Source organism: Nocardioides sp. (genome assembly GCF_031397825.1).
Classification (GTDB): Bacteria; Actinomycetota; Actinomycetes; order Propionibacteriales; family Nocardioidaceae; genus Nocardioides.
Window position 1 is genome coordinate 1 of the sequence record NZ_JANNML010000203.1, and the last position, 42,630, is coordinate 42,630.

Annotated in this window: 44 protein-coding genes; 25 read left to right on the plus strand and 19 right to left on the minus strand. The window is 72.9% G+C overall.

The genetic code is table 11. The features are described from left to right. Positions 1 to 76 precede the first annotated feature (76 nt). Complete coding sequence (locus RMN98_RS17170) at positions 77 to 523, minus strand: hypothetical protein (RefSeq protein WP_309650033.1); 447 nt, start codon at positions 521 to 523, stop codon at positions 77 to 79. A 9-nt stretch (positions 524 to 532) separates the two neighbouring features. Beyond that, on the minus strand, positions 533 to 1,303 hold the full coding sequence (locus RMN98_RS17175; RefSeq protein WP_309650034.1) for an alpha/beta fold hydrolase: 771 nt from the start codon (positions 1,301 to 1,303) through the stop codon (positions 533 to 535). An 87-nt stretch (positions 1,304 to 1,390) separates the two neighbouring features. On the opposite strand from RMN98_RS17175, the gene RMN98_RS17180 reads away from it, so the two are divergent. From RMN98_RS17180 to RMN98_RS17195, 4 genes are all read left to right on the plus strand, one after another. Then, on the plus strand, positions 1,391 to 2,176 hold the full coding sequence (locus RMN98_RS17180; protein WP_309650035.1) for a lysophospholipid acyltransferase family protein: 786 nt from the start codon (positions 1,391 to 1,393) through the stop codon (positions 2,174 to 2,176). Positions 2,177 to 2,181: 5 nt separating this feature from the next. Next, positions 2,182 to 3,330: a MacS family sensor histidine kinase gene (macS, locus tag RMN98_RS17185; RefSeq protein ID WP_309650076.1), complete on the plus strand. Its 1,149-nt coding sequence runs from the start codon at positions 2,182 to 2,184 to the stop codon at positions 3,328 to 3,330. A gap of 335 nt (positions 3,331 to 3,665) precedes the next feature. Then, positions 3,666 to 4,172 (plus strand): flavin reductase family protein, encoded by a 507-nt coding sequence (locus RMN98_RS17190; protein WP_309650036.1) that lies wholly within the window; start codon positions 3,666 to 3,668, stop codon positions 4,170 to 4,172. Between the two features lie 228 nt (positions 4,173 to 4,400). Then, positions 4,401 to 5,069, plus strand: coding sequence for a response regulator transcription factor (locus RMN98_RS17195; RefSeq protein WP_309650037.1), 669 nt, complete (start codon positions 4,401 to 4,403; stop codon positions 5,067 to 5,069). Here RMN98_RS17195 and RMN98_RS17200 read toward each other — a convergent pair. Beyond that, complete coding sequence (locus RMN98_RS17200) at positions 5,066 to 6,304, minus strand: oxygenase MpaB family protein (RefSeq protein ID WP_309650038.1); 1,239 nt, start codon at positions 6,302 to 6,304, stop codon at positions 5,066 to 5,068. The genes RMN98_RS17195 and RMN98_RS17200 overlap by 4 nt on opposite strands. Before the next feature lie 81 nt (positions 6,305 to 6,385). Between RMN98_RS17200 and RMN98_RS17205 the strand changes: the two genes are divergently transcribed. The 4 genes from RMN98_RS17205 to RMN98_RS17220 are packed head-to-tail and all read left to right on the plus strand — an operon-like array spanning position 6,386 to position 9,261. Beyond that, positions 6,386 to 6,994: a TetR/AcrR family transcriptional regulator gene (locus RMN98_RS17205; protein WP_309650039.1), complete on the plus strand. Its 609-nt coding sequence runs from the start codon at positions 6,386 to 6,388 to the stop codon at positions 6,992 to 6,994. Positions 6,995 to 7,020: 26 nt separating this feature from the next. Continuing rightward, positions 7,021 to 7,869: an arylamine N-acetyltransferase gene (locus RMN98_RS17210; protein ID WP_309650040.1), complete on the plus strand. Its 849-nt coding sequence runs from the start codon at positions 7,021 to 7,023 to the stop codon at positions 7,867 to 7,869. Further along, positions 7,866 to 8,357 (plus strand): GNAT family N-acetyltransferase, encoded by a 492-nt coding sequence (locus tag RMN98_RS17215; RefSeq protein WP_309650041.1) that lies wholly within the window; start codon positions 7,866 to 7,868, stop codon positions 8,355 to 8,357. Before RMN98_RS17210 ends, RMN98_RS17215 begins: the two co-directional genes overlap by 4 nt. Then, positions 8,350 to 9,261, plus strand: coding sequence for a hypothetical protein (locus tag RMN98_RS17220; protein WP_309650042.1), 912 nt, complete (start codon positions 8,350 to 8,352; stop codon positions 9,259 to 9,261). Before RMN98_RS17215 ends, RMN98_RS17220 begins: the two co-directional genes overlap by 8 nt. A gap of 111 nt (positions 9,262 to 9,372) precedes the next feature. Here the strand turns inward: RMN98_RS17220 and RMN98_RS17225 are convergent, their stop codons facing one another. Then, positions 9,373 to 10,845 carry a glycerol kinase gene (locus RMN98_RS17225; RefSeq protein ID WP_309650043.1) on the minus strand — a complete coding sequence of 491 codons (1,473 nt, stop codon included), beginning with the start codon at positions 10,843 to 10,845 and terminating at the stop codon, positions 9,373 to 9,375. Then, positions 10,842 to 11,660 (minus strand): DUF1028 domain-containing protein, encoded by an 819-nt coding sequence (locus tag RMN98_RS17230; protein WP_309650044.1) that lies wholly within the window; start codon positions 11,658 to 11,660, stop codon positions 10,842 to 10,844. Before RMN98_RS17230 ends, RMN98_RS17225 begins: the two co-directional genes overlap by 4 nt. Positions 11,661 to 11,723: 63 nt before the next feature. Between RMN98_RS17230 and RMN98_RS17235 the strand changes: the two genes are divergently transcribed. From RMN98_RS17235 to RMN98_RS17270, 8 genes are all read left to right on the plus strand, one after another. Next, positions 11,724 to 12,392: a hypothetical protein gene (locus RMN98_RS17235; protein WP_309650045.1), complete on the plus strand. Its 669-nt coding sequence runs from the start codon at positions 11,724 to 11,726 to the stop codon at positions 12,390 to 12,392. Between the two features lie 94 nt (positions 12,393 to 12,486). After that, positions 12,487 to 13,524 (plus strand): 6-phosphofructokinase, encoded by a 1,038-nt coding sequence (locus RMN98_RS17240; RefSeq protein WP_309650046.1) that lies wholly within the window; start codon positions 12,487 to 12,489, stop codon positions 13,522 to 13,524. Between the two features lie 102 nt (positions 13,525 to 13,626). Further along, a complete protein-coding gene (locus RMN98_RS17245) occupies positions 13,627 to 15,081 on the plus strand; it encodes an APC family permease (RefSeq protein ID WP_309650047.1) in 1,455 nt (484 codons plus the stop codon). A gap of 289 nt (positions 15,082 to 15,370) precedes the next feature. After that, the gene (locus RMN98_RS17250) at positions 15,371 to 16,726 is read left to right on the plus strand and encodes a class II 3-deoxy-7-phosphoheptulonate synthase (protein ID WP_309650048.1); all 1,356 of its coding nucleotides are present in this window, start codon (positions 15,371 to 15,373) and stop codon (positions 16,724 to 16,726) included. A 2-nt stretch (positions 16,727 to 16,728) separates the two neighbouring features. Then, the gene (locus tag RMN98_RS17255) at positions 16,729 to 17,736 is read left to right on the plus strand and encodes a GntG family PLP-dependent aldolase (RefSeq protein WP_309650049.1); all 1,008 of its coding nucleotides are present in this window, start codon (positions 16,729 to 16,731) and stop codon (positions 17,734 to 17,736) included. 49 nt (positions 17,737 to 17,785) lie between these two features. After that, positions 17,786 to 18,883 carry a hypothetical protein gene (locus tag RMN98_RS17260; RefSeq protein ID WP_309650050.1) on the plus strand — a complete coding sequence of 366 codons (1,098 nt, stop codon included), beginning with the start codon at positions 17,786 to 17,788 and terminating at the stop codon, positions 18,881 to 18,883. Next, positions 18,880 to 19,797 (plus strand): ATP-binding cassette domain-containing protein, encoded by a 918-nt coding sequence (locus RMN98_RS17265; RefSeq protein ID WP_309650051.1) that lies wholly within the window; start codon positions 18,880 to 18,882, stop codon positions 19,795 to 19,797. The genes RMN98_RS17260 and RMN98_RS17265 overlap by 4 nt, the downstream gene beginning before the upstream one ends. Beyond that, positions 19,794 to 20,609: an ABC transporter permease gene (locus RMN98_RS17270; RefSeq protein WP_309650052.1), complete on the plus strand. Its 816-nt coding sequence runs from the start codon at positions 19,794 to 19,796 to the stop codon at positions 20,607 to 20,609. Before RMN98_RS17265 ends, RMN98_RS17270 begins: the two co-directional genes overlap by 4 nt. A 16-nt stretch (positions 20,610 to 20,625) precedes the next feature. Here the strand turns inward: RMN98_RS17270 and RMN98_RS17275 are convergent, their stop codons facing one another. The 7 genes from RMN98_RS17275 to pknB all read right to left on the minus strand — a co-directional run bounded on the left by RMN98_RS17275 (position 20,626) and on the right by pknB (position 29,693). Next, positions 20,626 to 21,426, minus strand: coding sequence for an alpha/beta fold hydrolase (locus RMN98_RS17275; protein WP_309650053.1), 801 nt, complete (start codon positions 21,424 to 21,426; stop codon positions 20,626 to 20,628). Then, entirely contained in the window at positions 21,426 to 22,463 is a 1,038-nt protein-coding gene (locus RMN98_RS17280; RefSeq protein WP_309650054.1) for an NADase-type glycan-binding domain-containing protein, read from the minus strand. Before RMN98_RS17280 ends, RMN98_RS17275 begins: the two co-directional genes overlap by 1 nt. 283 nt (positions 22,464 to 22,746) lie before the next feature. Next, the gene (gene aroF / locus RMN98_RS17285; RefSeq protein WP_309650055.1) at positions 22,747 to 23,796 is read right to left on the minus strand and encodes a 3-deoxy-7-phosphoheptulonate synthase; all 1,050 of its coding nucleotides are present in this window, start codon (positions 23,794 to 23,796) and stop codon (positions 22,747 to 22,749) included. 194 nt (positions 23,797 to 23,990) lie between these two features. Then, complete coding sequence (locus RMN98_RS17290) at positions 23,991 to 24,884, minus strand: DMT family transporter (protein WP_309650056.1); 894 nt, start codon at positions 24,882 to 24,884, stop codon at positions 23,991 to 23,993. After that, positions 24,881 to 25,774, minus strand: coding sequence for a deoxyribonuclease IV (locus RMN98_RS17295; protein WP_309650057.1), 894 nt, complete (start codon positions 25,772 to 25,774; stop codon positions 24,881 to 24,883). The genes RMN98_RS17290 and RMN98_RS17295 overlap by 4 nt, the downstream gene beginning before the upstream one ends. A 263-nt stretch (positions 25,775 to 26,037) precedes the next feature. Beyond that, positions 26,038 to 27,660, minus strand: coding sequence for a metallophosphoesterase (locus tag RMN98_RS17300; protein WP_309650058.1), 1,623 nt, complete (start codon positions 27,658 to 27,660; stop codon positions 26,038 to 26,040). An 11-nt stretch (positions 27,661 to 27,671) separates the two neighbouring features. Continuing rightward, on the minus strand, positions 27,672 to 29,693 hold the full coding sequence (pknB, locus tag RMN98_RS17305; protein WP_309650059.1) for a Stk1 family PASTA domain-containing Ser/Thr kinase: 2,022 nt from the start codon (positions 29,691 to 29,693) through the stop codon (positions 27,672 to 27,674). Positions 29,694 to 29,875: 182 nt separating this feature from the next. Here pknB and RMN98_RS17310 point away from each other — a divergent pair, with 182 nt between their 5' ends. The 3 genes from RMN98_RS17310 to RMN98_RS17320 are packed head-to-tail and all read left to right on the plus strand — an operon-like array spanning position 29,876 to position 31,221. Continuing rightward, positions 29,876 to 30,247 (plus strand): Rv2175c family DNA-binding protein, encoded by a 372-nt coding sequence (locus RMN98_RS17310; protein ID WP_309650060.1) that lies wholly within the window; start codon positions 29,876 to 29,878, stop codon positions 30,245 to 30,247. Positions 30,248 to 30,268: 21 nt separating this feature from the next. Continuing rightward, positions 30,269 to 30,793, plus strand: coding sequence for a ribonuclease domain-containing protein (locus RMN98_RS17315; protein ID WP_309650061.1), 525 nt, complete (start codon positions 30,269 to 30,271; stop codon positions 30,791 to 30,793). Continuing rightward, a complete protein-coding gene (locus RMN98_RS17320) occupies positions 30,790 to 31,221 on the plus strand; it encodes a barstar family protein (RefSeq protein ID WP_309650062.1) in 432 nt (143 codons plus the stop codon). Before RMN98_RS17315 ends, RMN98_RS17320 begins: the two co-directional genes overlap by 4 nt. 93 nt (positions 31,222 to 31,314) lie before the next feature. Here the strand turns inward: RMN98_RS17320 and RMN98_RS17325 are convergent, their stop codons facing one another. Then, on the minus strand, positions 31,315 to 32,391 hold the full coding sequence (locus RMN98_RS17325; protein WP_309650063.1) for a polyprenyl synthetase family protein: 1,077 nt from the start codon (positions 32,389 to 32,391) through the stop codon (positions 31,315 to 31,317). 101 nt (positions 32,392 to 32,492) lie between these two features. Between RMN98_RS17325 and metF the strand changes: the two genes are divergently transcribed. After that, complete coding sequence (metF, locus tag RMN98_RS17330) at positions 32,493 to 33,383, plus strand: methylenetetrahydrofolate reductase [NAD(P)H] (RefSeq protein ID WP_309650064.1); 891 nt, start codon at positions 32,493 to 32,495, stop codon at positions 33,381 to 33,383. Positions 33,384 to 33,423: 40 nt separating this feature from the next. Further along, the gene (locus RMN98_RS17335; protein WP_309650065.1) at positions 33,424 to 34,026 is read left to right on the plus strand and encodes an SIMPL domain-containing protein; all 603 of its coding nucleotides are present in this window, start codon (positions 33,424 to 33,426) and stop codon (positions 34,024 to 34,026) included. A gap of 291 nt (positions 34,027 to 34,317) precedes the next feature. Here RMN98_RS17335 and RMN98_RS17340 read toward each other — a convergent pair whose 3' ends face one another. From RMN98_RS17340 to RMN98_RS17365, 6 genes are all read right to left on the minus strand, one after another. After that, entirely contained in the window at positions 34,318 to 35,631 is a 1,314-nt protein-coding gene (locus RMN98_RS17340) for an FAD-dependent oxidoreductase (protein ID WP_309650066.1), read from the minus strand. A 29-nt stretch (positions 35,632 to 35,660) separates the two neighbouring features. Next, positions 35,661 to 37,061 (minus strand): hypothetical protein, encoded by a 1,401-nt coding sequence (locus tag RMN98_RS17345; protein ID WP_309650067.1) that lies wholly within the window; start codon positions 37,059 to 37,061, stop codon positions 35,661 to 35,663. A gap of 10 nt (positions 37,062 to 37,071) precedes the next feature. Next, a complete protein-coding gene (locus tag RMN98_RS17350) occupies positions 37,072 to 37,668 on the minus strand; it encodes a DUF4126 domain-containing protein (protein ID WP_309650068.1) in 597 nt (198 codons plus the stop codon). 20 nt (positions 37,669 to 37,688) lie between these two features. Next, a complete protein-coding gene (locus RMN98_RS17355) occupies positions 37,689 to 38,615 on the minus strand; it encodes a hypothetical protein (RefSeq protein WP_309650069.1) in 927 nt (308 codons plus the stop codon). Then, positions 38,612 to 39,118 carry a SigE family RNA polymerase sigma factor gene (locus RMN98_RS17360; protein ID WP_309650070.1) on the minus strand — a complete coding sequence of 169 codons (507 nt, stop codon included), beginning with the start codon at positions 39,116 to 39,118 and terminating at the stop codon, positions 38,612 to 38,614. The genes RMN98_RS17355 and RMN98_RS17360 overlap by 4 nt, the downstream gene beginning before the upstream one ends. A 102-nt stretch (positions 39,119 to 39,220) precedes the next feature. Then, positions 39,221 to 39,697, minus strand: coding sequence for a YbaK/EbsC family protein (locus RMN98_RS17365; protein ID WP_309650071.1), 477 nt, complete (start codon positions 39,695 to 39,697; stop codon positions 39,221 to 39,223). 47 nt (positions 39,698 to 39,744) lie between these two features. Between RMN98_RS17365 and RMN98_RS17370 the strand changes: the two genes are divergently transcribed. The 4 genes from RMN98_RS17370 to RMN98_RS17385 all read left to right on the plus strand — a co-directional run bounded on the left by RMN98_RS17370 (position 39,745) and on the right by RMN98_RS17385 (position 42,569). Next, positions 39,745 to 40,188, plus strand: coding sequence for a hypothetical protein (locus RMN98_RS17370; RefSeq protein WP_309650072.1), 444 nt, complete (start codon positions 39,745 to 39,747; stop codon positions 40,186 to 40,188). A gap of 289 nt (positions 40,189 to 40,477) precedes the next feature. After that, complete coding sequence (locus RMN98_RS17375; RefSeq protein ID WP_309650073.1) at positions 40,478 to 40,894, plus strand: DUF6504 family protein; 417 nt, start codon at positions 40,478 to 40,480, stop codon at positions 40,892 to 40,894. Then, positions 40,894 to 41,370, plus strand: a complete 477-nt coding sequence (locus RMN98_RS17380) for an SAV_6107 family HEPN domain-containing protein (protein ID WP_309650074.1) — start codon at positions 40,894 to 40,896, stop codon at positions 41,368 to 41,370. The genes RMN98_RS17375 and RMN98_RS17380 overlap by 1 nt, the downstream gene beginning before the upstream one ends. 8 nt (positions 41,371 to 41,378) lie before the next feature. Next, on the plus strand, positions 41,379 to 42,569 hold the full coding sequence (locus RMN98_RS17385; protein ID WP_309650075.1) for an endonuclease: 1,191 nt from the start codon (positions 41,379 to 41,381) through the stop codon (positions 42,567 to 42,569). Positions 42,570 to 42,630 lie beyond the last annotated feature (61 nt).

The following is a 42,630-nucleotide window of genomic DNA, read 5'->3' on the forward strand; positions in this document are numbered from 1 at the left end:
GGGGGGGAGGTTTTCGCGGACCTTACCGCATACCGCGGACCAATGGGCCCCGCACTTTCCGGCCAGACTGCGAGGCTCAGATGCGGGCGCCGTCGTCGTCGGGGTCGCGCGGACCGCGCGGCATCTGGAAGACGAGGTAGAGGAAGCCGCCGACGAAGGCCGCCACGAGGGCGTAGGCGACCAGCTGCGGCAGGTCGATCGCGAGGACCAGGCAGACCAGCAGCACGGCCGGGGAGCCGAAGATGCCGATCCAGGCGGCCATCCGATCCTTGCTGGTGCTCGGCACCGGCGGGGGCGGGGGCGGGACGAAGCGGTCGGTGCTCCAGTCGGAGTCGACGTACTCCTCGTCCCAGGACGAGGCCGCCCGCGGCGCCACCGGGGGCGGCTCGGGGTCGGGCTCGCGCCGGGACTCCTGCTGCGTCCCGGGCGGAGTCTCGGGCTGGGGGTCGGGGTCGAGGTCAGCGCGCTCGCCGAAGTTCTCGACGATCGCGCGCCAGGCGTCGTCCTCGTTGTCGCGCTGCACGTCTCGAGGTTACGCCGAGGTGGTGCGGGCGATGAAGGCGGCGGACAGGTCGAAGATCTGTGGGGCGTCGTTGTCGAGCGTGGCGACGTGGTAGCTCTCGGTCAGCGGAACCACGGTGACGTCGCGCGAGGACACCTTGCTGGTGATCAACGGCTGCGACGCCTCGTCGACGACGTGGTCCTCGGTGGAGCGCAGGTAGAGCAGCGGGGCGGTCACCTTGGGCAGGTCGGCCACCAGGGGCGGCCACGCCCGCATGAGCGAGTGGATGGCCTTGAGCGGGGTGCGGGAGTAGCCGTGCTCGTCCATGCCCGGCTTCTTGATGTCGTTGGCCAGGCCGGGGAACGACGGCACCAGGTGCTTGAGCACCGGGAGGAGCTTGACGTCGAGCCGCTTGCTGGCGACCGCCGGGTTGACCACCACGACGCCGGAGATCCTGTCGGCGTGGTCGGCGGCCAGCCGCAGGACCAGCGCGCCGCCCATCGAGAGCCCGCCCACGACGACCGCGTCGTGCTCGAGGCAGAGGGCGTCGAAGGCCCGGGTCAGCTCGCCGTACCAGTCGTCCCAGGTCATCGTGTTGAGCTCCTGCCACGTGGTGCCGTGACCCGGCAGGCGCGGCACGGAAACGCCGTAGCCGAGGGAGCCGAGGTGCTCGCCCCAGGGCTTCATGGAGGCGGGCTGGCCGGTGAAGCCGTGGCTGAGCAGGACGCCGATGCGGCGCCCGCCCGTCAGCTCCGGACGCGCCTCGATGGTCAGGGGCGAGGCGAGGGGGTGCAGGGTCATGGCGCCGATTGTGCCCCACCACAGTGGTAGGTGAGCGGGCCTTCAGGCACTAAGGTTCGAAAGGTCAGGACGACTCACGGGTCGGCGATGGGGAAAGGCGCTTCGTTGTTCTACTGGTTCCTCAAGTGGGTGGCTCTGGGCCCCCTCCTGCGCGTGGTCTTCCGTCCCCAGGTCGAGGGCTCGCAGCACGTCCCCGAGGAGGGGGCGGCGATCCTGGCGAGCAACCACCTCTCCTACGCCGACTGGCTCTTCATGCCGCTGACGCTGGCGCGGCGCGTGACGTTCGTGGCCAAGGCGGAGTACTTCACGACCCCCGGCATCAAGGGCTGGTTCCAGAAGCAGTTCTTCTCCGGGGCCGGTCAGGTGCCCATCGACCGCACCAGCGCCTCAGCCGCCGAGGGCGCGCTGTCCTCGGCCAAGCGGATCCTGGGCGAGGGCGACCTCTTCGGCATCTACCCCGAGGGCACCCGCTCCCACGACGGCAAGCTCTACCGCGGCAAGACCGGCGTGGCCCGACTGGCCCTGGAGACCGGCGTCCCGGTCATCCCGGTCGCGGTCGTCGGCACCGACGTCGTGGCGCCCCCGGGCAAGACCTTCGGCACCTTCACGCGGCCTGTCGTGCGCTTCGGCAAGCCGCTCGACTTCTCGCGCTACGCCGGCATGGAGAACGACCGCTACATCCTTCGCTCGATCACCGACGAGATCATGTACGAGATCATGCGCCTCTCCGGCCAGGAGTACGTCGACATGTACGCCGGGCGCGCGAAGGAGGAGTCCAAGCGGCTCGAGGCGGAGGCCAAGGCACTGGCGGCCGGACAGGCCGAGTCGATCACGCCCTCCGATGGGGACGAGCAGACGAAGAAGGCGTCCTGACCCAGCTGCGGCTCTGGTCGCGACCGGCCCTCGACGTCGAGGACCGGCTCTTCCGGGCGCTGGGCATCCTGCGCGTCGTCCTGCTGGTCAACGCGATCGGCCTCAACGCCTACCGCGCCGACAACTTCGAGCGACCGCTGGCCGGGGTGCTGTGCGTGCTGGTCATGGTGCTGTGGACCGGCACCGCCCTCGTCGTCTACGCCGACCCGGCGCGACGCCGTCCGTGGTTCGTGGGCCTCGACCTGTTCGTGACGCTGACGCTGCTCGTGGCTTCGCCGATCGTCAAGGGCGAGAGCTTCAACGCCACGGTCCCGGGCTTCTGGGTGATGTGCGCGCTGCTCGCCTGGGCGATCCGCTTCCACTGGAGAGGCGGGCTGCTGGCCTCCGTCCTGGTCGCCGGCACCGACCTCCTGGTCCGCGACGAGGTCACCCAGGGCAACTACGGCAACACGTTCCTGCTGCTCATCGCCGGGCCGATCGTGGGCTTCATGTGCGAGTCGCTCCAGCTGATGGCGAAGGAGCGTGACGAGGCCCAGCGGGCGGCGCTCGCCGACGCCGAGCGGGCCCGCCTGGCGCGGGCCGTCCACGACGGCGTCCTCCAGGTCCTCGCGCTGGTGCAGCGCCGAGGCGCCGAGCTCGGGGGTGAGGCCGCCGACCTGGGCCGGTTGGCCGGCGAGCAGGAGCAGGTCCTGCGCACGCTGATCCGCTCGCAGGACGCGGTGTCGGCGTCCTCGTCCTCGGCGGCTGAGGCGGCAGATGCCGTCGCCGACCTCGCGGCGGCGCTCGGGGAGCTGGGGGCGCGACCCCACGTCAGCGTCGCCACCCCCGGAACCGCCGTGGAGCTGCCGGCGGCGGTCGTGCGCGAGGTCGTGGCGGTCGTGGCGGCCTGCCTCGACAACGTGGCCGTCCACGTCGGGCCCTCCGCTCCCGCGTGGGTGCTCCTCGAGGCCTTCCCCGACCGGATCGAGCTCTCCGTGCGCGACGAGGGCCCCGGCATCCCGGCGGGCCGGCTCGAGGCCGCGGCCGCCGAGGGCCGGCTCGGGGTGAGTGAGTCGATCTGCGGCCGCGTGACCGACCTGGGTGGGACCGCCGAGCTCTCGACCGGCTCGTTCGGCACCGAGTGGGAGCTCGTCGTACCTCGGGGGGCTCGGTGACACCGCTCGTCGTGGAGCCGGGCGGCAACCTGCTGCTCTCGTTCGTGCCCGGGGCGGCTCGAGCACGTGGCGCTCTTCCGCACCGTCCTGGGGTCTGGGCCCGACCCGGTCCCCGGCTTCGCGGTGGTGCCGCCGTGGAGTCGTGTGCCGCAGGCGGCGTTCCAGCGCGTTCACAGGCACACGACCCACAGGCCACGTCGATCACCTGCAGGGTCGTGGGTCCCGGGCCGCGGCCCGGCGCTGCCTGTGGCACACGACCCGAGCACCGCCCAGCCGCTGCACCGTGCGCCGGCGCGTGGTGGTTGCGGTCGCGGGGTGGTCCCTAGGCTCGGGGCGTGACCATCCACAGCACGCACCCCTTCGCCGACGCCGAGCCCGACCCGGTGCGCCGGCTGCGCGGACGTCTCGGTGGCGCCGTGAGCCTGTGGACCGCGGGCGAGGGAAGGGACCGCGAGGGCTTGACCGTCACGTCGCTGATGCTCGCGCACGGCGAGCCCGCGCACGTGCTCGGTCTGCTCGACCCCGACTCCGACCTGGCCGAGCGGCTGCTCGAGACGGAGCGCTGCGTCGTGCAGCTGCTCTCCTGGCCCGGCCGCGACCTCGCGGAGGCCTTCGCCGGGACCGCGCCGGCACCCGGGGGTCCGTTCCGCATGGGCGACTTCGAGCAGACCTCCTGGGGCCCCCGCCTGGCCTCTGCCACCGCCTGGGCCGGGTGCACCCTCGTGGAGTCGCGTGAGGTCGGCTGGTCGGTCGAGGTCACCTGCCGGGTCGACGAGATCAAGGTCGGTGACGAGGACGCGCCGCTGCTGCACCGGCGGGGGCGGTTCCTCCGGCTGGACTGAGGGTCGGGTGTGACGGGTCGTGTGCCTGTCGCTGCGCCTGAGCGCTGTGTGAGGCACACGACCCGGACGTAGGGGACAGTCGGCCCGCGCCTCCTCAGGGTCGTGTGCGCCAGAGTGCGGCCCAGCGCATTCTCCGGCACACGACCCTCGCCGGGACGGGAAGCGTGCCATGACTCGCGACATGGCGACGGGCGGGGTCGACCGAGGGCTGTCGTCTAGGGTCCAGCCATGGACTCGGACACCGACCCGCAGCCGATCCGCGTGATGGTCGTCGACGACCACCCGATGTGGCGCGACGCGGTCGAGCGCGACCTGCAGGCAGCAGGGTTCGAGGTGGTCGCGGTGGCGGCCAACGGCTCCGAGGCGGTCGCGCGGTTTCCCGCGGCCCGCCCCCAGGTGGTCGTGCTCGACCTGCAGATCCCGGCGCCCAACGGCGTCGAGGTCACCGCCGAGGTGCTGCGCCACGACCCGTCGGCCCGCGTGCTGATCCTGTCGGCGTCGGGCGAGCAGACCGACGTGCTGGAGGCGGTGAAGGCGGGGGCGACCGGCTACCTGGTCAAGTCGGCGTCGCGCGACGAGCTCATCGACGCCGTACGACGGGTGGCGCGCGGCGACACGGTCTTCACGCCGGGGCTGGCCGGTCTGGTGCTCGGGGAGTTCCGTCGGTTGTCCGACCCGTCGGCGGGCGGGGTCGACCGGCCGCAGCTGACCGAGCGTGAGACCGAGGTGCTCAAGATGGTCGCCAAGGGCATGTCCTACAAGCAGATCGCCGACCGCCTCTTCCTCTCCCACCGCACCGTGCAGAACCACGTGCAGAACACCCTGCGCAAGCTCCAGATGCACAACCGGGTCGAGCTGACCCGGTGGGCGATCGAGCAGGGCCTCGACCACGACTAGAGGTCACGCACCCCGCGCCGGGTGCGGCATCCCCCCGGCCGGCGAGACGTCGACGAGGTCGTGCTGCACGCCGTACCTGCCACGCAGCCGGGCGTCCTGCTTGACCCGGTAACGCTCACCGGCCCGGGCGCGGGGACCCAGCAGGGGGCCGATCCGGTCGAGGCCGCTGTTGAGCCGGGCCAGCACCGGACCGGTCCGCTCGAGGAGGCGCAGCGTGCGTGGCGCCGCCGGGATACCGAGCTCGTCGGCCAGGTCGTCGCCGAGGAAGAGCCGCTCGAGCGCGCGTGCACGACCGGGGGTGCGATCTGGCGCAGGCGGGCAGGTCGTGCCGGCAGGAGCTCCTCGATCTCGGCGACCAGGAACTCCCGGTTGATGCTCGCGACCAGGTCGCGGCAGAAGTCGTCGACGGGGGGCCGGGTCAGCAGGTAGATCTCCTCCAGCCGCTCCTGCTCGGCACGGTCAGTGGGCAGGAGGGCCTCGTCGATGCCGAGCAGGTGCCCGAGGTAGCGCCAGCGGGCGTAGGCGGCGGCCTCCTCGTGGGGGAGGTAGGGCGCGCCGATGGTGCGCAGCCCGCGCAGCGGGATCAGCGCGAACTCCACGAGCGTGTAGGCGAGGTAGGACTGGCAGATCGGCACGCCCCAGGCCGGGTGGTCCCACGCGGGGTCGTCGCGCAGCGCCGCGCGCACGAGCGCGTGGATGACCCGGACCCGCACGGTCAGCTCGAAGCCGGGGGAGCAGCGCTCGAGCCCGCCGCTGCGGCTGATCTCGACGAGCCACGAGCTGACCTCGATCGTGCGTGCACCGGCGCTCTCGACGTAGCGGCCCGTCATCGCCAGCGGTCGGGACGCCGCAGCGTTGGCGTAGCCGCTGACCAGCGACGCGGCGCCGAGCACGATGCCCGACTGGCGCGTGTAGCGACCGATGTGTGCGCTGTCGCGGTCGATCGTGGCCAGGTCGACCCACGCCGGCACCTCGTCGAGCTGGGCGAAGAGTGCGCGCAGGCTGGCGGGGGCGTCCGGGACGGCGTCGATGCCCTCGCGGCAGGCCTGGCGCAGCAGCCTCATCCCGCGGCCGTGGCCGAGCACCGCGACGTCGGCGACGAACGCGTCGGCGAGGTCGTCGCCGCGCCACATGCCGTCGACGTACGCCGTCGCGAAGCCACCGTGGCGTGCCTCGGCCTCCGCGAGGTGCCGCACGCTCGTCGGGGGCTGTCGTCGGGTGGGGATCGCTGCCATGCTGCGAGCCTAGAAGTGAAATACTCTCACCTTCCATTCACTTCTGTGACCGACCGAGCAGCGACGCCAGGAGGCCCAGGAGTGGCTCAGAAGCAGCGGATCCGCCCCTCCCAGACCCGGGCGGTGCAGATGCGGCGCGACCTGCTCGACGCGACCCTTCACCTTCTCGCGACCGCGGGAGCGGAGCGGTTGACCACCACCGCCATCGTGGAGCAGGCGCACGTGAGCAGCGGGACGTTCTACCGCTACTTCAACGACAAGGCCGAGATCCTCGGGGTGCTGCGCGACGAGGCCGTGGAGGCGATCTCGGCCGACCTGATGGCCGGCGTGGTCCGGGCGCTCGACCACGACCTCGACGGCGGCGTCCGCGAGATCGTCCTCACCCTGGTCGACGCCTTCGAGCGGCACCGGGCGGTGATCCTCGCGATGGTCAACGCGATGCCGGCCGGCAGCAACGCCAACATCCTCCCCGAGGTCGAGTCCCGCCTCTTCCAGCTGGCCTCGGTGCTGCCGCGCCGCCACCTGCCCGACCTGGCGCCCGCGCGGATGGAGGCGGTGGTCTTCATGACCATGGGCGTGCTCGTCTCGACGTGCCTGCGCGTCGCGCTGATGCGACCCGACGGCGTCGAACGCGACGAGGTCGTCGACATCACCGCCGCGATGATCACCGCCGGGCTCCGGGCCGGCTGACCCGCGGCGCGATCTATGCTCGGCGCGTGTCGATCCGCGCCTACCTCGCGCACCTGGGCATCGAGGAGCCCCTCCCGCCGACCCTGGAGTCGCTGCGGCTGGTGCACCGGCGCCACGTGGAGCAGATCCCCTACGAGAACCTGCAGATCATGCTCGGCCGGCCCCCGTCGGTGGACCCGGAGTCGAGCCTCACGCGCGTCGGCGAGGTCGGCCGGGCGGGCTACTGCTTCCACCAGAACGCCGTGCTCGAGCTGGTGCTGCGCGACCTCGGCTTCGCCGTCGAGCGGCGCCACGGCCATGTCTGGATCAACCCCGAGAAGCGCGCCGACCCCTTCCTCAACCACCTGGTGCTGGTCGTCACCGGACTGCCCACCGACGACAACCCCGACGGCCGCTGGTGGCCCGACGTCGGACTCGGCGAGGGCTTCCTCGAGCCACTGCCGCTGGTCGCCGGCGACTACGTCGACGGCCCGCTCCGCTTCGAGGTCACCGAGGTCACCGAGGACGGCTGGTCCTTCCGCAACGACCCGACCGGCACGTTCACCGGCCTCGAGGTGACCAGCGCCCCCACCGACCCGATGACCGTCCTCGACTCGCACGCCACGCTCTCCACGGCTCCCGACGGCGTCTTCTCGCGGATCCTGGTCGTCCAGCGGCGCGACCCCCTCGGCGTCGACACCCTGCGCGGCTGTGTCCGGGGACGCGTCGACGGCGAGGGGCGCCGCACCACCGACCTCACGTCGTACGACGAGTGGCGCGGCGCACTCGTCGGCCTCGGGCTGTCACTGGTCGGGGTGCAGGAGGCGCACCTGCGGGCGCTCTTCGACCGGACGCTGGTCGGCCACGAGCAGTGGGTGGCGGCGGGGCGACCGTGACGTTCCGTCCCGCGCGGGTCGACGACGCGGCCGCCCTGCGCGACCTCGAGCGCGAGGCCAACCTGGTGGGCCTGGCGCACGTCTTCCCGGCGGCGGACTTCCCGTTCCCCGACGACGACGTGATGGTCCGGTGGCAGCACGTGCTGGCCGAGCCGGGGGTGGTCGTCGACGTGGTCGACGGACCCGGCGGTGCGGGCGGCCAAGGGCTGGACGCGTTCGTCGCCCACGACGCGAGGACGCTGCGTCACCTGGCGGTCCATCCGCGACGCTGGGGGACCGGCCTGGCGCGCGTCGCCGTCGAGCGCGCGGCGAGCGCGATCACCGACGGCGGGCAGCAGCCGCGGCTGTGGTGCCTCGCGGCCAACGAGCGGGCGCTGGGCCTCTACCTCCACCTGGGCTGGGAGCCGACCGGGGTCGAGCGGTGCTCGGAATGGACGCCCTACCCGGTCGAGCGTGAGCTGGTCCTGCGAGGATCAGCCGATGTCTGAGGAGCTGCTCGCGGTAGCCGACGAGCTCTATGCACTGACGCTGGCGGAGTTCACGCCGGCGCGTGACGCGCGGGCCAAGGAGCTCAAGGGCTCCGACCTGGGCAAGGACGTCAAGATGCTGAAGAAGCCGTCGCTCGCCGCCTGGGTCGTCAACCTGCTGGTGCGCCGCGACCCCGACCAGGTCGACCAGGTCCTCACCGTCGGTGCCGCGCTGCGCGGTGCCGCCGCGGCCATGTCCGGTGAGCAGCTGCGCGCGCTGACCCGCCAGCGTCGCCAGGTCACCGCCGCCGTCACGCAGCAGGCGCGGTCGCTCGCGACCGAGGCGGGCGTCAAGGTCACCCAGGCCGTGGCCGACCAGGTGGAGGCCACGCTCACGGCCGCGATGCTCGACGAGCGCTGCTCCCAGGCGGTCCGCAGCGGGCTCCTCGTCACCGCGATCACCACCACCGGCGTCGACGAGGTCGACCTCGGTGGCGCGGTGGCGCTGCCGGCTGCGCTGGGGTTCGAGGCCAGCCCCGTCGCGTCGCGCGACCCCGATGCTCCCGTCGCCGGCACGCGGCCCGACCTGCATGTCGTACCCGATCCCGAGGCGGAGGAGAAGGCCCGCGCCGCAGCCCAGGAGGCGCTCGACGAGGCGGAGGACGAGCTGAGGACGGCGCGCTCGGCCTATGAGGAGACGGTCTCGGCCCAGTCGGCGCTGGAGGCGCGCTCGATGCAGCTCCAGGCGGAGATCGACGAGTTCAAACGGCGCCTTGCCGACCTCGAGGCGTCGGCCGACGAGGTCGACGACGAGCTCGGGGACGCCGAGGAGGCCCGCACCGAGGCCTACGCCGAGCTCGAGGAGGCCACCACGGCCCGCGACACCGCCGCGGCCGAGGTCGAGCGCCGCACGGCGGCGCGGTAGTCCCTCACACCAGCGTGGTGAAGGTGGTTCCTGGAGCGTGGAGACGTGAGGGACTACCTCCCCGGCCGGCCGGCCGGGCGCCCGCCCGAGGCCTCCCGTGGCGACCCGCCCTCAGACGGTCGCCCAACCCTTCGACCGCTCGACGGCCGCGCGCCAGCGACCGTGAGCCAGGTCGGCGCCGGTGCGGTCACCGGACGGCTCGAAGCGTCGGTCGAGCTGCCAGGTCTGGCGCAGGTCGTCGGTGGAGGCCCAGACGCCGGTGCCGAGCCCCGCGAGGAACGCCGCGCCCAGCGCCGTGGTCTCGACCAGCCGGGGCCGCTCGACCGGCACGCCGACCTGGTCGGCCTGGAGCTGGCAGAGCAGGTCGTTGGCCGAGGCACCGCCGTCGACGCGGAGCGACGACGGACCAGGCATGGTGTCCAGGACGTCGCGCACCTCGAAGGCGATCGCGTCCAGCGTGGCCCGCACGAGATGGGCCCGCGTCGTGCCGCGGGTGATGCCGATGACCATGCCGCGGGCGTGCGGGTCCCAGTCGGGGGCACCGAGACCGGTCAGCGCCGGCACGAACACCACGCCCTCGGAGTCCGGCACCGTGGCCGCGATGGCCGCGGTCTCCGCCGCCGAGCCGACGATCTGGAGCCCGTCGCGCAGCCACTGCACGGCCGCGCCGGTCACGAAGATCGAGCCCTCGAGGGCGTAGGTCAGCTCGCCCGAGGGTGAGCGCCACGCCGCCGTCGAGAGCAACCCGGCATCGGAGCGACGCAGCGTCGAGCCGGTGTTGGTGAGGATGAACGACCCGGTGCCGTAGGTGCACTTGGAGTCGCCCTCGTCGAAGCAGGTCTGACCGAAGAGCGCCGACTGCTGGTCGCCGGCGAGGCCCGCGATCGGCAGGGACAGGTCGAGGAACGACCGGGCGTCGGTGACCGCGAGCTCGCCCCAGCTGGGCACCAGCTCCGGAAGCGCGTCACGGGGCACGCCGAGCAGCGAGCACAGCTCGTCGGACCAGTCACCGGCGGTGAGGTCGAAGAGCAGCGTGCGGCTGGCGTTCGAGACGTCCGTGACGTGCTCGAGACCGCGGGTCATGCGCGCGACGAGGTAGGAGTCGACCGTGCCCACGGCATAGCGCCCCGACTCGACCAGCGCCCACGTGCGCGGCTCGTGCTCGGCCAGCCACATCAGCTTGGTGCCGGAGAAGTAGGGGTCCAGCCGCAGCCCGGTCAGCTCCGCCACGCGCGCCTCGTGCCCCGCTTCGCGCAGCCGCGTGCAGATGTCGGCCGTACGACGGTCCTGCCACACGATCGCCCGACGGGGCGACCCGAGGGTCTCGCGGTCCCACAGCACGATCGTCTCGCGCTGGTTGGTGATCCCGATGCCGCGCAGCTCGGCGCGGTCCACCTGGCCCAGCGCGACCCGGCACGCCTCCAGCGTCGCCTGCCAGATCTCCTCGGGCGCGTGCTCGACCCAGCCCGGCTGGGGGAAGTGCTGGGCGAACTCCTGATAGCCCTTCGCCGCGATCCGCCCGTCGGGCGTGACGACGACGGCGGTGACCCCGGTGGTGCCGGCGTCGATCGCGAGGATGCTCACCGATCGCCTCGCACGATCGCCAGCACCCGCCGGTCGATCCACTCCAGCTGCGGCGACACCCGCATCTCGTAGTTCTCCGTGCCGACCCAGGTGTGGAAGTCGGGGTGTCCCTGCGCCTGCGCGAACGCCTCGAGCTCGGCCTCAAGGTCCGGGGTCACCGCGACCTGCTCGTCGGGGGTCGACGCCGTCAGGTAGAGCACGTTGAGATCGAGCAGCCGTGTCAGCTCCTCGATCGGCGCGACGTGGTCGTCGACGCGCAGGTCGGTGTCGATGTCGTCGCCGCCGCCGTAGCCGGCCTCGTCGCGCACGACCAGCAGTGCGGCCGACTGCCGACCGCGCTTGTCACCTCCCGCGGCGTCGCCGGCCGCGAGCGCGGCGAGCAGGCGCGAGGCGAGCGGGGACTCGGGGTCGGAGGCGAGCCAGGCCCGCTCCATCTCCTCCACGACCTCGGAGCCCGCCAGGCAGTTGCCCTGGATGGCGTAGCCCTCGCCCGTGACCCCGCCCGCCCACTCGATGCAGGCGTGTCCCGTGTGCGACGCGGCGTTGCCGTCGAGGTCGACGATGCCGACCTGGCGGTCGTCGCGACCCTCGTCCTCCTCGAGCAGCCGCTGCAGTGCCACGGACGCCGTCGCGCCCTCGTCGAGGTGCGCGAGCGCAAGGCCCTTGTAGGCGACGTTGGCGTCGGCCTGCGTGGCGATCGCGCCGACCTGGGCGACGGCGGCGGGGACGACGGCGCCGACGGCGAGGAACTTCGAGGCCACCGCGACCCCCCAGGACTCGGTGTCGGCGGAGCGGGCAACGATCGAGAAGGTCATGCGTCGGAGACTATCGACCCGGCGCTGGCGGTTGAGGTCATCGCCACGGGGCAGGCTGGCGGTGTGCTCAACGACCTCGCGCGCCAGACCCGGATCATGCTGTTCTGCCAGGTGCTCGGTCCGGCCGTGATGTTCGGCTCGGTGCTGGCCGTCGAGGGGGAGCACTGGGGCGTGGCGGTGAGCCTGTTCGTCCTGGGCCTGGTGCTCACAATCGCGTGGGGGATCGGGGTGGTGGTCTGGAACAGGCGTGCCGACCGGCGCTTCCGCTCGCTGTTGGAGCAGGGGGCGGCCGACCTCGTGGCGGGACGCGTGACGGGCGTGCCGGCCGCCGGGCGCGTCGTACGACGCAGGCTGGCGCGGCACTCGCCGTCCTACCTGGTCGGGACCGCGGGACCGCTGGACGGCCCGTCGGCGGTCCTCGCGATCACGGTGCTGGCGCCGGGCGGTGCGCGACGGGTCGGTGCCCTGGTCCCGGCGATGCTCGCGCTGGAGTCCCGCAAGGCGCCGGTCGCGGTGCTGCTGCACCCCGACGAGCCCGAGGTCGCCGTGCTCGACCCGCGCATCACGCCGCAGCAGCTCGCCGCCATCGGCGACGACCCGCGCTGGCGCACCGAGTGGCTGCCGACCGACAGCAGTGTCGTCGGTGGCTGGCTCCCGGCGCTCGCCTGCGGCGTCCTGGGGATCGTCGTCGGGGTCGGCCTCGACTGGCTCGTGGTGAGCCTCGCCACCTGAGCGCAAACCTGGCTAGGGTGGACGCGCTCCCTGTGAACGATCCAAGTCCCACCCCCGCCGCCGGTCTCCTCGACCGGCTCATCCAGGAGGTCCCATGCGCGTCGGAGTGCTCACCGGAGGCGGAGACTGCCCCGGCCTCAACGCCGTGATCCGGGCGGTGGTCCGCAAGGGCGTCAGCACCCACGGCTTCGAGTTCGTCGGCTACCGCGACGGCTGGAAGGGACCGCTCGAGGGCGAGACGATGCAGCTCGGCATCCAGGAGTGTCGCGGCATCCTGCCCCGCGGCGGCACGATCCTCGGCTCCTCGCGCACGAACCCGTTCAAGATCGAGGGTGGCGTCGAGCGCATCAAGGACAACCTCGCGAGCGACGGCGTCGACGCCCTCATCGCGATCGGCGGCGAGGACACCCTCGGCGTCGCGACCAAGCTCGCCGACCTCGGCGTGCACGTGGTGGGCGTGCCCAAGACGATCGACAACGACCTCTCCGGCACCGACTTCACCTTCGGCTTCGACACCGCGGTCAACATCGCGACCGAGGCCATCGATCGGCTCCACACCACCGCCGAGTCGCACCACCGGGTGCTCGTCGTGGAGGTCATGGGCCGCCACGCGGGCTGGATCGCGCTCCACGCGGGCATCGCGGGCGGCGCCAGCGCCGTGCTGATCCCCGAGCAGCCCTTCGACATCGAGGCGCTCTGCGAGCACGTGGAGACCCGTTTCAAGACCAAGTACGCCCCGATCATCGTCGTCTCCGAGGGCGCTGTCCCGCAGCAGTCCGACGGCGAGCACGGCATGACCCTGGTGTCGGGGGAGAAGGACGCCTTCGGACACGTGCGCCTGGGCGGCATCGGCGACCGGCTCGCCAGCGAGATCGAGCACCGCACCGGCAAGGAGGCGCGCGCGGTCGTCCTCGGCCACGTCCAGCGCGGTGGCACGCCCACGGCGTTCGACCGCTGGCTCGCGACCCGCTTCGGCCTCCAGGCCGTCGACGCGGTCGCCGACGGCGACTGGGGCACGATGATGGCGCTGCGCGGCACCAAGATCATCCGGGTGCCGCTGTCCGAGGGCACCGCCGAGCTCAAGCTCGTCAGCCCCGAGGAGTACGCCGAGGCGCAGGTCTTCTTCGGCTGACGTCGGCGTCCCGCGCGCGCAACGCCGGGGCGCGCCTGGTGGCCAAATCGGCCTTCTGGGTATTGGGTTGGTGCACTGTCCCCTCCTCCCCAGGAGTCCGTGATGACCGCCAGCAGCGCCGACGTCGACGTCAACGGCCCCGAGCCCGACCTCCAGCGGGTGATGGGACCCAAGCTCCTCCTGCTCTTCATCGTCGGGGACATCCTGGGGGCCGGCATCTACGCCGTCACCGGGGAGATGGCGCTCGAGGTGGGCGGCATCGTGTGGGTGCCGTTCCTCGTGGCCTTCGCGGTCGCCACGCTGACCGCGCTCTCCTACCTCGAGCTGGTCACGAAGTTCCCGCAGGCGGCAGGTGCGGCGCTCTACACGCACAAGGCCTTCGGCATCCACTTCGTCACCTTCCTGGTGGCATTCGGGGTCATCTGCTCCGGCATCACCAGCGCCTCGACGGCCGCCAACCTGCTCGGCACCAACCTCCTGGCCGGCCTCGACGGCCTCGGTGTCGGCGGCATCGACCCGGAGAGCAGCACGGCCATCACCGGGGTCGCCATGGGCTTCATGGTCCTGCTCGCGCTGATCAACCTGCGCGGGGTCGGGGAGAGCGTCAGGTTCAACGTCTTCCTGACCCTCGTGGAGATGCTCGCCCTGGTCATCGTCATCGTGATCGGCTTCGTGGTGATCTCCCGTGGCGACGGCGACCTGGGCCGGATGGTGGTCTTCGAGAGCGGGTCCGAGCGCGGGCTGTTCCTCGCGGTCACGGTCGCCACCGCGATCGCGTTCTTCGCGATGGTCGGCTTCGAGGACTCGGTGAACATGGTCGAGGAGACCAAGGACCCCGAGCGCACCTTCCCGCGGATCATGCTCACCGGCCTGGGCATCGCGGTGCTCTTCTACGTGCTCGTCTCGATCAGCGTCGTCGCGGTGATCCCCGAGGGCGAGATCGAGCAGGTCGTCGCCGACGAGGGCAAGGTCCTGCTCAACGTCGTCAGCACCGGGGCGCCCAACCTGCCGATCGACGACGTGTTCCCCTTCCTCACCGTCATCGCGGTCGCCAACACCGCGCTGATCAACATGCTGATGGCCAGCCGTCTGCTCTACGGCCTGGCCAACCAGGACGTCCTGCCCCGCAGCCTGGGCAAGGTGCTGCCTGGTCGTCGTACGCCGTGGGTCGGCATCCTCTTCTCCACCGTCCTGGCCCTCGGACTGATCTTCGCGGTGACGTTCCTGGCCGACACCTCGGTCATCAAGGCCCTCTCCGGCACGACCGCGTTGCTCTTGCTGGGCGTCTTCGCGATCGTCAACGTCGCCTGCGTGGTGCTGCGCCGGGAGCCCTCCGGGGCCTTCTCCGCACCGACCTGGGCGCCCTACGTCGGAGCGGTGGCCTGCCTGTTCTTCGTCGGGCCGTGGGCCCGCGACCGGGACGACTGGATCCAGTACCAGGTCGCCGGCGGCCTGATCGTGCTCGGCATCGTGCTGTGGGCGGCCACCTGGACGACCAACCGGGGCGTCCGTGCCAAGAAGACCGGCTTCCGCGACATCGAGCACCTCGAGGACTGACCGCCGAGTCGGCGCGATGTTGCAGCTGATCCGGGGGCCGCTTCATCACGGTATGCAGGCCAACCGCCACCTGCCACGGTGGAGCGGCCGGCACTTCCCACGGCGACACGCCACCTCCCTCGGGGTGCACGTCATGGGGAGTGGCGTTTCATCGACGTACCTTGATGAAGCGGCTGCCGACCCCGTGCCGCAACAATGCGCTTACTCGGCGGCCAGGGTGCATCAGGGGCGCTGTCCGCGTGCTGCCGACGAATCGAGGTGGACGACCCCGCGCGCGTAGGCTTGACCGGTGAGCAGCAACGTCCCCGACCTCTCCGCCCTGCACGCCCTCGGGCCGGCCCAGCAACCGACGTACGCCGACCGGGCGGCCGTCGACGAGACCGTCGCCCGGCTGCGCACCATGCCGCCGCTGGTCTTCGCGGGGGAGTGCGACGACCTCAAGACCAAGCTTGCCGCCGTGGCGCGCGGCGAGGCGTTCCTGCTCCAGGGCGGTGACTGCGCCGAGACGCTGTCCGGCGTGACGGCCGACAACGTGCGCAACAAGCTGCGCGTGCTGCTCCAGATGGCCGTGGTGCTGACCTACGCCGCGTCCGTCCCGGTGGTCAAGGTCGGTCGCCTGGCCGGTCAGTACGCCAAGCCCCGCAGCTCCGACCTCGAGACCCGTGACGGTGTCACGCTCCCGGCCTACCGCGGCGACGCCGTCAACGGCTACGACTTCACCCCCGAGTCGCGCGTGCACGACCCGGCGCGGCTGCTCGACGTCTACAACGCCTCCGCCGCGACCCTCAACCTGGTGCGGGCCTTCACCACCGGTGGCTACGCCGACCTCCGCCAGGTCCACACGTGGAACACCGACTTCGTGCGCGACTCGCCCGCCGGTCAGCGCTACGAGAAGGTCGCCCACGAGATCGACCGGGCGATGGCGTTCCTCGCCGCGATCGGCGCCGACCCCGACGAGTTCCACCGCGTCGACTTCCACTCCTCCCACGAGGCCCTCGTGCTCGAGTACGAGCACGCGATGACCCGCATCGACTCGCGCACCCAGCAGCCCTACGACGTCTCGGGCCACTTCGTGTGGATCGGCGAGCGCACCCGCCAGCTCGACAACGCCCACGTCGAGCTGCTCAGCCACATCCGCAACCCGATCGGCGTCAAGCTCGGCCCCTCGACCAGCGCCGACGACGCCCTCGCCCTCGCCTCCAAGCTCAACCCCGACAACGAGCCGGGCCGCCTGACCTTCATCACCCGCTTCGGTGCCGGCAAGATCCGCGACGGCCTGCCGCCCCTGGTCGAGAAGGTCACCGCCGAGGGCGTCAACGTGGCATGGGTGTGCGACCCGATGCACGGCAACACCTTCGAGGCCAGCTCGGGCTACAAGACGCGGGCCTTCGGCGACGTGATCGAGGAGGTCCAGGGCTTCTTCGACGTCCACCACGCGTTGGGCACCTGGCCCGGCGGCGTGCACGTCGAGCTTACCGGCGACGACGTCACCGAGTGCGTCGGCGGCAGCGAGGAGCTGCTGGAGATGGACCTCGGCAACCGCTACGAGTCGGTCTGCGACCCGCGCCTCAACCGGGTCCAGTCGCTCGAGCTGGCCTTCCTCGTGGCGGAGATGCTGCGCCGCGAGAAGCCCGTCCAGTCCTGACCGTGGCCGACGCGATGATCGACCTCCGCAGCGACACCGTCACGCGTCCGACCGATTCGATGCGGGCCGCGATGGCGCGCGCGGAGGTCGGCGACGACGTCTACGGCGAGGACCCGACGGTCGGGCAGCTCGAGGAACGGGTCGCCGGGCTCTTCGGTCACGAGGCGGCGCTGTTCATGCCGACCGGCTCGATGGCCAACGTGCTCGCCGTACGCTCCCTGGTCGCGCCGGGCCAGGAGGTCCTCTGCGAGTCGGCCGCCCACATCGCGCGCGCCGAGCTCGGCGCCCACGGTGCCTACAGCGGCGTCACCATGCGCACCTGGCACCACCCGCGCGGCCAGGTCGACCTGGCGATGGTGCAGACGCTCTTCGCCCCCGACATGGGGCCCTTCTTCGTGCCCACGGCCGCCATCTCGGTCGAGAACACCCACAACTTCGCCGGCGGCGCAGTCCTGCCGCTCTCGGACCTGCGCGACCTGCGTGACTTCGCCACCGGTGTCGGCGCCGCGATCCACATGGACGGCGCCCGCATCTGGAACGCGCACGTCGCGACCGGCACACCGCTTCGCGAGTACGGCGCCGTCGCCGACGTCATGGCCGTGTGCCTGTCCAAGGGGCTCGGTGCGCCGGTCGGGTCGCTGCTGGTCGGCAGCCGCGACACGGTCGCGGAGGCCCGGATCTGGCGCAAGCGCATGGGCGGCGGGATGCGCCAGGTGGGCATCCTGGCCGCGGCCGGGCTGCACGCGCTCGACCACCACGTCGAGCGCCTGGCCGACGACCACGCGCACGCCCGGTTGCTGGCGGCCGCCTGCGGGGTCGACCCCGACGGGGTGGACACCAACATCGTCGTCGTACCCCGTCCTGATGCGCCCGACTTCGTGGCCCGGGCCGCCGACGCCGGCGTCCGCGTCGCCACCGTCGGCCCCACCACGGTGCGCCTCGTGACCCACCTCGGCGTCACCCGCGCCGCCGCCGAGGCCGCCGCCGGAGTGCTCGCCCGACTGGTCTGAGCGCCGGGTCCCCGCGCGGTGCGCCCAGGCCCCGGGCGTAGATTGCGGTATGACCCGAATCGCCCGGTGGTGCGTCGTCGCCGCCCTGGCGATCGCGGTCATCGGCGCGCCCCTGGTGGTGCGGGCGCTGCCGACCGAGGGCGAGGCGATCTCCGCCACCGCGTTGCTGGAGCGGATCGACGACGCCCGGGACGCCCCCTACGAGGGGTACGTCGAGACACGGGGCTCGCTGGACCTCCCGGTCGCCGACCGCTTCACCGACGTCGGGGCACTCCTGGGGGAGCAGACCCGGCTGCGGGTGTGGTGGCGCGGCGCCGAGGACTGGCGGGTCGACAAGCTGTTGGTCTCGGGCGAGACGGACCTGGTGCACGACGCGGGGCGGACCACGCAGTGGAGCTATGAGCGGGGAGAGGCCGAGGTCAGCGTCGATCCCGACATCCGGCTGCCACGCACCGCGGACCTGCTGCCGCCGGTCCTGGCCGCCCGGCTGCTGCAGGACGCCGTCGCCTCCGACGTGGAGCGGCGGCCCGCCCGCTCGGTCGCGGGGCACGACACGCTGGGCCTGCGGCTCGAGCCGTCCGACCCACGCTCCAGCATCGGGCGGGTCGACGTCTGGGCCGACCGCGAGACCGGCATCCCCCTGCTGGTCGAGGTCTACGGCGTCGTCGACGACGTCCCGGCCCTGACCTCGCAGTTCCGCGAGGTCGTCACCGACGAGCCCGAGGCAGGACGCACGGGCTTCACCCCGCCGCCGGGAGCGGACGTCTCCTTCGACGGCGTGCTCGACATCGCCGACGCGGCCAACCAGTACGCGCCGTTCCGCCCACCCACCACGATCGCCGGGCTCGAGGCCACGGCGGCCACCGATGGCGCCGTCGGTGTCTACGGCAGCGGGGCGACGAGGCTGATCGCGATCCCGCTGCGTGGCCGCGAGGGTGGCCCGCTGCGCGAGCAGCTCGGCGCGACCCTGGGGCGCCGGCTGGTCCCGGAGGGGACCGTGCTGAGCGTCGGCCCGCTCGGTGTCCTGCTGACCGGTCAGGGCGACGACGGCGGCTGGCTGGTCGCCGGCACCGTGACCGAGGAGACCCTGGCCGCGGCGGCCCGCGACCTGGTCAGCGGCACCGTGGTGCTCGAGGACGACCGATGATCCGCACCCGCGGCCTGACCAAGCGCTACGGGCAGATCCTCGCGGTCGACGACCTCGACCTCGACGTCCGCGAGGGCGACGTCTACGGCTTCCTGGGGGCCAACGGGTCGGGCAAGACCACGACCGTGCGGATGCTGCTGGGCCTGGTGCTGGCCACCGCGGGCGACGCCGAGGTGCTGGGGCGCCCGATGCCGACGGACGCGCGCCATGTGCTGCCGCAGGTCGGGGCGCTCGTCGAGGGCCCGGCCGCCTACGGCCACCTCTCCGGACGGGCCAACCTCGCGCTCTTCGACGCGATGGTGCCGCGCAGCCGGCGGGCGGGGCGAGCCTCGCGTGTCGACGAGGCACTGGGGCGTGTCGGTCTCGACGGGGTCGACGGACGACCGGTCCACGCCTACTCGCTGGGGATGCGACAACGTCTCGGGCTCGCCAACGCGCTGCTGCGCCGGCCCCGACTGCTCGTGCTCGACGAGCCGACCAACGGCCTGGACCCGCAGGGCATCCACGAGATCCGCGACCTGCTGCTCGCGCTCAACGCGGACGGCACGACGGTCTTCCTGTCCAGCCACCTCCTGGCCGAGATCGAGCAGATGTGCACCCGGGTGGGTGTGCTGTCCCACGGGCGGATGGTCGTGCAGGAGCAGGTCGAGGTGCTGCGTCGTCCGACCGGGCGGGTCATCGTGACCACGCCCGACGTCGAGCGTGCGCTCGCGCTTCTCCCGGGGCTGGTCGAGGAGCGCGACGGCGAGCGTCTCGCCGTGCGCGAGCACGACGCGGCCGCCCTCAACGCGCGGCTCGTGCTGGAGGGCGTGCGCGTGTCCGCGCTCGTGCTGGAGCGGCACACGCTCGAGGAGGTGGTGCTGGCAGCGACCGGCACCGGCTCGGACCGATTCTCGGCGGGGGACCCGCCATGATCCGCGTCGAGCTCCGCAAGCTGCTCCACAGCCGGCGGACGTGGGTGACGATCCTGCTCATCGACGCGCTGCCCACGCTGGTCGCCGTCCTGCTCGCCGTGACCGACCTCGGCCCGCGCCCGGGCACCGGCCCTGCCTTCCTGTCGGCCGTTCTGACCGACGGCACCCTCTTCCCCCTGGCTGCCCTGGGCATCGTGCTGCCGCTCTTCCTGCCGATCGCGGTGGCGATCACCGCTGGGGAGTCGATCGCGGGGGAGGCGCAGGCGGGGACGCTGCGCTACATGCTGATCCGCCCCGTCGGACGCACACGGCTGCTGGTCGCCAAGCTGGTCAGCGTCATGGTCTTCGTCGCGCTGACGATCCTGGTCGTCGCGGTCACCGCCTACGTCGTGGGCATCACCCTGCTCGGCCAGCAGGACCTGACCGTCGGCACGACCAGCATCTCGGGCACCTCTCTCTCGACCCCGGAGCTCGTGGGGCGCACGGCGCTCGCGCTGGGCTACGCGATGGTCTGCATGCTCGGCGTGGCCGCGATCGCGCTCTTCCTCTCGACCGTCAACGAGTCACCACTCGGGGCCGCCCTCGGCACCCTGGCGGTGCTGATCGCCTCGACCATCCTGTTGACCCTCGATGCGGCGAGCGGGCTGCAGGCCTACCTCCCGACGCGCTACTGGCTGGCCTTCGTCGACCTCTTCCGTGACCCGATCCTGTGGCGCGACGTGGTGCGGGGGCTGCTGCTCCAGCTGGCCTACGTCGTGGTGTTCCTGGGAGCCGGGTGGGCCAACTTCACGACCAAGGACATCAACGACTGACGTCGTGAGGACCCCGTCAGGACCGCGCGCAGACCTCGGGACCGGGGACGGCCGGGGCGGCGAGGCCGAGCTGGAGCAGCGTCATGGCGATGATCGTCGGGTCCCGGGGCACGTCGGCGTGCCCCACGGTGACGTCCGGGCACACCGACTGCACCGAGAACGACACCGCGCCGGCGAGCTCCCCGGAGCTCGCCGGGACCACCGTGGCGTCGTCGGAGGTCCACAGGGCCGCCCACAGCGGGCCCGACGGGGTCTCGTCGTCGGCGTTCAGCCCGCGGAGCAGGTCGCTGTCGGGTGCCAGCTGCTGGCAGGCCTGCGGGCACGCGTCGGGCGCGAGGTCGCCGGCGAGCGCGGCCAGGTCGGTGCCGTGGTGGGGGGAGGCGAGGGTGACGACGCGACGCGCGAGCGACCCTCCGTCGTACGCCGCGACCCAGAGCCGGACCACGACGCCGCCGGCCGAGTAGCCGACCAGGTCCACCGACGTCGCGGCCGTGTCGGTGAGTGCGGTGCGCACCGCGTCGTCGAGGGCGGCGGCCTGGTCGCGGAGGTCGCCCGTGCCGCCTCCGACGGGAGGTACGACGACCACCGTGCGGCCGCTGCGACGCACGGCCTCGGCCAGCACGTCGAGCCCCGCCGTGCTGCCGCCGTAGCCGGACACCAGCAGGACAGGACCGGGGTCCGCCTGGGAGACGGGCACGACCTGGCCACCGTTGCGGCGCACGAGCGCGGAGACGACGACGGCGGTGACCGCCAGCGTGACCAGCACGGCCAGGACCGCGACGAAGCGGCGCCGCTGCGGGGAGAGGTGGTCGAGCACTAGGACTCGGTGGCGGGTGAGCCCACGAGCGCCAGGTCGCTGATCGCGGTGTAGTCGCGTGCCGAGGGGCCGGCGCCCGGGGAGCTGACGCCGACGAGACGCAGTGTGACGGTGCTCGTCAGCACCGGCTCGAGGTCGATGGTCTGCATGGTGCGGGTCTCGACGAGCGACTGCGACACGGTCGTGCCGTCGTCGAAGGTCCACTCGACGGCGAGGACGCGGCGGTTGCCGCGATACCAGTTGAGCCGGCTGGAGCCGGCCTCCGAGGTCTTCGCGTAGCCATTGACCAGCCCCACACGACTCAGCGTGGTGGGGCCGTCGAGGGTGAGCGTGATCGTCTGTCCGGACGCGTCGCCGGGGGTGCGCCAGCACGTCGTGCGCACGTCGTCGAGCATGTTGCGCGCCTCGTAGCGGACCTGGTTGCCGTCGACGTCCTGGTTGGGCGGCGCGGTGTCGGGCACGGCCGCCGTCGCGAAGCGGGCGAGGTTCTGCGGCGGGTCGGGGTCGGTCGGCGTCTCGCTGGGGCTCGGCGTGGGCGTGGGCGAGGGGCTGGTTGCGTCGCTGGACGACGGGGTGCTCGAGGGGGTGCTCGACGGTGAGCCCACGGCAACCGGTTCGCGGGTTGTCTCCTCGTCGCCGCCGGTGAGCAGCAGGATCCCGCCCAGCCCCGCGGTCAGCAGCAGCGCCAGCGCCGCGAGCACCCACGGCAGCCAGGCGGGTCGTCGGCGAGGTTCCCGGTGGTGCCCGCCCGGCGGAGGCAGCAGCAGCGGCAACGGGGGAGGGCCGCTCGGCGGCGGGCCCGGGTGACCGACCTGGTCGGCGTAGAGCGGAAAGCGCGGTTGCTGCAGCGGCTCCAGCACCGGAGGAGGCGTCCGCGGCGCGCTGACGGTGGGCCCCGCCGGGTCGAGTCCCATCGGGTCGAGCACCGCTGGGCGCTCAGCGGTGTCGGTGCCCCACGACCGGTCCACGGGCAGGCCGCAGTTGATGCAGAAGCGACCTAGCCCCAGCTGGTGGCCGCACTGGGCACACGTCTCCACGCCCGTCACCCTAGCGGCGGGTCGGCCGAGGCAGGGGCGGTCCGGGGGTGCATGGATCCCCGGCCGGCCGGGCACGTTGGTGCTTGTCCGCCACTTCGCCCGGGCAGCTCACCGGCTCCGGGAGGGCGCCCCAGCGTGGGGCGCCGTCCCGTCGGGCCGAGCTGCCGACGAACCTCACACCCACCCCGAGTCGGCGCGATGGTGCAGAAACGGGTGCAACATGGCGCCGACTCGGCCTTGCTGGCGGTCCGTCGACGGCTCCCCGTCGACACCTCCGAGGGACTCAGACGGTCCGGATCCGCTCGCCGGCGTCGACCCGGCCGACGATCGGCGGCAGCTTGCGCACCGCGGTGGCGAGGTCGCGCAGGTCGTTGCCCAGGAGCGCCTGGGGCCCGTCGCACAGCGCCACCTCGGGCTCCGGGTGCACGTCGACGATGATCCCGTCGGCGCCCACGGCGATCGCGGCCCGCGACAGCGGCACCACGAGGTCCTTGCGGCCGGCCGCGTGCGAGGGGTCCACGATGATCGGCAGGTGGCTGGTGGCCTGCACCACCGGCACCGCCGAGATGTCGAGGGTGTTGCGGGTCGCGGGCTCGAAGGTGCGGATGCCGCGCTCGCACAGGACCACGTCGAGGTTGCCGCGCTGGGCGATGTATTCCGCCGCCATCAGCCACTCCTCGATGGTGGCCGTCATGCCGCGCTTGAGCAGCACCGGCTTGCCCGCGTCACCCGCGGCCTGGAGCAGGCCGAAGTTGGCCATGTTGCGGGTGCCGATCTGGAGCATGTCGGCGTGCTCGGCGACGATCGGGACGTCGCGTGCGTCGACGACCTCGGTGACGACGGGCAGGCCGGTCGCGGCCCGCACGTCGGCGAGGATCTCGAGCCCGGCGACTCCCAACCCCTGGAAGGCGTACGGCGAGGTGCGCGGCTTGTAGGCGCCGCCCCGCAGGATCGTGGCACCGGCGGCCTTGGCCATCTGCGCCGCCTCGAGCGTCTGCTCGGGTGTCTCGACCGCGCACGGTCCGGCCATGAAGGTGAAGGTGTCGGGGCCGATCGGCACCTGGGCGCCGGGCTGCCCGACCCAGACGGTCGAGCGACCGGCGTGGTGCTGGCGGCTGACGAGCTTGTAGGGGTCGCTGATCCGGTGCACGTCGGCGACACCGCGCAGCGTGCGCAGGTTGAGGTGGTGGAACGACTCGAGGTCGCCGACCAGGCCGATGATGGTCCGGACCACGCCCTTGGAGACGAAGGCCTCGCCCCCGACTGCCTCGACCTTCTCGACGACGTGCGCGACGTCCTCGTCGGTGGCGTCCGGTGACATGACGACGACCATGGAGTTCCTTCTCTCTGGATGCGTGCCCGACCCGGTCCGGCACGCAGAAACGCCCCGGTCGGTGGCCGGGGCGTTGGATGGTGTGCGGCGCGTCTAGACGGCCCGCACGGGCAAGCCCGGCAGGTGTCCGAAGAAGTACGACGACGTCACGACGACGACTCTAGCCCCGCCGGCCGACCGCGCCGAGACGTCGCTCACACCGCGAGATGCTGCACCTCGCCCTCGATCTTGCGCCGGGGGCCGACCTCGACGACCAGCATCGCGCCGAGCACCATCACCCCGCCGAGGACCATCCGCATCGTCATCGACTCGCCCCCCAGCAGCACCGCGAAGAACGCCGCGAAGACCGGCTCCATGCTCATGATGATCGCGCAGCGGGTCGGCGGCAGGATCGACTGGGCCCAGGTCTGCCCGACCAGGGCGGCGGCGCCGGCGAAGACCGCCATGTAGGTGATCGAGAGCCAGTCGCGCGGCTCGCGGGGCAGCACGATCCCGTCCGGCGCGGTCGCGAGCAGGCACACGACGGCGATGACCATGAGCTGCACGATCGACATGCCGAGTGCCTGCCCGGGCGCGGACCAGGCGCCCAGCCCGACGATGTGCAGCGCGTAGAGCATCGCCGCCACCAGCGTGATCGCCTCGCCGTAGCCGATCGAGAAGCCGTTGAGGGTGAGCACCCCGAGGCCGGCCGCAGCGAGCGCTACGGCACCCCAGGTGAGGGCGGTGATGCGGGTCCCCAGCAGGACGGCCGCGAAGAGCGGCGTCGCCACGACGTACATCCCGGTGATGAAGCCGGACACGCTCGCCGCCGTGTGCGCCAGGCCAGCGGTCTGCAGGATCTGCGCGACGCCGTAGAGCACGCCGAGCACGATCGCGTGACGCCGCGACTGCGCCGACAGGCGGGACAGCGCGCGGGGGGCGACGAGGAGCATCACGGCGCTGGCGATCGCGAAGCGCACCGCGAGGAAGTCCAGCGTCGGCACCCGGTCGAGGAGGTCCTTGATGAGGAAGAACGTCGAGCCCCAGCAGGCCGTCATCGCCAGGAGGGCGAGCGTGGCGAGCAGCGTCGTACGACGGGTGGTCGTCACCGACGCGCCAGCGTGCGATCGCGAAGCTCCTTGAGGAGCGGGATGTCGGCGTTGCCGGCGTCGCGCGACCCGGGGGTCTCCAGGACGAACGGGACGCCCTCGGTGGCCGGATGGGCGAGGAGCTCCTCGAAGGCGCCGGTGCCGATGTGGCCCTCGCCGATGCGCTGGTGGCGGTCCTTGAACGCGCCACGCACGTCCATCGAGTCGTTGGCGTGCACCAGCCGGAGCCGGCCGGCGCCGCCGATCTCGACGATCCGGTCGAGGGTGGCGCTCGCGCCGCCGGGCTCGTCGAGCGGGGCGCCGGCAGCGAAGACGTGGCAGGTGTCGAGGCAGATCCCGGCCTTGGGATGGTGGTCGAGCGCGTCGAGGTAGCCGGTGAGGTCCTCCACGCCGGCGCACAGCGACCGACCCTGGCCGGCGGTCGGCTCGAGCAGCAGCCACGGCGCGTCCTCGTCGGAGATGGTGTCCAGGATCGGCAGCAGGCCCTCACGGACCTGTGCCATCGCGGCGCGGTGCCGCGCCGACTGCTCCGCGGGGCTGCCGCCGGGGTCGACGTAGGAGCCGGTGTGGACGACCACGCCCTCCGCGCCGATCTCGGCGGCCCGGCGCAGGTTGTGCGCGACCAGGGCGACCGAGTTGGCGTAGGTCGCGGCCGTGGGGGAGCCGAGGTTGACCAGGTAGGGCGTGTGGATGAAGGTCCTCATCCCGCGCCGGGCCGTCTCCTCGCGGAACCGCGTGTCCTCCGCGGGCTTGCCGGGCGACAGCGCCCAGCCGCGGGGGTTGCCGACGAACACCTGGAGCGTCTCCGCGCCGAGCTCGTCGGCGCTCGCCAGCGCCCCGTCCACGAGCCCCTTGCCGACCAGGACGTGGGTGCCGATCGGGTTGCGCATGGCGCTGACGCTATCGCCCGCAGCGGGGTGCCCGGTCGGGAGGTGGGCCGGTCGGGAGGGGGTGCCGGGGGCGCTGGCGGCCGCTTCACCAAGGTATGTCGACGAAGCGGCACCTCCCACGGTGGAGCGGCGACCGGTCAGCGGGTCGCGACTTCCCACGACGACACGCCACCTCCCACGGGGTCTACGCCGTGGGGAGTGGCGTGTCGCCTGCATACCTTGGGGGAGCGGCCGCGGCCGGGACCCCACCAGCCCCACCAGTCTCAGTCGCGCACCTGCCACGGCCGCATGATCCCGCTGCGCTCGAGCAGGTGTCCGCGGCCGTCGAGGACGGCGGTGCCGATGGTGAACGGCGTGGGGGAGACGCGCAGCAGCGCCGGCATGCCGTCGGGGCGGGACTGCCAGAGCCGCCGTCCGCCGGCCGCGTCGGCGGAGCGGATGTCGTAGTCGCGCAGGGTGAGCCGCATCCGGTCCTGGTAGACGTCGGCGACGAGGTAGTTGGTGAGGCCGAACGCGAAGAGCCCGCCGTGGGAGAGCTGCAGGACGCCGTCGCGGTGGATGGCGGTCACGTCGTGGACCTCGCCGGAGAGGTAGAGGTCGACGCCGTACTTCCGGAAGAGCTGCCAGAGCTCGGAGCTGCGGCCGCCTTCGTAGACCAGCCCGCTCGAGCCCCGCTGCCGCACGGGCCCGACGATCGGGGTGTGGCCCTGGACCACGATCCACCGCACGCCGTCGTGGCGGGCGTCGCGGAGCACTCCCTCGAGCCAGCGCAGCTGCTTGAGGTCGAGGCGGACCCGGGCGCGCTTCTCGGTGATGTCGAAGACGTTGAGCGTCACCATCTGCACCTCGGGCTGGGGACGCCACGCGTAGGCCGTGAGCTCGTGCCGTGACCCGCGGGGGCGGTCCCGGTAGCGGGGGGTGCCGTCGGCGAGCCGGGTGAAACGTGAGGCGAACTCGCGCTCGAAGAGCGGTGCGAGGCGGCGCTTGTCCGGCCCCCAGTCGTTGTCGCCGAACTCGTGGTCGCCCATCGCGAGGTGGGCGAGCATGCCGCGGCGCGCGAAGCGCTCGACCCACTGCGGGTAGTAGGTCGCGGCGGCCCGGCGCAACGACGCACGGCGCTGGGCCTCGGTGTCGCCGGCGCCGAAGTTGCCCGACCGGTCCTGGCGGGTGCCCCACCAGCCCTCGACGAGGTCGCCGGCGACCAGCACCTGGTCGGCGCCGAGCGACTGCCAGTCGTCGAGGATCGTGTCGAGCGCCTGCTCGTAGGCGGGGTTGGTCGAGTTGGCCGTCGCGCCCCGGCGCCCGGGCTTCCAGAAGCCCGGACCCTTGGCCAGGTCGCCGACGTCGGCGTTGAGGAAGTCGGGGCTGGAGAGGAAGCGGAAGCCCACCTCGGGACGCGCGGTGCCGAAGGTCACCCGCTTCGCGGGGAGCGTCGTACGACGGCCGTCGACCGACACGCTTGCCCGGACCCGCTCGCCGACGCCACCGTCGACCACGGCCGCGAAGCCCAGCGTGCGCCGGCGCGTCTGCGGGCTGACCCGGCAGGTCAGCTCGCGGCCGTCGGCGGAGATGAAGGAGTAGCGCTGCACGAGCGCGCTGGGGCGGCACCCCGGGGGGATCGCGGTGAGGCGGGCATTCGTGAGCCGCACCCGGAGCAGGGCGTCGCGGCCGCGGGTGCGCGCCACGGCGACCGACCCGCGCACGGTGCTGTTGGCCTCGACGAAGACCGACGACGAGGTCCACCCGGCCCGGGGAGCGGCGCCGGACCGGCTCTCGGCGGCGGGCACGACGGCGCCGGTGCCGAGCGCGCCCGTCAGCGCGGCCGTGACCAGGGCGAGGACGAGTCCCCACCGGGCAGCACGCAGCCGCCATCTCCCCATGAGCATGGGCGGAATTGTCACACGAGGTTGAGGGTGATCGTGCTGCCGATGGGGATCATCTCGCCCGCGGACGGGTCGGAGCTGAAGACGAACTCGAGCCCGATGTAGCTGCTGCCGCGCACGATGTCGACCTTGAAGCCCAGCGCCTCGAGCTCGTCGACCGCCGACTGCACGGGGGAGGCTCGCACCTGGGGGACCTCGATCAGCTCGGGTCCCTTGGAGACGACGAGGCTCACGGCGTCACCGCGGAAGAGCGTGCCGCGACGGGGGTCCTGGGAGATGACACCGCCCTCTGGCACCTTGTCGTCGAACTCCTCCGAGGTCACCTCGGCCACCAGCCCCCGCTCCTCCAGGGCCGCGCGCACGTCGTCGATGTCGTCGCCGATCCAGCTGCCGACCTTGATCGGCTGGCGGCCCTTGCTGACGACGAGGTCGACCGAGGCGCCGGGGCGCAGCGTCGTTCCGGACGCGGGGATGCTGCGGAGCACCGTGCCCTCCGGCGCGGTCTCGGAGAACTTCAGGACCGTCTCGTCGTAGGCGAGCTTGACCTCGAGCAGCGCGTCCTGCGCCTCGTCCTCGGTCAGCCCCATCATCTTCGGGACGTCGTAGCGCTCCTTGCCGAGGCTGAGCGTCATCGTGACGGTGCCGTCCTCGAGGATCCGGGAGCCGGCGCTCGGGTCGGTCTCGATGACCTGTCCGGCGGCGACGGTCTCGGAGTAGGTGGGGTCGGCGTAGTCGTAGGCCAGTCCCGCGGAGTCCAGCCTGGTCTCGGCCGCGACCTGCGCCATGCCGATGACGCCGGGCGTGGTGGTGTAGCGCGCCCAGCCGAACCAGTAGGCGCCCGCACCGCCGGCCAGCGCCAGCACCAGGGCCAGCACGAGCAGGATCGGGCCCCGCCTGGACCGGCGCGGACGTGCCGGTCGCTGGGGGCGCTGGGGGCGCTGGTCGCGCGGGCTGCGTGGCGGCGTCGGCGGTCGCGGCGTGCGGGTGGCTCCGACCGGAGGACCGACCGGCGGCGGCTTGGCCGCGGGGTAGGTGACGGTGTGCTCGGGGCCGGAGCGCTCCATGAGCGCGGTCATCTCGGCCTCGTCCCACATCTCCGGGGCGGTGTCGCCGTGCCCCTCGGCGGCGGCGTCCTCGTCGTCCCAGGCGCGCGCCAGCATCAGCGGCGACAGGTCGGCGGTGAGCTCGGCGTCGTCGCGCACGCCGTGGGAGAGCGCGTTGCTGACGCGGTGGACCTGGTGCAGGAGCACCGACGCGTCGGCCGGGCGCAGGCCCGGCTCGCGGGAGGTGGCGCGGGCGACCAGCGCGTCGACGTACGGCGGCAGGTCGGGCACCAGCGCGGAGGGCGGTGGCACGTCGTGGTGGACGTGCTTGTAGGCGACCTGGATCGGGGTCTCGCCCTCGTGGGGCTTCACGCCGGTGAGCAGCTCGTAGAGGACCACCCCGGCGGCGTAGACGTCGGCGCGCGCGTCGGCGGACCCGGCCACGACCAGCTCGGGGGCGAGGTAGGAGACGGTGCCGATGAGCACGCCCGACGTGGCGGTGTGCTGGGTGTCGGCGCTGACGGCCTTGGCGAGACCGAAGTCGGCGACCTTGATGCGACCGTCGTCGGCGATCAGGACGTTCTCGGGCTTGACGTCGCGGTGCACCAGACCGGCACGGTGCGCCGCGGCGAGCGCGGAGAGCACCGGCTCCAGCAGCGCGAGCGCCTTGGCCGGCGACATCGGGCTCTCCTTGGCGATGGTGTCGCGCAGGGTGTGGCCCGGCACCAGCTCCATCGCGAGGAAGACGGTGCCGTCATCGGCGCCCTGGTCGTAGACGGCGACCACGTTGGGGTGGGAGAGCCGGGCTGCGGCCCTCGCCTCGCGCACGAAGCGGGCCGCGAACTCCTCGTCGTCGCCCATCCCCGGGTGCATGATCTTGACCGCGACGGTGCGTTGGAGGCGGGTGTCGGTGGCCTCGTAGACGCTCGCCATGCCGCCGCGCGCGATGCGCGAGCCCATGAGGTAGCGGCCGTCGAGGAGACGACCGGTCATGGGGTCGGTCGAGGAGGGGACGTGCCGATCTGAGCTCACAGCGACCCTCCTGCGGCCGGACGGGGAAGGATCCGGGGCTCTGATCCTACGGTCGCGACCCTGCCGGGGCGTGCTCACAGCGCTCCGGCGTGGCGCGGGCGCGCCCATTTCGGCCCCGCAGCCCGGGGTGGAACCATGGGGGCATGAGTGAACCCCGACTGGCCGACCACGACCTCGCGGCGCTGGTCCCCGACTGGCTCGACTGGGCCGAGACCGCCACCCTGCTCGACGTGACCGTGGCCAAGGTCCGCACGATGATCCGCGACCACGAGCTGGCCGCCGCCGTCCCCGCTCCCGGCCAGGGCCAGCAGGTGCCGGCAGCGTTCATCCAGGACGGCTTCCCGGTCAAGGGACTGCCCGGGCTGCTGACGCTGATGCACGACAACAAGTACGACGACCGCGAGATCATCGCCTGGCTCTTCCTCGACCAGGACCTGCCGGGAAGCCCGATCGACGCGCTGCGCGAGAACCGCGGCACCGAGGTCAAGCGTCGCGCCCAGGCCATGGCCTTCTGACGGCTGCTCACCGACGACTCCGTGACCCTCAGCCGCACCACCCTGCGCACCGTGGGGACCGTCGTCCTCACGGTCGTCGTCGCGCTCGCGTTCTTCTTCCTCGACGACACCGAGCAGGCTCCGGGTCCGTCCTCGGCGCCGGCGGTGTCCGGCACGCCGTCGTCCCTGCCGGACGGTGGGCCGGGCGGGGGGCCGGACGGGGGGCCGGACGGTGGGCCGGACGGTGGGCCGGAGTCGGGCGACCTCGACCCCGAGAGCGGCTTGGCATGGGTCGAGCTCGAGGACCTGCCCGCCGTCGCGCAGGACGTGGTCGAGGACATCGAGCAGGGCGGGCCGTTCGTGTGCGACAAGGACGGCTCGACGTTCAGCAACTACGAGGGGATCCTGCCCGAGCGCGAGCGCGGCTACTACGCGGAGTTCACCGTGATCGACGACTGCTCGCGCAACCGCGGCGCCCTGCGGATCGTCGCCGGCGACGTCGACGAGCTCTACTTCACCGACGATCACTACGACTCCTTCGACCGGGTGCTCCTGGACGACCGGTGAGCGGGCTCGAGGCCGTGCTCGACGGCCTCCGGGCGCCGGGCGTCCACCGCCTCAACCCGTCGTACGACGTCGGGGGGCTGCGGCCGACCGTCGAGCAGGCCGGCTGGCGCTGGGCGCACCTCGACGGCTGGACGAGGGAGACCAGGGTGGAGGTGCTCGACGGGCTCGGTGAGGCGCTCGGCTTCCCGCCGCACTACGGCCGAAACCTCGACGCGCTCGCCGACTGCCTCGACGACCTGAGCGACCCGACGGTGCTCGTGTGGGAGGGCTGGGGTGCCTTCGCGCTCACCGACGAGGCCACCTTCGCCGTCGTGCTCGAGATCCTGCGGTCACGGGCCGGTCGCCGTGCTGCGGCCGCCTTCAGCGTGCTGCTGACCGGCGCCGGGCCGGACCTGGACCTGGACCTGCCCGAGCTCGACCAGCTGTAGTTCCCCCTGGGGCGCAGGCCGACGTCGCGGGTCGTGTGCCGCAGAGCGCGGTGCAGAGCGGCGTGAGGCACACGACCCACCGCTCGCACGCGGTCAGACGACGCGCTGTGTCGCGGCGGACGCGAGCTGCCGCAGGACGACGGCGGCGTGGTCGTCGACGCCGGCCTGGTCTAGGCCGGCCACGGCGAGGCGCTCCAGCTCGGCGATGACCTCCTCGACCTGGGCGTGGGCGCCGCTGTCGTCGATGATCGAGCGCAGCCGCTCGACCTCGGCCGGGCTGAGCCGGGTGCCGAGCGAGCGGTCGAGCAGGGCGGCCTCGAGGTCGCCGGCGGCGTCGAGCGCGAGCGCGACGAGCACGGTGCGCTTGCCCTCGACGAGGTCGTCGCCGGCGGGCTTGCCGGTGGTCGCGGGGTCGCCGTAGACGCCGAGCAGGTCGTCGCGCAGCTGGAAGGCCTCGCCGAGCGGCAGTCCGAAGGACGAGAGGCGCGCCAGCGCCTCGGCGTCGGCGCCGGCGAGGGCGGCGCCGATGTGGAGGGGCCGCTCGATGGAGTACTTGGCCGACTTGTAGCGCAGCACGGTCATGGCCGTCTCGACGTCGGCGCGACCGCGGGCCTGGACGGACACGTCGAGGAACTGCCCGGCGATCACCTCCGAGCGGCACGCGTCGAAGACCTCGAGGGCGGGGGAGATCCGCTCGGCAGGCAGACCGCAGCGGCGCAGGAGCTCCTCGGACCAGCTCAGCAGGAGGTCGCCGAGGAGGATGGCGGCCGCGGCGCCGTACTGCCCGGCGTCGCCGCGCCAGCCGTCGGCGCGGTGCTCGGCCTCGAAGGCGCGGTGGGTCGCGGGCCGGCCGCGACGGGTGTCGGAGGCGTCCATGAAGTCGTCGTGCACCAGGGCGCTGGCGTGCAGCATCTCCAGCGCGGCGCAGGCCCGCGCCAGGGCCGCCTCGTCCTCGACCTCGGGCTGGAAGGCGCGGTAGCCCCAGTAGCAGAAGGACGCCCGGAAGCGCTTGCCGCCGGAGACCGCGCGGCGGGCCTCGGTGATGAGTCGCTCGGCGTCGGGACCGAGCGGGGTGAGCCGACCGGCCTGGACGTCGAGGAAGTCGTCGAGGGCTGACTGCACCGCGGTGCGGAAGGCCGAGCCGTCCCAGGTCGTCGCGTCGCTCACCACGCCCCCGACCCTAGTAGCCGGCCCGAGAGCAGTCGGCCCGAGGCCGCCCACGGCGTGGTCAGGATTGGGTCGGCCACCCACGCCCTCCCTACGCTTGTCCCATGACACCGAGTCGCGGACGCAGCATGGCCGAGCTCATCGGCGAGGGCCAGCGGTCCTTCTCGTTCGAGTTCTTCCCGCCGCGCGACGAGGCCGGCGAGGCCCAGCTGTGGCAGGCGATCAGCGAGCTGGAGCCCTACGAGCCGACCTTCGTCTCCGTGACCTACGGCGCCGGAGGGTCCAACCGGGACTCCACGATCCGCATCACCAGCCGGATCGCTCGCGAGACGTCGATGACCCCGATGGCCCACCTGACCTGCGTGGGCCACACCCGCGAGGAGCTCGACCGGATCCTCGACTCCTACGTCGATGCCGGCGTGCACCACGTGATGGCGCTGCGCGGCGACCCGCAGGAGGGACCGCGCGCTGCGTGGACCCCGACGCCGGGCGGCCTCGACTACGCCACCGAGCTGGTCGAGATGGCGCACGACCGCGGCGACTTCCGCATCGGGGTGGCGGCCTTCCCCGAGGGTCATCCCTCGGCCGAGTCGCTCGACCACGACGCCGACGTCCTCGTCGCGAAGGCCCGAGCGGGCGCGGAGTTCGCCGTGACGCAGATGTTCTTCCGCGCCTCCGACTACGTCGGCCTGGTCGAGCGCGTGCGCGCCCGCGGCGTCGACATGCCGATCCTGCCGGGCATCATGCCGATCCTGAACCTCAACGCGATCCGCCGTCAGGGCGAGCTCATCGGCACCGACGTGCCAGCCGAGGTCGTCGAGCGGATCAGCGTCCACGACGGCGACCCGGTGGCCATGCGCGCCGAGGGCATCGCCCTGGCCGCCGAGCTCTGCGAGGAGCTGCTCGAGGCCGGCGCTCCGGGCCTGCACTTCTACACGCTCAACCGCTCCAAGGCGACGCGCGAGATCTTCCAGGCCCTCAAGATCACCGTCTGAGCCCGCTCGTCGCTGCTGGCCGGGGCGTAGCGTCGTCGGCATGCGCACCATCACCGTCGTCGGCCACGGCAGCACCCAGGTCGTCCCCGACACCGCCGTCCTCCGGGTCGGCGCCGCCCACCAGGGCGCCACGCTCGCCGAGGCGCTCGCCGGGGCGTCGTCCGCGGGCGAGGCCGTCGTGGCCGTCGCTCGACGGCACGTCGACGCGGCCCGGGTCTCCTCGCGCGACCTCACCGTGTGGCCGGCCCACGACCACCAGGGCCGCCCCGCGGGCTTCCAGGCCCGCCAGGGCTACACGATCCTCTGCCCCGACCTGTCCGTTGCCGGCACGCTCGTCACCGAGCTGGCGGCGCAGGTGGGCGACCGGCTCCAGGTCGACGGCGTGACGTTGGAGGTCGCCGACGGCGCGGCGGCCGAGGTCGGCGCCCGCGAGGTGGCGTACGCCGATGCGCTCGCCCGGGCCTCCCACCTCGCGGGCCTCGCCGGCGTCCGGCTGGGGGAGGTGCAGGCCGTGGTCGAGGGTGGTGCTGCGGCTGCTCCGGCGGAGATCGGCATCGGGGCGATGGCCAAGCGCGACGTCTCCTTCGAGCCCGGCGAGAGCACGGTCTCCCAGTCGCTCACCGTCACCTGGTCGGTCACCTGACGCCGAGTCGGCGCGATGTTGCCGCACCATCGCGCCGACTCGGGCGTTGCTGACCTGTCGGCGGTCAGGCTGCACCCGGGTGGTGGCTCGGCGGTCCGCTGAGGCCGAGCGTGCAGTCGTGTGCCGCAGGCAGCGGTGCAGCGCGGTCGGAAGCACACGACCCGACCCCCCTGTGCACCCTCGGTCGACCACGCGCCGAGTCGTGGGCCCCAGGCCGCGCCCTGGCGCAGCCTCCGGCACACGACCCCAGGCACCGAGCCCGCCGTGCACCATCGCGCCGACTCGGCGGAGTCAGGCCGGGCCGACCGCCTGGGCGACCAGCGAGGCCGAGAGACCGACGAACGGCAGGCCCGTGCCGGGGGCGGCGTGGGCGCCTGCGGCGTAGACCCCCGGGACCGGCGTCGTGGGGCCGAGCCGGTGCCGGACCGTGGAGCGGCCCTGCCAGAGCACGCCCATGGGGGAGCCGCCCCAGGTGTCGACGAGGTCACGTGGCGACAGGTCGAGGCGCGTGACGACGTTGCCGCGCACGTCGATCTTGTGCCGGGCGAGCGCGCGGAGCATGTCCTCGGCGAGCCGACCGCGGCCCTGGAGGGTCCACGCGGCACCGCCGTCAGGCGCCTGGCCACCGGTGCGCAGGATCAGCAGCGGGTCACCGTGGAGCACCACCTCGTGCGGGAGGTCGGGCAGGTCGCCCTCGAGGCCGAGGTGCGTGATGACCGGGGGGATGGCCGGCATCGTGCGCTCGACGTACGACGCGAGGGCGGGCAGCCGGCGCGGGTCGACGGCCACGACGACGACGTCGGCGGCGATCTCGCCCATCGCGGTGGCGACCGCGGCGACCCGGCCCTCGCGCAGGACCAGGTCGAGCACGGGGGTGTCCTTGAGGACGGTCACGCGGCGGGTCGCCAGGCGTTGCTCGAGCGCGACGGTGAGACCGGCCATGCCGCCGGGGACGGTCCAGGCGTCGAAGCGCTGCTCGAGGTAGGCACGCAGCCCGGCCCAGGCGGGCACGTTGCGCAGGTCGTGGCCCTCGGCGACGAACGGGTGCCCGGCGACCAGCGCCAGCCGCTCGTCGCGGAAGGACCGGCGCAGCCGCTTGTGCAGCGTCTCGCGGCTGTCCAGGCGCTTGCTCAGCGCCTTGGCGGCCTCCGGCGACAGCGACGACGGGTCCCACGGCACCTCGGCGTAGCCGCGACGCAGCACCTCCCAGTCCTCGCTGAAGCTCTCGACGTAGTCGACCCACACCTGGCCCAGCCCCGTGCCGAGCTCCTCGAACGCCGCCAGCTGGGCGCCGCGGGTGCCGCCGGGCAGTCGGAGGACCGAGCGGTCCTCGAAGCGGTGCTCGCGCACCAGGTCGAGCGCCACCAGCTCGACCTCCTTCTCGACCGGCCGGCCGGACTTGCGGAAGAGGTCGCGGATCACCGCGGGCAGCAGCGTCGAGGTGGGGCCGGCGTCCCAGGTGAAGCCGTCCTGGCTGACCGAGGTCATCGCGCCGCCGAGGTGCGCGGAGCGCTCCAGGAGCGTCACCTCGTGGCCGAGCTTGGCAAGACGCGCCGCCGACGCCAGCCCGCCGAATCCGCCACCGACCACCACCACCTGCGCCATGGGGTCAACCTACTGGCCTGGCCAGGCCGTCAGCGGCGCACGTCCGGGGCGGCCTCCACGGCACCGAAGTCGGAGCCCCACTCGCGGTCGGCGAAGCGCATCAGGCCCGCCGTCATGTCACCCAGCCGGGTCCCGCGCACCAGCGAGGCACAGGGCTCCACCTTGGTGAAGAAACCGGCCGCGGTGTCGCCGGCGACCAGCAGGTCACCGGTCTCGGCGTCGGCTCTGGTGAAGTCGTGCCCGTCCCACCGCACCGGGAAGGAGACGTCGCGCCCCACCTTGACCGACCCCTCGGACAGCGCGCTCGCCTTGCCGGCCCGCTCGGCGTCCATGACTGGCAGCAGGGTCTCGAGGTCGCTCACCCCGATGCCGGGGTCGAGACCGGCCAGCAGGGTCGCCTGGAGCAGCAGGAAGAACCACCGGTCGACGTCCGCCACGGTCGTCGCCCCCGCCGACATCCGCGGGTTGAGCTCGGTCGGCAGGAAGCCGCCGTCCGTCAGCACCCCGTCGATCCCGAAGGCGCCGCGATAGCCGTGGGCCGAGGCGAGGTGCGCGCCCACCCGTCGTACGACGTCGCGCATGGCCTCGCGGTCGGCCGGTGGCGGGTCCCACGTCGTGCCGACACCGCCGAAGACGAAGCGCCGCCGATCCACGTCACGCAGCGTGGCGATCTCGACCGGCCGGAACGCCGCGGTGCCGTCGGGCAGGACGAAGCCGTGGATCGAGCACGGCACGCCCTCGAGGAACCGCTGGACCCGCACGCGGTCGCACCGGGGTCGGAAGAAGGCAAGGGCGCTGGCCTGGTCGCGCTCGTCGACGACCCACCGCACGTAGTTGCCGGCGCCGTTGAAGCCGTCGCGCGCGTCGCCCGACCACACCACGCCCTGCGGGCCGGCGAGCGCGGCGGTGGCGGCGGCGAGGGCGTGGGGGTCGTTGTCGACGATGGCGTACGACGGGTGGTCGACGCCGGCGCCCGCCCAGAGGGCGTCGGAGAGCATCTTGTCCTCGAGCGCGACGAACGCGGCGGGACGCCCGAAGACCACGGGCCGGCCGTCGATCGGCTCGTCGGTCGTGACGAAGGGGCCGCACCACCAGAGCCCGCGCCGGTCGGGGTCGAACGCCTCGACCGCGGCCCGTGCACCTGGAGGCAGCTCTCGGGCCATCCGGTCGAGCAGCCGCAGCTCGTCGGTGATCGAGACGACGTCGGGTGGCACGATCTCGACGACGGTGACCTCCGGGTCGTCGGGCACCGGGCCGGCGCCGCGGGCCGTGGCGACGACCAGGACCGGGCAGCCCAGGTCCCGCAGGGCCTCGACGGTGGAGGTGGCGCCGGCCAGCACCGTGGGGCCGACGACGACGGGTCGCCCGGCGAGGGGCGCGGCCAGGCGAGCGGTGACGGCGGCGCGGATCGAGGCGTGCGAGAGATCCATGCGCAGGACGCTAGGCCAGTGCGCCGGGACCTGCGACCCGTGTGGTGCGGAGCCGCCGCCAGCCTCGTCGTACGAGCCGGGCCGCGAGGTGGAGCACGACCAGCCCCACGGCGAGCAGGACGCCGGCGATCGCGGCGGCCGGCTGCGGGTGCTCGATCGCGAACCACACCAGGCCGAGCACCACGACGTCCTCGGTGATGCTGGCGACCACGTTGCTGACCGGCTCGGGCGAGGAGTTGATCGCCAGCCGGCTCCCGGCCTTGACCAGGTGCGAGGCCAGCGCCGTGCCGCCACCGACGACGCCGTTGACGGCCTGGGCCAGCGAGTCGGCGTCGCCGGCGAGGAGCACCCCGATGACCGCGCCGGCTGTCGGCCGCACGAGGGTGGAGACGACGTCCCAGGCCGAGTCGACGTAGGGGATCTTGTCGGCGACGAACTCCATCGCGTAGAGGAAGCCGGCGATCGCCAGCACGTCCCACCGCCCCAGCACGTCGGGGATCCCGGAGGTGTCCCCGACGCGCTCGGCGATGCCGAGCACCAGGACCACGAGGTAGGCGTTGACGCCGCTGGCCCAGCCGCTGGAGAAGGCGAGGGGGAGGGACTCCATCCCCGGAGACTAGGCCGTGCCTAGCCCTCCGAGGAGGGTGACGGGTCAGTCGTGCCGCAGGTGACGCCCGAGTCGGGCAGGACGAAGCCGGGGCATCCGCTGACCGGGTCGGGCTCGGGGGCCGGGATCACGACCTGCGGGTCGGTGCCGAGCTCGGCCAGGTCGGCCGCAGGCACCTCGAAGTTGGCTCGCGCGGCCTCGAGCGAGGGTGCCTTGAGGGTCTCGGTCACGAAGGTCACGAAGGTCTCCGACTTGATGACCTTGACCCGTTGCTCGAACCACAGCTGATCGGGGGACATGGCGTCGAGGTCGTCGGAGAAGACGACCATGAAGTCGCTGCCCCCCTGGAAGGGGCGCAGGGCCCAGAGGTTGGTGATGACGACGGCACCGTCGTCACGCACGTCGACGGTGCACTCGAGGTAGGAGCCGTCGGCGAGGCCGTCCTCGCACCAGTAGCGCTCGCCGCCCTCGGCGAGCCCCCGTGCATGGGCCAGGTCCACCGAGAAGCGGTGCTCGGAGTCGTCGCCGTAGGACACCGACATGCCGCTGGCCCGGTCCCACCACTTCTCGGGCAGCGCAGCGCCCTGGTTGTCGCCGGCCTTGAAGGTCGCCGGCCCGAGGTCGTCGACGCTGCGCTCCAGGACGGCCCGCGACTCCTCCTCGAGGACCCGCGGCATCTGCGAGGCGTCGTAGTCGGCCAGGAAGGCCGACGTCGCCGGGTCGATCGCCGTGGACTCCCCGCGCGGGGAGTCGCTGCCGAGGAACGGGGGGCCGACGACCGCGCCGACGGCGGCGAGCACGGCGAGGGTGGCGCCGCCGGCGACCAGCCGCCGGGTGCGCGTCGCGCGACGACCGCGGCTGATCGCCTCGTCGGGGGTGAGGGTGAAGGGTGGCTCGTCGGAGCGCACGTGGTCACGGACGAGGGTGGTGAGGTCGTGCTCGCTCATCGGGACTCCTCGGTGAGGACGAGATCGGGAAGGTGAGTGCGCAGGGTGTCGAGGGCCCGCGAGGTCTGGCTCTTGACCGTGCCTTCGGCGATGCCGAGGGCCGCGGCGACCTCGGAGACCGGGAGGTCGTCGAGGAAGCGCAGCGCGACGATCGCGCGCTGCCGCGGGGCCAGCAGCGCCAGGGCGGCGCCGAGGTCGAGAGGGCTGTCCTGCTGGGCGGGGTCGACCGGTCCGGTCCGGTCGGGCAGGTGCTCGGTCGGTGCCTCGGGCCGGTGGCGTCGCAGGTGGCTGAGGCACTGGTTGACCACGACCTTGCGGGCGTAGGCCTCGGCCGAGTCACGTCGCACGCGCGGCCAGGCGGAGTAGAGCTTGACGAACGCCTGCTGGGTGAGGTCCTCGGCGGTGTGCCAGTCGCGGACGATCAGGTAGGCGGTCCGTCGCAGGGCGGGGCCGCGGGCGAGGAAGAAGTCCGAGAACTCCTGCTCGCGGTCGGTACGTCGCATCGGGTGCTCCGTCGGGGGTGTCGTCGGGGGTTCCGTCCTCGGGTGGGGGACACCCCTACTACGCGCCGCGGTCCGTGCGGGGTTCGCATGCGCGGGCACCGATCACGACTCGACGTCGACCTCGCGCGCGCCGGTGAGCGCGACCAGCTCGTCGTACGTCGTGGAGAAGACCGCGGCCGGGTGGCCGGCGGCCGCCCAGACGACGTCGTAGCGGCGCAGCCAGGTGTCGAGGTAGGTCGGGACGGGCGCCGGGTGGGCGATGGGGGAGACCCCGCCGATCACCTGCCCCGTGTGCTCGCGCACGAAGTCGGGCGAGGCCCGCTCGAGCGAGTCGACGCCGATGCGCCCGGCGACCGCGGCGGTGTCGACCCGGTGGGCGCCCGAGGTGAGGATCAGCACCGGGGTGCCACCCGCGTCGAAGAGCAGGCTGTTGGCGATCGCACCGACCTCGCAGCCCAGGGCCTCCGCGGCGAGTGCGGCGGTGTGGACCGCGTCAGGCAGAATGACCACGTCCCCGACCCCGCCCAGACGGGTGTGCTCGTCTCGGAAGCGGGTGATGCCGGGGTGCTCGGTCGTCATGGTGCGACCCTAGTGTCCCGATCCGGAGCAGAGAGAACAGGTTTCCCATGATCCAGCAACCGCGATCGCTGGTGCTCGCGGTCCGTCTCCTGCTCGGGCTGGTCGCCCTCGGGGCGGTCGTGACGGTCCTGACCGCCGTGGAGCGCGACGCGCTGATCCGGGCCTGGTCGGTGGGCCACCCCAGCGACAGCTCGATCCAGGCGCCGGCGTTCGTCCCGGTCGCTGTCGTCCTCTACGTCGTCTACGCCGGGCTGATGCTGGTGCTGCTGCCCTTCCTGCGCGGCGGCTACAACTGGGCGCGTTGGTCGATGTTCGCCCTGGTCGCCATCATCGTGATCTCCACGTTGGCGGCCCTGCGCACCTCGCCGCCGACCCTGTTCGTCGTGTGCTCGGTCGCCTCGCTGCCGCTCAACGCCGCGATCCTCTACCTCCTGGTGCACCGCGACACCCACGCGTTCATGCGCGACGAGCAGGAGCCGGCCCAGGTCTGAGGGTGCGGGGCCGGAGGGTCCCGGTGCACAGCTGTCGGGTCGTGTGCCCGAGAGCATGTCTCACCGCTGCGTGAGGCACACGACCCAGCTCTCGGCTTCGGCCCTCGATCCCCGGTGGAGGTGTCGGGGGCCCTGAGTCCCGAGAACCCCCGACATCGTGCTCTTGACGCACTGTCGGTGGTGCGGTGTACCTTGAAGGTGTTCGAACACGCGTTCGAACACCCGCCGGCGGGGACGACCTCGACCCCCGTCCCCGCCGGCCCTGGGGTCCCGGTGCGAGGAGGACGGCATGAGGCGCTACGACGATCCGGTGGAGGTCCGCCAGGGCGGGGACGGTCCCGAGCAGTTCCTGTGGCGCGGCCGGCTGTGGAAGGTCCGCACGGTGCTCGCGCACTGGGTCGAGACCGGGCCCTGGTGGCAGGGCGCGCAGGTGCGTGCCGTCATCGGCTCCGACGCGCCGACGGGCGCGCCGGCGGGCGCGCCGACGGGCGAGCCCGGCGGGCGCGACCTGCCCGCCGGGGTGGTGCCGATCGGTGACCTGATGGCCGAGCGCGAGCTGTGGCGCGTCGAGGCCGGCCGTGGTCTCGTCGACCTCGACGGCCATGACGGGGGAGCGAGCGGGTCGCCCGCCGACCGCTCGGGGGTCTTCGACCTCTCGCTCGACTGGAGTGATGGTCACTGGCAGCTCGTCGGGTGCGTGGACTGATGGCCGAGCAGCTCAACCCCTACGCCCTCCCGGCGACCACCCACTCCTACCTCGCCCGCTCGGCGGAGTCGCTCAGCGACGCGATCGCCGCCACCGACGTGCCCTCGCGCTACGCCTTCGCCCACGTCGCCGCGCTCCGTGCTGCCGCCGCCCTGCTCGCAGCCCGGGCGCGCCCGGCCCCGGCGCGGCGTCGTCCGCAGAAGAACGCCTGGGTCCTGCTCGCTGAGGTCGCGCCCGAGCTGGGGGAGTGGGCGACGTTCTTCGCTGCCGGCGCCGCCAAGCGGGCCGCTGCCGAGGCCGGCTCCACCCGGGCGGTCAGCGAGCGCGAGGCCGACGACCTGGTCCGCGACGCCGACCGCTTCCTCGGGGTGGTCGAGCAGTCGCTGGGGCTGGTCCCGCACGCGCCGCTGCGGGCCGTGCAGGTCCCGCAGGCAAGGGTTATCCCGCCTAGACGCGAGGTCTCGCGCTCCGCTTGAGTCGTGGGGTGAGCTTCCTTCTCGGGGTGCGCCGTCGTCGCACGGCCCAGGTCCTGTCCGTCCTCCTCCTCTCGCTGCTGCCCCTCGCGCCCGTCGCGCCGGCCGGCGTGGTCGACTCCGCCCAGGCGGCGACCCCGATCACGGTGGCCGCCGCACGGGCCACCCAGAACGGCTCGACCGCCACCGTGCGCGGCTACGTCGTGGGCCAGCCGACCGCGTCGACCACCGTGGTCACCAGCGGCTTCCCCAACGACTACGCGCTGGCGCTGGCCGACACGGCGGGGGTCACCGACACCACCCAGATGCTCTACGTGCAGGTCCCGAGCGCCTTCCGCTCGGCCTGGGGGCTGAGGTCCAACCCCTCGCTGATGGGCAAGCGCATCGACGTCACCGGCGCGCTCTCGGCGTACTTCTCCCGACCGGGCCTCACCTCACCGACCGCCTTCGCGATGGCCGGTGCGACCGACCCCGGCACCGATCCGCCGACCGGTGGCACCGGCGACTACGACAGCACCTACTGGGCGCCCGCGATGGGCAAGTCGGGTGCGGCGCTGGAGTCCTCGCTGCACGCGATCATCTCCTCCGGGGTGACCCGGCTGAGCTACGACCAGGTCTGGGCCGCGCTGCGCGAGACCGACCAGGACCCCGCCAACTCGGCCAACGTCATCGAGCTCTACACCGGCGACAGCATCTCCGAGAACGCCAACGGCGGCGGCGTCGACCAGTGGAACCGCGAGCACGTCTGGGCCAAGTCCCACGGCGACTTCGGCACCGCCACCGGCCCGGGCACCGACCTGCACCACCTGCGTCCCGAGGACGTCACGGTCAACTCCGCCCGCGGCAACCTCGACTTCGACGAGGGCGGCACGCAGAACGCCGAGGCGCCGGGCAACTACGCCGACAGCAACTCCTGGGAGCCGCGCGACGCGGTCAAGGGCGACGTGGCGCGGATGATCTTCTACATGTCGGTCCGCTACGAGGGCGGCGACGGCTTCCCCGACCTCGAGGTCAACGACGCGGTCTCCAACGGCACCGCTCCCGGCCACGGCCGCCTCTCGGTGCTGCTGCAGTGGAACGCGCAGGACCCGCCGAGCGCCTTCGAGATGCGGCGCAACGACGTCATCCACGCCGACTTCCAGGGCAACCGCAACCCCTTCATCGACCACCCGGAGTGGGCCTCCTCGATCTGGGCCGCCTGAGTCGGTCACCTGAAGAGGCCGAGTCGGCACGATGTTGCAGGCTCTGCAACAACGCGCCGAC

Bases quoted from the DNA above. Each gene is read 5' to 3' on its own strand.
- RMN98_RS17175 (WP_309650034.1), bottom strand. From the start codon at position 1,303: ATGACCCTGCACCCCCTCGCCTCGCCCCTGACCATCGAGGCGCGTCCG.
- RMN98_RS17180 (WP_309650035.1), top strand. From the start codon at position 1,391: ATGGGGAAAGGCGCTTCGTTGTTCTACTGGTTCCTCAAGTGGGTGGCT.
- RMN98_RS17195 (WP_309650037.1), top strand. From the start codon at position 4,401: ATGGACTCGGACACCGACCCGCAGCCGATCCGCGTGATGGTCGTCGAC.
- RMN98_RS17200 (WP_309650038.1), bottom strand. From the start codon at position 6,304: ATGGCAGCGATCCCCACCCGACGACAGCCCCCGACGAGCGTGCGGCAC.
- RMN98_RS17220 (WP_309650042.1), top strand. From the start codon at position 8,350: ATGTCTGAGGAGCTGCTCGCGGTAGCCGACGAGCTCTATGCACTGACG.
- RMN98_RS17230 (WP_309650044.1), bottom strand. From the start codon at position 11,660: ATGACCTTCTCGATCGTTGCCCGCTCCGCCGACACCGAGTCCTGGGGG.
- RMN98_RS17240 (WP_309650046.1), top strand. From the start codon at position 12,487: ATGCGCGTCGGAGTGCTCACCGGAGGCGGAGACTGCCCCGGCCTCAAC.
- RMN98_RS17245 (WP_309650047.1), top strand. From the start codon at position 13,627: ATGACCGCCAGCAGCGCCGACGTCGACGTCAACGGCCCCGAGCCCGAC.
- RMN98_RS17260 (WP_309650050.1), top strand. From the start codon at position 17,786: ATGACCCGAATCGCCCGGTGGTGCGTCGTCGCCGCCCTGGCGATCGCG.
- RMN98_RS17265 (WP_309650051.1), top strand. From the start codon at position 18,880: ATGATCCGCACCCGCGGCCTGACCAAGCGCTACGGGCAGATCCTCGCG.
- RMN98_RS17270 (WP_309650052.1), top strand. From the start codon at position 19,794: ATGATCCGCGTCGAGCTCCGCAAGCTGCTCCACAGCCGGCGGACGTGG.
- aroF (WP_309650055.1), bottom strand. From the start codon at position 23,796: ATGGTCGTCGTCATGTCACCGGACGCCACCGACGAGGACGTCGCGCAC.
- RMN98_RS17295 (WP_309650057.1), bottom strand. From the start codon at position 25,774: ATGCGCAACCCGATCGGCACCCACGTCCTGGTCGGCAAGGGGCTCGTG.
- RMN98_RS17300 (WP_309650058.1), bottom strand. From the start codon at position 27,660: ATGCTCATGGGGAGATGGCGGCTGCGTGCTGCCCGGTGGGGACTCGTC.
- pknB (WP_309650059.1), bottom strand. From the start codon at position 29,693: ATGACCGGTCGTCTCCTCGACGGCCGCTACCTCATGGGCTCGCGCATC.
- RMN98_RS17310 (WP_309650060.1), top strand. From the start codon at position 29,876: ATGAGTGAACCCCGACTGGCCGACCACGACCTCGCGGCGCTGGTCCCC.
- metF (WP_309650064.1), top strand. From the start codon at position 32,493: ATGACACCGAGTCGCGGACGCAGCATGGCCGAGCTCATCGGCGAGGGC.
- RMN98_RS17335 (WP_309650065.1), top strand. From the start codon at position 33,424: ATGCGCACCATCACCGTCGTCGGCCACGGCAGCACCCAGGTCGTCCCC.
- RMN98_RS17340 (WP_309650066.1), bottom strand. From the start codon at position 35,631: ATGGCGCAGGTGGTGGTGGTCGGTGGCGGATTCGGCGGGCTGGCGTCG.
- RMN98_RS17345 (WP_309650067.1), bottom strand. From the start codon at position 37,061: ATGGATCTCTCGCACGCCTCGATCCGCGCCGCCGTCACCGCTCGCCTG.
- RMN98_RS17350 (WP_309650068.1), bottom strand. From the start codon at position 37,668: ATGGAGTCCCTCCCCCTCGCCTTCTCCAGCGGCTGGGCCAGCGGCGTC.
- RMN98_RS17355 (WP_309650069.1), bottom strand. From the start codon at position 38,615: ATGAGCGAGCACGACCTCACCACCCTCGTCCGTGACCACGTGCGCTCC.
- RMN98_RS17360 (WP_309650070.1), bottom strand. From the start codon at position 39,118: ATGCGACGTACCGACCGCGAGCAGGAGTTCTCGGACTTCTTCCTCGCC.
- RMN98_RS17365 (WP_309650071.1), bottom strand. From the start codon at position 39,697: ATGACGACCGAGCACCCCGGCATCACCCGCTTCCGAGACGAGCACACC.
- RMN98_RS17370 (WP_309650072.1), top strand. From the start codon at position 39,745: ATGATCCAGCAACCGCGATCGCTGGTGCTCGCGGTCCGTCTCCTGCTC.
- RMN98_RS17375 (WP_309650073.1), top strand. From the start codon at position 40,478: ATGAGGCGCTACGACGATCCGGTGGAGGTCCGCCAGGGCGGGGACGGT.
- RMN98_RS17380 (WP_309650074.1), top strand. From the start codon at position 40,894: ATGGCCGAGCAGCTCAACCCCTACGCCCTCCCGGCGACCACCCACTCC.